This is a genomic window from Pontibacter coccineus, from assembly GCF_030546575.1.
Lineage (GTDB): Bacteria > Bacteroidota > Bacteroidia > Cytophagales > Hymenobacteraceae > Pontibacter > Pontibacter coccineus.
Genome location: NZ_JAUOTN010000005.1, coordinates 230,685 through 288,355, shown reverse-complemented (window position 1 = coordinate 288,355; position 57,671 = coordinate 230,685). Strand labels below are relative to the sequence as shown.

Here is a 57,671-nt window from a genome sequence, read left to right as displayed (position 1 = left end):
GGCACAGGTTCTGATGCTCGAACTGGTCCATGCAGCGCAGCGGATAGCGCAGCAATTGGCTCAATAAAATGCGCATCGCGCGGCCGTGCATACAAATCAATACGTTTTCCTCCTCGGGTCGGCTCAAGATCAAATCCACTACCGGTTTCTGTCGGGCGGCCACCAGTTCGGGGCTCTCCCCTCCTTCTATGCACAGGCTGGTCTCGCCCTCGGTCCAGGACTGCAGCATGCGGTGGTAGTAGGCGTCCTCTTCCGGCGTGATGCGTGTGCCTTCGCGTGTTCCCCAGTTGATCTCGTTCAGACCGGCATGTTGCTCGTGCGGTATGCCCTTGTCTAAGAAGCCCTGCACCGACTGTATGCTGCGCTGCAAAACGGAGGTGTATACCTTGTCGAAGGGAATGTGCTGGTATTCTTTGAAAAAAGCGGCCGCCTGTCTGCGACCCAGCTCGTTGAGTGATGCATCCACACCGCTGCCCTGCACGATACCCTGCAGGTTGAAATCGGTTTGTCCGTGACGGATCAGGTATATTTTCTTAATACTCAAAATTGTTCTAATTTTGCCTCTTTACCAATACGAGAATGCGAAGTTAGCATTCAAAGCCTATACAACATGGAGTCTACGTTAGAAAAGCTGCAGGAGTGGAGTAAAAATACGATGGTGGAGCACCTCGGCATCGAAGTTGTCTCTTTTAAGGACGGCATTTTAACCGCAAAGATGCCCGTAGACAAACGCACCCACCAGCCGATGGGCCTTCTGCACGGCGGCGCTTCTGTGGCCCTGGCTGAAACGCTGGGCAGCATCGGCGCAGCACTTTCAGTAGACCTGAGCCAAAAAGCCTGCGTAGGGCTGGAGATTAATGCCAACCACATCCGTAGCGTGCGCGAAGGCTGGGTGTACGGCGAGGCCAAGGCCCTGCACCAGGGTCGCAGCACGCAGGTATGGGAAATCAAGATCACATCCGAGTCAGGCGATCTGGTATGCCTCAGCCGCATGACAGTGGCCATCATCGATAAAAAATAAGGTATGGGACAGGCAGCTGGAGGAGAAAACGTGAAAGGCCATACCCTGGCACAGGTGCTAGCGGCAGCCATACGCCAGCAAACGGCCATTGCTGTCTGGCGACTACCTTTGCAAACCGAGGTACAGGCCTGCATATCGTTTGCTCCACAAACAACTTCCGCTATACCTGCGTTAGAGCCTAGTCCGGCGGGTTTCCTTTTCTGCCCCTTTGTGACAGAGGGCGCGCACAAACACATTTTCCTGAAAGCCGACATCACCTACAGTTCCCTGACAAAGCAACTTCGCACAGCTCCTGATGCATCCGCCGCACAGGTCAGTTTGTTTACAGAAGCTTTGACACAAGATGAAAACGGGAAGCCTTATACCTGGCCTATACCTGCCAACCCTGCCCGCCACTCTGACCGGAATGAAGAAAACTTCAAGGCGGCCGCGAGCCTCGCTGTGGATGTCATTCGTGCGGAGGCGATGGAAAAGGTCGTGCTTTCCAGAAGTAGTACGTTCCCTTTGCCTGATGCCTTCAGTCTGCACAAAGCCTTCGAAAAAATGTGTTTGGCCTACCCCAATGCCTTCATATCGCTGGTGGCTATACCTGGCATAGGCACCTGGCTGGGCGCAACCCCTGAGATACTGGTGAGTGTGGACCAGCAACAGTTATTCAAGACTGTGGCACTGGCCGGCACGCAACCTCTTTGCGAAGACGGCTCCACCGCCAATGCTATCTGGCGCCAAAAGGAAATTGAAGAACAAGGCATGGTAGAACGCTATGTGCTGAGCTGTTTCAAAAAGCTGCGTTTGCGCGAGTATACCGAAGTGGGTCCCCGCACCGTGATAGCCGGCAACCTGATGCACCTGCGCACCGACTTTAAAGTAGACCTGAAAGAAGTGGATTTCCCCACGCTCGGCACCGACATGCTGCGCCTGCTGCACCCTACCTCCGCCGTGTGCGGACTCCCCAAGGAACCTTCCTTGCGCTTTATACTGGATCATGAAGGCTACGACCGCAGCTACTACAGCGGTTTTCTAGGTCCCGTGAACAGCGAGGCAGGCACGCACCTGTACGTAAACCTCCGGTGCATGCAGCTATTGCAGCACGAAGCCGTACTATACGCGGGAGCCGGCATCACCGGCGACTCGTCCCCCGAAAAGGAATGGCAGGAAACGCAACATAAACTTCAAACGATGGGGAAAATCCTATCGGATTTTTAAAAATGAGTGAGTTGGTGATTGAGCGAGTTCGTGTGTTTGTGAATTGAAGATTTTTTATTGGTGATTATTTACTTCTAAATGAGTATTGATTACCTGAAATTATACCTAGCATCAGCATGGCACTTAACGGAAGACCTCCCAAACTTGATTAACAATTTAACCATTCAACAATTTAACCATTCACCCAACTCAATCACTCACTATGCTACTAGCGCCTGTTGTCAATATAGCCGAGATATGTGCCCGCAAAGGGGTGGAAAACGTGGTCTTGTCTCCGGGCTCGCGCTGTGCTCCTTTAACCATAGCCTTTGCCCGCCACCCGAAACTGACGGTGCGCACGGTGAGCGACGAACGAGCGGCCGCTTTCATCGCGCTCGGCATGGCGCAGACAACAGGCAAGCCGACGGTACTGATTTGTACTTCTGGCACAGCTGCACTCAACTACGCCCCCGCTGTGGCCGAGGCTTTCTTTCTGCAGGTGCCCCTGCTGGTGCTCACTGCGGACCGTCCGCCGGAGTGGATCGATCAGCTCGACGGGCAGACCATTCGCCAGCAGCAGGTATACGGCAAGCATATCAAACGCAGCTTCGACTTTCCGGTAGCGCTTGAGCACCCCGATGCCGTGTGGCATACGGAACGCATGGTATCGGAAGCGCTGAACGAGGCGGTGGCCTACCCGGCCGGGCCAGTGCACATCAACGTGCCATTGCGCGAGCCCTTCTACCCTGCCGATGGAGAAAACCTGTCATATGACACTCAGGTGAAAGTGATCGAGGAAGACCACAATGCCTTTGAAATTAACCCGATGCAGTCCCTTAAACTGGAGCAGGAAATGCTCTTTTTTAAACGTGTGCTGATCGTTGCGGGTCAGGGGAATCATGATCCAAGGCTTTTGAATGCCCTGCAGAACTTCATGGGCTCAACGGGTGCCGTGGCAGTGGGTGACATTATCAGCAACATGCAGCAACTGCCGGGTGTGGTGCGCCACCAGGATGCGATGCTGGCCTGCCCCGATCCGGAGAAAATGCAGTCCCTGCAACCCGATCTGCTGATCACTTTTGGCAAGTCGGTCATCTCCAAAAGTCTGAAGCTATACCTGCGAAAATACAAACCGAAGGCGCACTGGCACATACAACCGGCCGGACAGGTGGCCGACACGTTTCAGTCACTCACCCGCATCATCCGTTGCACGCCTGCTAGCTTTTTCCGCAGCATGGCCGGCAGCACGCGCGAAGACCCGGGCTACATCGAGTCGTGGGCAGGTACAGAGAGCAAAGCGGGCAAGTTTCTGAAAGACTATACCTCTAGTTCTCCTTACAGTGAGCTGACCGCCATTAGCCGTGTACTGAACAGCCTTCCGCAGCAGAGTAACCTGCACCTGGCCAACAGCATGGCCGTGCGTTACGCCAATATACTGGCGCTGCAACCGGAACAGGACGTGCAGGTACACGCCAACCGCGGTACCAGCGGCATTGATGGCAGCACCAGCACAGCCGTCGGCTGCGCGCTGAGCAGCGAGCGCATCACCACCCTGCTCACCGGCGACATGGCCTTCTTCTACGACCGCAACGGACTCTGGCACAACTACCTGCCGGCTAACTTGCGTATCGTGATCATCAACAACCACGCGGGCGGTATTTTCCGGTTGATCGATGGCCCTAAGCGACAGCCCGAATTGGAGGAATATTTCGAAACCCGCCAGCAACTCGACGCCCGCAATACCGCCAGCGATTTTGGTATGGCTTATACCGCCTGCTCATCGCTGGAGGAACTGGAGCAAGCACTCCCTGACTTTTTTGCTCCCGATACCGGAGCAGGTATACTCGAGATCTTCACCGACAGCAAAGCAAATGCTGTGGAGTTTGCTGCTTATAAGCAGGCACTGCTGAAGGCTTTCTAGGGTATAGGGAGGTATAGCTTGTCTGAATCAGGATTTACAGATTAACAGGATTATCGTACACGATTGACATCCACATGCCCCCAAAGGGCCCTTTTTGGCTCCTGCTTTTTGTTCTGTTATCCTGAAAGGATCTTGGTTGAGGGAGGTCAGGCAGTTATTTTAACCCACCCCGGCCCCTCCTGAGAGGGGAATTTCTGCCCCTGCTTAATTTTCAGGCAAAGCCTTGTAGTTATAGCGGTTCCTGTGATGTACCGGGTCCAACCACCCCTAGCCTCTCAGAGCTCCGCTCGCTACCTTCGAACTCTCGTTCTCAGTAGTCCAAGGCGGGGAATCTTCCGTTACCAATTCACAGGTATAGGAACTGTAGCAAATCACCACTGGCAGGTATAGCAAAACTAACTTGCCCCTCAGCAATGAAACAAATTGCATTAGCCAGGTGCACCTTTGACGATTTTTTGTTTGAGCGGTCAGCGAGTTTAAAAGCATCTTGATTTTTTTGCCTACTTTTTTCTTTATCGAGGGCCCCTACCCCCATCAAGGAAAAAAGTAGCGCCCGCCGCACAGGCGAAACTACAAAGCAAAACACTTTAAGGTATAAAAAGACCTCCGCTATGCCAGTCACAAACTAGCTGTATAGACCAACATAAGCTACGCTGACGCTAAGCCAACGTTATACTTACGATAGCAGTAGCCACATCCCAATCCTACCCCTCCACGAGAGCGAAAACCTTAACCCTAGCATATATCCATTATTTAATCATCCGTTTAACAGCACGAATCGTTTAAATAATTGTATACTAATTTGTTAAACCTAAAACTTTACAGCCATGAACTTAACGCAAGATATGCACCGGATTGAGCATTGGGCTGACACGCACCATCCGGTTTGGGTAGACTTTGTGCGCATGGCGCTGGGTATCTTTTTATTCGTGAAAGGTGTCATGTTTATTCAGGATACGCAAGCACTGCAAAGCATTATGAGCAACAGCCAGTTTCAGTGGGTGTCGTTGGGGATGGCCCATTATGTGGCATTCGTTCACCTGGTGGGCGGACTGCTCATTGCCATGGGCCTGGTGACACGCATCGCCATCCTCTTTCAGATACCGATCCTGCTGGGCGCCGTATTTTTCATTAACCCGCAGCATGGCTTTTACTCTGAGAACACCGAGCTCTGGTCATCTGTCATTGTCCTGATCCTGCTGATCGTCTTTTTGATTCTGGGCTCCGGCCGACTTTCTGTAGATAACCTGATCAGCCGACCAGAAAGGGACATACTTTATTAGTCCTGAGAGGCAAACGCTGAACCAGACCTGCCAATTACGCGCGCTAGCATCAACTACTTTCTCTAACCAAAGAGAAGGGCGCGGGAAGTACGACCGCACGATATGATTTTCCCGAAATGCTCCCGTTCTACTTATTGCAAAGGAAAGCGGGAGCACTTCATTTACTTATACTTGTACTACTACAAAACAGGCCCGCTTAATAACTTCATCCCCAAAATTATACCTGCCCTGGTTTAGGTCTTATACCTGATTGTCGTAATTTTGAGCAAAATTTACGGTGGCTATACCTGCGAATAACGTACCCGTTATAATCTGACGGCGCGCTAATTGCGTATGGTACAAAATACACATACGAGCCGAAGGCTATACCTGCCAGGCTCCGGAAAGTAAAACAAATGAACATGCGGCAAGGCAGTAAACACACTGCTTTTGCTTCAAATACTGAGACACCCCATGACGCAAAGGTTCCTAACCCTAAACGGAAACAAGTTCTTCTACGACGAAATAGCGGCTTATTCTTTCCGCAACAGTGTGCCGCTTAACGGCTACGAAGCAAAGACCCTCGAATTTTGCCGCGACTGGCTCAACGGGGTGCAGGAGTTTCCAATTCACACTTCAGGCTCTACCGGCACGCCAAAACAGATCACGCTCACGCGAAAGCAGATGGAGATCAGTGCCCGCCGCACTATTAAGTTACTTGGCCTGAAAGCAGGTGAGCACATGCTTGTCTGCCTTAATACAGAGTACATCGCCGGTATGATGATGATCGTACGCGGGCTGCTGGCAGATATGCAGATGACCATTGTAGAGCCGGTTGGAAATCCGCTCGCGCTTACCCCGGCTGATGAAGTGTATCATTTCTCTTCTTTTGTGCCGATGCAGCTGCAGACCATTTTGCAAGAGAGCGGGGGGACCATGGAGCGCCTGGACAACATGAAGGCCATTCTGGTGGGGGGCGCCCCGGTGAGTTTTTCGCTGCAGCGTGAAATGCAGCTGCTGCAGGTGCCGCTGTACCATACCTATGGCATGACGGAAACAGCCTCGCACATTGCCCTGCGCCTGCTCAACGGCCCTGACGCGGCTGATTATTACGAAACCCTTGAGGGCGTTACCATCGGTCAGGACAACCGGGGCTGCCTCACGATTACAGGAGACCTCACAGCAAACGAAACCCTGGTAACCAACGATATTGTCGAGATCCTCACCCCTACCCGCTTCCGCTGGATAGGCCGAGCTGACAATACCATCAATACCGGAGGCGTGAAAGTGCAGACGGAAGTAGTGGAAGTGGCCGTCTCAGAAGCTCTTGCGGAGTTGGAGCGGGCACCGCGTTTCTTTGTGGCCTCTCAGCCTGACGAACTGCTGGGTGAAAAAGTGATTCTGGTGCTGGAAGGTAAACAACTCCCTGAAGATGCGGAGCTGCAGGTGATGGATAAAATGCGCAGCCTGCTGCACAAGTTTGAAATGCCGAAAGACGTGTACTACAGTCCCGCTTTTTCTGAGACAGCGACCGGCAAAGTGTCCCGCCTGCGCACCATGCAGAAGCTGGGACTGGAAACTGACTAAAACAGGTAGGGCGCTATCGCGTAGTAGGGTAAAACAAAACACTTTCCTATGCGACCATTCTCCTTTCTTAGTCTCTTCATACTGACCGCACTTGCTCTGCAGGGCTGCAGTGGCGGCCTCTTTTCCTCCAAAGGTCCGGTAACGCTGACCGAAGCCTGGGCCACCGACAACACCCTGCGCTCCCCGGAATCGGTGGTGTTTGACCGGGAGCGCAATGTGCTCTACGTCTCCAACATCAACGAATCCAGCAAAGACCGCAAAGATGGCGACGGCTTTATCTCACGCCTCAGTCCCAATGGGGACATAGAGCAGCTGTACTGGGTTTCAGGACTGAATGATCCTAAGGGTCTGGCGCTGCACAATAACATTCTCTATGTAGCGGACATGGACGAGATCGTTGCCATTGCTACCCAGACCGGTGCTGTGCTAGCCCGCCACAAAGCCGACAAAGCTCAGATGCTCAACGACGTGACCGTAGACGACGCGGGCAATGTATATGTGTCGGATTCCCAACGTGGCGCCATCTACCTGTTCCGAAACGGCCGCGTCAGCCATTGGCTCGACACCAAGCGTGAGCGCCCTAACGGCTTGCTGTATGATAATAATCGTCTGATTGTGGCCTCCTTCAACACAGGCAAAGTCCGCTTCCTGGACATGGAACAAAAAGAATTCACGGACTGGACCGAAAAAATTCCTTCGGCGGACGGCATTGTGCGCACAGGTGCGGACGGGTATATGGTGTCGAACTGGAACGGGGAGATCTACTACGTGAACAATGCAGGCAAGAACTGGAAAGTGCTCGACACAAAAAACAAAAAGATCAACGCAGCAGATATATTCTATTCTGAAGAACAGGGCTTGCTTTACGTCCCCACCTTTTATGACAACCGCGTGATTGCTTACCGGGTGTCATTCTAGAAAAAATGCACGGTTTTTAAAGAAATTTTCTGGTCCCAGTAAAATCTGGCTTAAATTATGTATAGGTCCGGTATACCTAAAGTGCTGAAGATAAAATATGAAGATGAAACAAACGTACTTACTGGCCGGTGCAGTGCTGCTGGCTGGTTTCAACGCCTATGCGCAGGGAAACTCTACACAGCTCCCACCCGTGGAGCAGGATAAATTCAAGGTAGCCAAACCGGACACCTCCACCCGCATGGAAACGCTGTCGGGTATATTTCTGAATCCCACCAAGAAAGGCACTTTTGTGCTGGACTTCAACCAGGTGCTTACTGAAAACGCACGACTGGAAGTGAAAAACAAAGCTGGTAAGATGGTCTACAAAAAGCCTGTCAGCGTAGCCAAGAAAGAAACCGCCTGGCGCTTTGACCTGGGTAAGCTGCGGCCGGACACCTACCAGGTAGAAGTGATCACCCCAGACACGACTTATTGGACGAAGTTTAAGGTCGGTCGATAATTCTTTACGCTCTAACGACTGCGCCCCGCTACAGAATCTGTGGCGGGGCGCAGTCATTTACAATAAAGTGAAAAAATCCTATACCTGACTCCATTGCTGCACCACGTGGTAGAGCAGCGAGGCGCCCAGTTTGGCCGTACGGTTGTCAAGGTCCAGTGCCGGGTTCAGTTCCACCACATCCAGGGTAAGTAGTTTGCCGCTGCTGATGATCTCCTGCAGTAGGATCAGGGCAATTTCAGGGTGTATACCCAGGGCAGCCGGAGCACTTACACCCGGCGCGTAGGCCGCTGCGAATACATCCAGATCGATGCTCACGTATAGCACATCCACCAGCGCCATGAATTGCTGGAGCTTCTCACGGAGCGCCTCGTAGTTGTATACCTGCATGGCGGGCGCGAGCACATAATCAGCGCCATACTCTCCTGCCGTGTTGAAGAGCTTTTGTGTGTTACCGTACTGCTGTATACCTAAGCACAGGTAGTTGAACTCCCGGTTGTCTTTGATCAGATCGTCGGCTATCTGCAGAAAAGGCGTGCCGGAACTGGGTTGCTTTTCGTAAGTGCGCAGGTCGAAGTGGGCGTCGAAGTTGATAATGCCGAGTTGCTTGTCGGCAGGCAGTGCCTGTTTTATACCCAGATAGTGTCCGTAGGCGGTTTCGTGTCCGCCTCCGAGGATGATCGTTTTATAGGTGTTGGTCAAAAGCGCATGTACCTTCTTGCCGAGTTGCTTCTGCGCTTCTTCCAGGTTCTGGTTGGTGCAATACACGTCCCCGGCGTCCAGCAGGGCAATGTCATCCTCTAAGTGCCAGGCAAACGAAGCCATCGCCTGACGCAAGGCTGCCGGTCCCTGCACAGCCCCTTCCCTTCCCTGGTTGCGCCGCACGCCCTCATCACAGCAAAAGCCCAGAAAGGCAATGGCTTGCTCAGTTTCGGCCGGCTGTGCACTGTCAGTCAGATTGAGCAGCTGTATACCCTGGTGCCAACGCTTTCCTTCTTCGCCATCAGCAGCGTCTACTCTGCCTTTCCAGGTGCCGGGTTCTGTGGGTTTATACATGTATTTAAACTGTTGAATTGTTGATGGTTAAATTGTTGATCGGGATTGATTGTAACCCCCCTCCCTCCTCCGGGGAGGCAGGGCCGTTAAGTTCTAGCAAATTCTCCCCTTGAGGGGATAGTTCCCGACAGAACTTTACGGCCCTGCCCCTTCAGAGGGGGACTCCTCCAGTGTAATTCCCCACATGCGAGGGATAGGGGTGTGTTTTCACCTTAAAGCTATACCTCTCATATTGCCTACACCCCACGTTGGTGTCTAATGCGTACTTGGGCACAAACTGATGCTATACCTCTTTCCCCTGCTTCCATACCTTGCCAGGTTTCAATTTGCCTTGCTGGTACAGGATCTCTCTGTAGTTGTCGGTCGGGAAAGCGATCATGTCGGCCAGCTGTCCTTTCTCAATTGTACCCCGATCAGCCAGGTTCAATGCTTTTGCAGCGCGAACTGTAATACCGGCCAGCGTTTCAGCCGTAGTCAGTTTCTCTGCTGCACCCAGCAGCGCGGCTTGCATCAAAAGGTCTCCCATCGGGGCGGAACCCGGATTCCAGTCGGTGGCAATGGCCAGGCAGAGCCCGCCGTCGAGCATTTTGCGGGCCGGGGCATAGTGCATGCCCAGCCCCAGCGACGCACCCGGCAACACGGTGGCCACAACACCGGCTTCTTTCATCAGAGCTATCTCTGATTCACCACTCGCCTCCAGGTGGTCGGCGCTGATTGCTCCGGCTTCGGCTGCAATGCGACTGCCACCGGTGCTGAACTGATCGGCGTGTACCGTAATCTCAAATCCTAGTTCCTTGGCAGCTGACAAATACTCGAAGGAATCTTCTTCATTAAAAGCCGTGTCTTCGATGAAGATATCCACCCGCTTGGCAAGACCCTGCTCCTTTACCTGCGGCAAAAGCTGCGTAACCACTTCCTGCAGGTATAGGCGCGAGTCGGTGTGCTCCGGTGGACGCATGTGGGCTGCCAGACAGGTAGGGACAAGCTCCAGTGCATGGTGATTGTTCACGAGTTGAATCGCCTCCAACATCTTGAGTTCCTCTTCCGTGGTCAGGCCGTAGCCGCTTTTCACTTCGCAAGTGGTCACGCCTTCGGACAGGTGCCGGTCGCAGCGTTTTTTGAGCAGGTCCACCAACTCTACCAGTGTAGCTTCGCGGGTCTTGCGCACGCTGTCGAGTATGCCGCCGCCGCTGCGGGCTATCTCCAGATAAGATTTTCCGGCAACACGCATGGCGTAATCGTTGGCGCGGGAGCCGGCAAAACAAATGTGGGTGTGGGAATCAATCAGGCCTGGCAGGAGCACCGTGGGTTCTTCTATCTTCTGCAAGGTATAGCCTTTGTCCTGGGCGATTTTCAGCAGCTTGTCATAACGCTCGACCAGCACGATAAAACCATCATACACCAGTACCCCGGCATCTTCAAGCACCTCCAATTCTTCATCAGCTATGGCACCGGCCGCTGGCAAACCAGCCATCGTCACCATCTGTTTGAAAGGGCCGATCAGGGTATGGGTATTGTCTTGTTTCATAGTTTTAGTTTATACTATTTATGAATTAAATATACTGCCTAATAGAAAAATTGCCATCTCGACAGAATGGAGAGATCTGAAATATTTTAGGTTTTAGGCTATATCACAGATTTTCCCCGAAATGAGAACCTCAAGCCTCCAATGCTGTCAACTTAAGGGAGTTTTAAAGTTGATTCGGATCTATTTATCCGAAGCTAACTAGAGAGTCCCTACTCCCAATTGTTGCGGGTATCCAGACCCGAGCAAATAGCGAAACTGGGATTGGGAAATCCTCAACAGCCCATTTCAGATTGCTAAATCCGAAAGAGCGATTGCTTTAGTTGACGGCATTGCCCAATCCCCAGTTCGAAATGACAAAAAATACGCCTGCCTTAAAGTAACAGCTATTACAAGTTCAAGCCAAACTTTTCGGCATTGGCCTGCGCGGTTTCGTAACCAGCATCGGCGTGACGGAAGATGCCCATGGCCGGATCGTTGTGCAGCACGCGGCTCAGGCAACGGTCAGCACGCTCGGTACCATCCGCCAGAATCACCATGCCCGCATGCTGGGAATAGCCTATGCCTACGCCGCCACCATGGTGGAACGATACCCAGGTAGCGCCGCCTGCCGTGTTGGACATCAGGTTGAGCAACGGCCAGTCCGATACGGCGTCAGAGCCATCCAGCATACCTTCGGTTTCGCGGTATGGCGAGGCCACAGAACCGCAGTCGAGGTGGTCACGTCCGATCACGATCGGGGCTTTCACTTTGCCTTCACGCACGAGTTGGTTGAACATAAGGCCGGCTTTCTCGCGCTCGCCCATCCCCAGCCAGCAGATGCGGCATGGCAGTCCCTGAAAAGCGACCTTTTCGTTCGCTTCTTCCAGCCACTTGATCATATGCGTATTCTCCGGGAAAAGCTCTTTTAGTGCTTCGTCCGTTACGCGGATATCTTCTGGATCGCCGGAAAGGGCCGCCCAACGGAAAGGTCCTTTGCCTTCGCAAAAAAGCGGACGCATGTACTCCGGCACAAAACCCGGTATGTTAAAGGCATTCGCCTCACCGCCCTGCTGGGCAAACTCGCGGAGGTTGTTGCCATAGTCGAAGGTGCGGCTGCCACGACGCTGCAGCTCCAGCATGAAGCCTACGTGGCGGGCCATGCTCTTGAGGGAGCGGGCTTTATATTCCTGCGGATCACTTTCGCGCAAGGCCTTGGCTTCTTCTAAGGTTAGTCCGTTCGGCACATATCCGTTGATCGGGTCGTGTGCTGATGTCTGGTCTGTGAGTATTTCCGGTGTGATGTTATCCTGGATCAGTTTTTCCAATACATCACCAATATCGCCTACCAGACCAATCGAGATGGCCTCGCCTTTTTCCTTTGCCTCCAGCGCCCAACGCTTGGCCTCTTCGTAGTCGTAGGTCATTTTGTCGATGTAGCGGGTCTCCAGGCGTTTTTTGATGCGCTCCGGGTCCACATCCACACCGAGGAAGGTAGCCCCGGCGATGGTGGCTGCCAATGGCTGCGCGCCGCCCATACCACCGAGTCCGCCCGTCACGAGCAGCTTGTGGCGCAGGTCGTCGTTGAAGTGTATTCTGCCGCAGGCGGCAAAGGTCTCGTAGGTACCCTGCAAAATACCCTGCGTCCCGATGTAGATCCAGCTACCGGCCGTCATCTGGCCGTACATCATCAGGCCACGGGCACGTAGTTCATTGAAATGCTCCCACGTAGCCCAATGCGGCACGAGGTTGGAGTTGGCGATCAGTACACGCGGTGCCTCGGCATGGGTGCGTACCTTGCCTACTGGCTTACCCGATTGCACCAGCAAGCTCTCGTCAAACTCCAGATTGAGCAGCACTTCAATGATCTTCTGGGCATCAGCCACAGTGCGCGCCGCCTGCCCGATGCCACCGTATACAACCAATCGGCTCGGATCCTCGGCCACTTCATCGGTCAGGTTGTTGAGGAACATGCGCAAAGCAGCTTCTGACTGCCAGTTTTTGGCGTTCAGCACGGGGCCGATAGGCGGAATATAGGTCGGATGGTTGGCGTATTTCTGGATAAACTCGCTCACAGAAAGACCAGAGCGTTTCACAGTTTCGGTTGCAGTTGCGTTATTCATAGGGGCTATCGTGGTATAATTCTGTTCAATATTCTTAAAAAAAGAGCAGAAAGGATAGTAAAATCATGCTTAATTTCAGCCCCATACGCATTGTCATATCATTATCTGAACAATAGTCCTTATGTTTCACATTCCCCTCTCCTCCCTCCGCTCCCAGTTTGGCAACATCGACATCTACCTGTTCGACCAGTTACTGAAAGGTCGTATCCAAAAAGGCATGCAATTGCTGGATGCCGGCTGCGGAGCAGGCCGCAACATCGCCTACCTGATGCAGGCCGGCGTCCAGGTATATGGAGCCGATATTTCAGCGGAAGCGATCGAACAAACCAGAAGGTTGGCGTCGGAAATGGCGCCTACACTGCCGGCCAGAAACTTTATAACCGCTGATCTGGATGCGCTGCCATTTGCAGATGAAAAGTTTGATGTGGTCCTCTGCAGCGCCGTGCTACATTTTGCCCGAAGCGAAGAACATTTCAAAGGCATCGTACAGGAACTCTGGCGCGTGCTTAGACCGGGCGGCATGCTATTCGCCCGTTTCAGTACCACCATCGGACTGGAAGATAAACTGCAGCAGGTGGAGAGTCGGTTTTACCGGATGTCGCACGGACCGGTATGGTTTCTGGCAGATAAAAAGCTGGTTGTAACGTTGGAAAAAGAATTGGGCATGATAAGACTGGAGCCGTTAAAGACTGTGTTGGTGGAGCAGGAAAGGACGATGACGACGTGGGTAGTACGGAAGGCTGTCTGAATCTTTATATAGGGCCCCTTCCCCAAGGATTTACAGGATTAGGGGATTTACAGGATTTTCGTGTACGATTGCCATTACCCTGCCTCCTTCTTTGTCGATGGCCCCACCCCCAAGAAGAACTTTTCGCTACTGCTATTCCACCTGTCATCCTGAAAGGATCTTGGCTGAGGGAGGTCAGGCAGTTGTTTTAACCCACCCCGGCCCCTCCCGAGAGGGGAATTTCTGCAGCTACTAATTTGCAGGTATAGACTTTGTAGCAGTAGTTCCTTGTGCACGATTGTCATCCCCCTGCCCCCTTCGAAGGGGGACCTTTCTGCCGCTACTACTTCACAGGTATAAGCTTCGTGGCAACTTTTTATACAGTGCCGGGTCCAACCACCCCTAACCCCTCCTTATCCAAGGCGGGGAATATGCTTCTGCTATTTCGCAGGTATATGCTTCGTGTCATCTGTCACGCACCACTGGTAGGTATAGCAAGAGTAACTTGCCCCTTGCACTATGAAACAAATAGCTGTGCCAGGTGCACCTTATGACGCTCCACTGTTTGAGCGTTCAGCGAGTTTGGAGCGTCTTGACCTTTTTGCTTACTTTTTGTGTCAAGACAAAAAGTGAGTGCCCGCCGCACAGGCGAAGCAATGAAACAAATTAGCTTAAGGTATAGGTAGGCTGAAACGATGCCAGGTATAGGTATACCAGGGCCGGAGGCCACTTGATAGCAAGTCACGAGCGAGGACGCTCGCGCCTTCAGCGCTATACCACAAACAGGCTTAGCAAAAAGAGGGAGAAGCAACCTGCTCTCCCTCTTCTTCAATAAGAACAATACGCTACCTACCTCCCATCACTCAACAAGCCCATTGACTTCACCAGATTGACAAACTCGATCCGATACCCCTCTTCATCTTTCCCACGGGCGTTCTTTGCCAGCTCCAGCACCATCGGAAAGGAAGCAGTGCCTTTGTGCTCGGAGTCGCGGAGCAGCATGCCGCAGGCAGCCACAGCAGCTGAGAAGCGGAAGTTGTCGGAGGTCTGGGCAGCAGGTATCGCCTGGCTACTAACCGTGGTGGTGATCAATCTGCTGGTCTCGCCATCCGGCTCTTTGTAACGCAGTTTCATCGTGAGCATTTCGTCAGTACGTTTGGCTTTGGGGTCGATGCTGGTCTTCTGGTACTTCAATGCATCCACATTACCCGCTTGTGTCTCAGATGAAGTCCCTACCGGCACAATTTCATAAAGTGCAGTAACGCTGTGACCGGATCCCATGTCGCCGGCGTCTTTCTTATCGTCGTTGAATTCTTCATTGGCCAGTGCGCGGTTTTCGTAGCCGATCAGGCGGTAGGCCTTCACTTTGGCGGGATTAAACTCGAGCTGCAGCTTCACATCTTTGGCGATGGTGAAGAGGGTGCCGCCAAACTCGTTCACAAACACTTTCTGCGCTTCCCGGATGTTGTCGATGTAGGCGTAGTTGCCGTTTCCTTTGTTGGCCAGCTGCTCCATGCGGGAGTCTTTCAGGTTGCCGGTGCCGAAACCCAGCACAGTCAGGAACACGCCGGTTTCGCGCTTCTTCTCGATGAGGCGCTGTAATTCGCTGTCGCTGCTCACACCCACGTTAAAGTCACCGTCCGAGGCCAGGATTACCCGGTTGTTGCCATCTTTCACAAAGTTATCTTCGGCTACTTTATAAGCCAGATTGATACCTGCCCCACCTGCCGTAGAACCGCCTGCCTCGAGCTGATCCAAAGCCGCGATGATCTTCTTCTTGTCTTTTCCGGAAGTGGAGGGCAGCACTAAGCCCGCCGCGCCGGCGTACACCACCATCGACACATGGTCCTGCGGACGAAGCTTTTCTACCAGCAGCTTCAAACCGGCTTTCACGAGCGGCAGTTTGTCAGGCGAGAACATCGACCCGGACACGTCGATCAGGAACACCAGATTGGAAGGAGGCAATTGATCGGTCGCAACACGCTTGCCCTGCAGCCCGATGTGCAGGAGCTGGTTGTTTTTGTTCCAAGGGGATACCGACAATTCGGTCGTTACCGAAAACGGCGCATCACCGGTCGGTTGCGGGTAATCGTAGTTGAAGTAGTTGACCATTTCCTCAATGCGAACGGCATCGGCTGGCGGACGCTGGCCCTGGTTCAGGAAGCGGCGCACATTGCTGTAAGAGGCGTTGTCGACGTCAATGGAGAAAGTAGAGAGCGGATTTTTCTGCGCGTCCAGGAAGGCGTTTTCTTTGATAAAATCATAGTTTTCGGTGTTGTGCACCAGCGGAGCGGCATCGGACAGAGGCACGTGAACTGGTGCATAGGTCATGTTTTCTGCCGCATCTCTCCTTGAGAAAACACCTGCCATCTTGCCTGCCAGCGCCCGGGGCATGCTTTGTTCCACCACAACCACTTCATGCAGTGTATGGGTATCCAGTTGCAGTTTCACATCCACTACATTCTGCTTGCCCACCTTCACTTCCTGGGTCTTGTAGCCGATGAACCGGAACACCAGCACGGCATTGTTATCAGGTATGGCCAGGCTATATCTACCGAGCTGGTCAGTAGAGGTACCTTTCGCGGTGCCCTTTATCAGGATGCTCACGCCGGGCAGCGGACTTCCGTCGTTTAGATCGGTAACGGTGCCGGTGATGGTGCGGCTTTGGGCAATTGCAGTCAGCCCAAACAGCAGCAGGGCGACAAGCAGGAAGAGGTTCTTTTTCATGGCTATTATGTTTTGGTTTCCGACATGATGCCACCTCCACAGGCTTTCCATAAAATTTATCAGAATATTTTTCTTTTCTTTAGAAATCAATTCCGGTACATGCTCCCATTCTTCATCAAGCTCTTTACGAACGCCAAGCCGCCTCCCGACGACGCGGAGCTGGTGCGTTTGTACAAAGAGACGGGCGATCTGGAGCATTTGGGAGAATTGTTTCAGCGCCATTCCAAACTCGTATACCTGGTCTGCCAGAAATACCTGCAGGACCCGGAGGAAAGCAAAGACGCCACCATGCAGCTGTTCGAGCATGTGTCGAAAGCACTGCTGTTGCACGAGGTAAGTAACTTCAAGAGCTGGCTGCACGTCACCACCCGAAATTTCTGTTTGATGCAACTCCGGGCCAACAAGCACAAAGGCACGGTACCGCTATCAGATAATGCCCCACCCCTTATGGAAACCGCAGAGCCCCTGCATCCTACTGACGCGGAGGAATTCGAGCAAATAGAACAGGCTTTGCATGCGGCTTTAAAAGAGTTACCACCGCAGCAACGGGAGTGCGTTGAGCTGTTTTACCTGCAACAAAAGAGTTATAAAGAGATCAGCAGCCTGACGGGTTGCGACCTGAACAAAGTGAAAAGCTACATCCAGAACGGAAAGCGAAACCTGAAAATTATCATGGAGAAAAACCATGCAGCCAGATAAGCCACATATACTTTGGGAACGGGGCGACCACCCTTCCGTGGAACTGCTGGAGCAGTACCACGAGGGCACCTTGCCCCCTGCCCTGCACCACCAGTTGGAACGCCATCTGCTGGACTGCGACCTGTGCTCTGATGTGCTAGAAGGCTTGGCTGTGTCGGAAGCTGCCCAAACGGAAAGTCATGTGCAGGAGATCAACCGCCGCATTGCTGCCAAGAGCCGTCGCCAGAAGCGCAAGCCGGTGCCGCTATACCTGACCGACTGGCGTGTTGCGGCTGCCGTAGCCATGGTGCTGCTCTCCACGATTGTGGTTTTCTACTACAACTATCAGCAGGTGCGCGAGAAGCAAGGTATAGCCCAGCAGGAAAGAGCGATACAGGAAGCGATGGACCTGAGCGAAAAACCCAGCCCTGCTATACCTGAAACTATAGCCGATGCCGCGCCTGATACGGTGCGTCCTAATCAGATTGCGGCTGTCACAAAACCAGTTCCACTCCATCGTCCTCGTACACGTAAAGCACCAGTTTCTGCAGACGAAGGTTTTGTATTTCCTGATTATCCAGCTGCCCCAAATAACGAACTCGAGGAGCAGGTAAACCATACAAACACCGAAAGTATCGTCACTACTATACCTGAAAAGCCACCCGTCACAGAACAAGCCGGGAAGCTCGCCGAAGTGACGGTGCCCGCCGCTCCTCAACGCAACACGTTCCAGCCGGAAAGCACTTCTGTCGCGAAAGCACTCCACAGCCGGGTGGCTGGCGTGCAGGTGCAGCGAAGCAAGCAACTCGGTCCAAATCAGGTGCAGGGTAAAGTGGTGGATCAGGATGGCACGCCGCTGCCCGGCGTTTCCGTAGTGGTGAAAGGTACCACCCATGGCGTCGCGACGGATACGCAGGGTAACTTTGTACTGACACTGCCGGATGAAAAAGCAACCCTTGCCTTCCGGTTTATCGGCTACCAAACCAGAGAAAAAGGAGTGGATGTCAACTCAGGGCCCATTGTTATGGACATGGAGGTAGACAACCGTTCCCTGAGCGAAGTGGTTGTAACACGTCAATATACTCCTAACCCTGCCCCTGTTGTGGCGGCAAAACCGGCTGCGGGTCATAAAGCCTACCGGCAGTACCTGGCAGATAATCTGCGCTATACCCCGGAAATGCCAAAAGGCCGTGTCGTCATACGCGCGACTGTCTCGACAAGCGGTGCAGTGGAGAATCTGGAAGTAGTCCGGGGCCTTTGTGGGCCTTGCGACGATGAAGCCATGCGCCTCGTGGCACAGGGACCGAAATGGCAACCGGCTACCCAGGATGGCCATAAAGTTGAGCAGCAAGTAAGGATCGTCGTGCGCTTCAGACCTGAAAAAGCAAACTAGATGGAGGATTTTGTGAAATCAGAATGGGATACGCTGTGCCTCAGGTATAGCTCAGACGGGGAGCTGATTCAGCAATTGTGGCACGAACTTGAAAAGGCTTATACCGCCAGGAACAGGCACTATCATAACCTCGATCACATCGCTTACATGCTGGAACTGGCAGACAGGTATAAAGTTGAAAGTACAGAGTTCGACTTGCTGCTTTTCGCTATTTTCTATCACGACATCGTGTACAAATCATCCCACTCTGACAACGAAGAGCAGAGCGCCGTCATGGCAGAAGCGCGTCTGCGCAGGCTTGGTATACCTGAGAGTGATATTTCGATGGTGAAAGAGATGATCATCGCGACCAAGGCGCATCAAGAACACACAAATGGCCTGATTAACCTGTTACTCGACTTAGATCTTGCCATACTCGGAGCAGACAAAGAACGCTATGACAGGTATAGCCTGGGGGTGCGTAAAGAATACAGCATTTATCCGGAACTGATCTATAAACCCGGCAGGCGCAAGGTGCTGCAACATTTCCTTTCTCAAGATCAGATCTATAAGACCCCGGCTTTTCAGAAGGAGTTTGAAGAGAATGCCGAAGCGAATCTGCAACGTGAGTTAGAACGATACAATAACTAAAAAAGGCTCTCCTAAAAATAGGAGAGCCTTTTTTTATGGCGCGAGTGTCCTCGCTCGTGTCTACTATGGTGGGGCCTCCGGCCGCTACTTATTCTGACCGGGCCAGAGGCCCCTTGCTAGCAAGTCACGAGCGAGGGCGCTCGCGCCATTTCTAAAACTATAATTTATAAACTCGCCATATCAATCACAAACCTGTACTTCACATCACTGCGAAGCATCCGTTCGTAGGCTTCGTTGATGTCTTTCATTTTGATCAGTTCTATGTCGGACATAATGTTGTGCTCGGCGCAGAAGTCTAGCATTTCCTGTGTCTCCGGTATGCCGCCAATCATGGAGCCAACCAGCCGTTTGCGGCGAGCGATCAGACTGAAGCCGGCTACCGTCGAAGGTTCTGGCGGCGCTCCCAAAAGGATCATGGTACCATCGCGCTTCAGCATCGACAGGTATAGATTGTAGTCATGCGGGGCCGACACAGTATCGATGATGAAATCGAAGGAATTGCGCAACTGCTTAAGGGTGGCCTCGTCTTTTGTCACGGCAAAATTGTGTGCGCCCAGGTCCAGGGCATCCTGTTTTTTGTTGGGCGAGGTACTCAGCACTGTCACATCAGCGCCTTTGGCAGCAGCAATCTTCACGGCCATGTGGCCCAGTCCACCGAGACCCACAATGCCGACGCGGTGCCCTTTGCCGATCTTCCACTCCATGATGGGCGAATAGGTAGTGATGCCGGCGCAAAGAAGCGGCGCTGTACGTGCCAGGTCCAGATTCTCCGGCACTTTCAGGGTATAGTTCTCGTCCACCACAATCTGACTGGAGTAGCCGCCGTAGGTGATGGTTTTGCCGTCGCGCTCCAGGCTGTTGTAGGTGCCCACGTTCTGTACTTCGCAGTACTGCTCCAGCCCCTCCTTACAACTATCGCAGGTACGGCAGGAGTCGACAAAGCAGCCCACCCCGGCCAGGTCGCCTTCTTTAAATTTCTTCACGGCAGATCCCACTTTTGTCACCACACCCACAATTTCATGGCCGGGCACAAGCGGGTACATGGCGCCGCCCCACTCGTCGCGCACCTGGTGCAGGTCGGAGTGGCACACACCACAGAATTTGATATCGATCAGTACGTCATGCTCCCCTACTTCACGGCGCTCCAGGCTAAATGGCCCGAGCGGACTGGTAGGGTCGAATGCCGCATATGCTTTTGCTTGAATCATAGTTCTTTTTGGTTTAGAGTTTAGAGTTATAAGTTGAAAGGGCTGTCGGGCTGTCAACAAAGTAGAGCTTAGGTATAGGTATACTTGACAGGTATAGCTTTCCCGAACTTCACAGCAGCAGAGGAACCTAAAACCGAAGGGTCATCGTCAACAATTCCGAAGACATCTTATATCTTACAAACGACTCAGGAAAAAGTTTGCCGGCACGCCTTTCGCATCGGGTTTTATAGCAAAAACACCTCCGCTTAGCGGGTATTGATGCAGCTGGTCTTTGTCCAGTCCGTCACGGGCGGTCGTGATGTAGAGGGTGTCCAGGCGCTCTCCGCCAAAGGCGCAGGAGGTGGTATGCGGGGCGGGTACCGTCACTTTCAGCAGCATCTCGCCAGTTTCCGGGTCCCAGCAGCCGACGCCACCGCCACCGTAGAGCGCGATCCACAGCCGCCCTTTTTCATCGATGGTCATCCCGTCGGGTTTTCCCTCGTGTTCAGGTATAGCGATCACGTCCCGCTCCCTTCGGAGGGTGCCAGCCTCGTGGTCGTAGGCAAAGGCCTGCACCTTTCGGGTAGGCGTGTCTATGAAATACATGCACTGCTTGTCGGCAGTCCAGACCAGGCCGTTGGAAACGCTCAGATTGTCCAGTACCTGCGTCATCTGCCCGTTGTGCTCCATGCGGTAGAGTGCTGCCGCTCCTTCCTGGGAGTCGAGGGCCATGGAACCGACCCAAAACCTGCCGGCCGGGTCACATTTCCCGTCGTTGAACCGGATATCATCCCGATCAAGCGGATTGGTTACAAATGTAAGCTCACCTGTTTCGGTGTTAATGAAATGCACGCCATTCTGCAAGGCAACCAAGGCTCCGCCATTCACCACGGGCACCACCGTGCCTATCCGCTCGCCAACCGGCCATGCGGTGTCTTCGTCGGTGGTAGGGTCGAACAAGTGCAGCTCACGGCCTTCTATATCCACCCAGTAAAGGCGTCTCTCGGACGGATGCCAGATCGCGCCCTCGCCTAGCGTCGCCTTCGCGTCGAGCACCAGTTCTGCTTCCAGTTCACTGTAATTTTTGGCTTTGCTCATGGCGTGTCGGTTTGCTAAGGTATAAGTATAAAAAAAGCTGTCCCTATACCTGTACGGGTATAGGGACAGCTTTAGCGAAAGTTATTATTTGCGGAGTGAGAGAATGTAGCGCGCCATTTCCTTAGCATCGCCTTCACTCAGGTTCGGGTGCGCAGACATGGGGATCTGTCCCCATACACCGGCTCCACCCTTGATGATCTTGCCTGCCAGGTAGGTAACGTTCTTGTCATTGGCCTCATATTTCTGTGCTACTTCTTCATACGAAGGACCCACTACTTTCTGGTCTACTTTGTGGCAGGCCAGGCAGTCCGATCCTGCGATCAGTTTCTCGCCTTTCGCATATTGTCCGGCAAGTGCCTCTTTTTGCTGGTCAGCAGCCTCGGTAGTTCCCGGTCCTGTTGGTGTGCCGGCCGGAGTTGTCTGTACATTCTCAGTGGCAGCGTTATCGGGTGGCGTTGTGGCCGGACGCGGCGGTTGCGGACGTGAGGCTACGGCTGTGGTGTCAGGCTGATAATCGCTGTCGTAGTAGCGTTCATACTCTGATTTCTGTTCATTGCCGCAGGCGGACAGAAGCGCGAAAGCCGAAATGGCCATCAGAATCTTTTTCATAGGGATAATTATTTGGTTGTTCTGGTTTTTACTCAAAGAGCACTTAGAGAATATGTACTGACCTGCGCTCTTAAAGTTTTATGTTTCAGATCAGGTTATCGTTTGATGCAATTTACACTATATTTCCGGGATCCTATGCCCGAAATGTTTAACTTAAGCCTGCATACACGACATCACCCTATACCTGATTCTATGACATTGACCTGTAAAAAACTATTTCTCTTCCTGCTGCTCCCGCTCTTAGCGCTGGGCAGTGCCGCCGCTCAATCACTGCCCAGTATTGCCTCCAAAACGGCAGGCATGAAGAAATTCAACGGCTTTTTCCCCTTTTACTGGGATGAGCAAAGCGGCAAAATCTGGCTCGAGATCGACAAGCTTGACCACGATTTCCTGTATGTGAACTCACTGCCGGGCGGCCTCGGCTCCAACGACATCGGGCTCGACCGCGGGCAGCTGGGCGGCCAGCGCATTGCATCCTTCAAAAAAGTGGGACCCAAAATACTGCTCGTGCAGCCGAACCTGCGCTACCGAGCTATCACAGACAACCAAAACGAAGCCCGCGCGGTGGAAGAGTCTTTTGCGCAATCGGTTTTATGGGGTTTTAAGGTGGAAGCCGTGGATGGAAAGCGGGTGCTCGTAGACGCCACTGACTTTTTGCTGCAGGATGCCCATGACGCCATCGGCAGCATCAAGCGGGCGGGCCAGGGCACTTACCGTCTCGACGCCAGCCGCTCGGCGCTATACCTTTCGCGCACCAAAAACTTCCCCAAAAACACCGAATTCGAATCCACCCTCACCTTTACCAGCGACAATGGTGGCTTTATCGTACGCAGTGTGGCCCCCAACCCGCAGGCCGTTACGCTGCGCCAACACCATTCGTTCATCGAGCTGCCGGACAATAACTATATCCCACGCGAGGCCGATCCGCGAGCCGGTTACTTTGGCATTTCCTACTTCGACTATGCCACGCCAGTAAATGAGAACATTGAAAAGCGCTACATTGCCCGCCACCGCCTGCAGAAGAAAAACCCTTCGGCCAAGGTATCGGAAGCGGTAAAGCCGATCGTGTACTACGTGGACAACGGGGCCCCGGAGCCGATCCGGTCAGCCCTGCTGGACGGCGCGCGCTGGTGGAACCAGGCTTTCGAGGCGGCTGGCTACAAGGATGCCTTCCGGGTGGAGGTGTTGCCTGACACAGCCGACCCGATGGATGTGCGCTACAACATGATTCAGTGGGTGCACCGCAGTACGCGTGGCTGGTCTTACGGCGCCTCGGTCATAGATCCGCGCACGGGTGAAATCATCAAAGGGCACGTATCGCTGGGATCTTTGCGCGTGCGGCAAGACTTCCTGATCGCGGAGGGACTGCTGGCGCCTTATGAGGACGGCAAACCTGAAAACAAGGCCATGATGGACATGGCGCTGGCCCGCATCCGGCAGTTATCGGCACACGAACTTGGCCATACCTTGGGCATCATGCACAACTACGACGCCAATAACAATGCCTCCGTGATGGACTACCCCCACCCGCAGGTGCAGCTGGACAGAGCCGGCAACATCGACATCAGCAAGGCCTACGGCACCAGCATTGGCGAGTGGGACAAACTGGCCGTGGCCTACGGCTACCAGGATTTCCCGAAAGGCACCGACGAACCGAAAGCGCTGGATGAACTGTTGGCTCAGGGCCGTACCCAAAGCCTGACATTTATCTCTGACACAGATGCCCGCGCTCCCGGTGGTGCTCACCCCACCGCCCACCTTTGGGACAATGGCGCGAATGCAACAGACGAGCTGTTGCGTGTGCTAGAGGTCCGTAAAAAAGCACTGCAGAATTTCTCTGAGAAGAACATAAAACCCAACGCGCCGATGAGCACGCTGGAGGACGTGCTGGTGCCGGTCTACAACTTCCACCGCTACCAGACCGAGGCGGCAGCCAAGCTGATCGGTGGCATGCGCTATACTTACGCCCTGCGCGGCGACAAGCAACTGGTAACCGAGGTGCTTGACAAAAGAGAGCAGCAGAAAGCCCTCGACGCCCTGCTCCGAACCATTTCACCGGAGGTGCTGACCCTACCCGAGCACATTATTCCCCTGATACCACCCCGTGCGCCGGGCCTGGGCAACAACCGGGAGCTGTTCGCTAAAAGAACCGGCCTCACCTTCGATCCGCTGGCGGCGGCGCAGGCATCTGCTGACTTCTCGCTATCTTTCCTACTGCATCCGGAGCGTGCCTCACGCCTGGTTGAGTTTGGCGCCCGTCACAACACGCTCAGCCTGCAGGATGTCACCAGCCACCTGATCGAGCAGACCTGGAAAAGCAGACGCCAGGACGGACTGGCCGGTCAGGTGCAACTGCAAACCGAGCAAGTGGTACTAACCCACCTGATGGCCCTCGCGCAGGACGAAAGCGCCTCGTACCAGGCACGCGCCCTAGCCACCAGCGCGCTGGCCGACATCAAGCAACATGCCACCAGCCAGGCCAAACGCACCCGCGATGCCGGCTACAAAGCCCATCTGGATTTCGCGCTGGCCCGTATGGAAAAACCAGAGGAAGTAAAACCAACCAAAGTGTTGGACCTGCCCCCTGGTGCACCAATTGGAAGTGGAGAGTCTATCGGATGTGAGTAGGTAGCAAAGAACAGGTATACAAAGACCACCCTTCCGTTATGGAGGGGTGGTCTATTTTTTATAGGGACCTTAAGAGAAGATCAGTGTGCTGCCTGTTACAACCCACCCGGATTCAGCTGTTTTACCACACTTCACGATATTTTTAAATACATGGTAAGCAGCATACTTTCTTAACTCTTGCCTTCTCTTTTAATCCAAGCAACTGCTTTCGAGCTTAGCCTAGACCCACACAACATTTAACTGATTGGTACTCAACAACCAACACCACTCAACAGCCTGTACTAAGCCGTGTCTGCCACTTTAAGGAGCTCTAGCGGAAGTACAATTGACCGACTTTATACCTAGATAGTATATTTTTAATTTACAACGCGTTTAATCCCATATTCTCTTATCCCTGCAGGCAATTATATGGAATCCAAATTATAATTATTCCTTTACATTTTGTATCTTTGTAAAACAGGCATTCTGACATATAGAGATATGAATATTTCAGAAGGGCGCTTTGTTAGTATAGTTCAGGCCAACCGGCTTCTTTTGTAAGGCATCATTCAAAAGCCTCTCTTTTTATACTTCCTGCACCCCTTTCTGTTTTTCGCGCTGCAGGCTTCAGCCTCACCCGGAAATCCGGAATTATAATTCTTCCGATCACAAAACAGTAATCTTCGGATCATATCTCGAGTCGGATTATTGTGTTTTGCATTTACCAATTTAAAGTATATATGAAGTTAAGAGCAGGAATCATTGGGGCCGGTCCAAGCGGCCTGGCGCAGCTACGCGCGTTTAAATCAGCAGAACTGAAAGGCGAGGCCATACCTGAAATCGTGTGCTTTGAGAAGCAGGCGGACTGGGGTGGCTTGTGGAACTATACCTGGCGCACGGGTGTGGGCAAGTATGGCGAGCCGATCCACGGCAGCATGTACCGCTACCTCTGGTCCAACGGCCCCAAAGAGTGCCTGGAGTTTGCCGATTATACCTTCGATGAGCACTTTGGCCGGCCTATCTCTTCCTATCCTCCCCGCCCCGTCCTGTTCGATTACATCCAGGGCCGCGTAGACAAGTGCAACGTGCGCGACTACATCCGCTTCAACACCACCGCCCGCTGGGTGGAGTACAAGGAGGACACGAAGCAGTTTTTGGTGGTGCTCGAAGACCTGGCCAACAACAAGACCTATACCGAGGAGTTCGATTACCTGATCGTGGCTTCCGGCCACTTCTCCACCCCAAACATGCCTTATTTTGAAGGAATTGAGGAATTCCCGGGCCTGATCATGCACGCGCACGACTTCCGTGGGGCAGATATTTTCAGGGACAAGGACGTGTTGCTGATCGGCAGTAGCTACTCCGCCGAGGACATTGGCGTGCAGAGCTTTAAACACGGCGCCCGGTCTGTCACGCTGAGCTACCGCAGCAACCCCATCGGCATGGACTGGCCGGAGGGTATGAAGGAAGTGCCTCTGCTTACCCATTTCGAAGGAGATGTGGCTCACTTCAGCGATGGCACCGAGGAGCGTTACGATGCGGTGGTGATGTGCACCGGCTACCAGCACAAATTCCCCTACCTGCCCGACGAACTGCGCCTGAAAACAAGAAACTGCCTCTACCCGGACAAAATTTACAAAGGCGTATTTTTCAACGAACTGCCGCAGCTCATCTACCTGGGTATGCAGGACCAGTACTATACCTTCAACATGTTTGACGTGCAGGCCTGGTACGCGCGCGACGTTATACAAGGAAAGATTCAGCTGCCGGGCAAAGAAGAAAGGCAGAAGGACATCAACCTGTGGCTTAACAAGGCCGCCTCAAACTGCACCCACGACGATGAGATTGACTTTCAGACCGAGTATGTGCGGGAGCTCATGAACAGGACCGACTATCCGGAAATTGACCTGGATAAAGTGGCAACGCTTTTCAAGCAATGGCTCATAGACAAGGAAGAGGATATTCTCCGCTACCGCGACAAGACCTATACCTCGGTGATGACGGGCACAGAAGCCGCCCGGCACCACACCCGCTGGCTCGACGAGATGGACGACAGCTTTGAGCGCTACATGCAGGAAGCCCCGGTGCTGGAACGGATATAGTTGTAGGTATACCGTATACCTGTAAAAAAATAAGGGAAGGCATCCAGCCTTCCCTTTCTACTTTAAATAAGTGCTTTTTTCACTTATTGAATTCAAATCTCGTTCTCACCCAACCAGTCCATCGTCTCCATTTCAGCAACGTAGGGCTCCAATACAGCCATTGCGTTCGCAGATTTCTTAAACGTAGTCACAACTTCTGCCTCCGTGCCCGTCCATACCTCCACAAAGGTATGCCCCAAACTGTATAACTGGATCGTATACCCGTTTACCTGGCGTCGCGCTATGAGCGTGCCTTCTTTTTTCAGGGCTTCGCGTTGGCTCCGGTAAGGGAGCCTTTCGAACATGGAGTATTCCAGCATAATAAATGGTTGCTACGGGTAATTGCCTATATAAGCCTGAGCAGGCTAAAATGGTTTCATACCTGGGCCGGGCAGGTATAGGAGTTCGTCTAGTGTAAAAATTAAGCACCACATTATCAACCAGTTCATCGTCTAAAAAAATGCGTGTCAAATGAACTCCCTGGGGGTATTTAACGAATGATCGTCACGGTGCCTTTCATTGTCCCGGCGCAATCGTGCGTGGCAACCCAATGGTAGACGGCTTCCGGAAGACCAGTACCGCTCCAGTCGTTTTCATAATGTTCACTGCCGTATACCTTGTTGCCCCATCGGTTGTATATTTGCAGTCTGGCTCCCGCCAAAGCAGGGTCCAGCACAAAATGATCATTCTTGCCATCCCCGTTCGGGGTGATCACATTGTAGGTTTTAAAGGTGGCGGTCGCGGTTTTTTTAGCGGCGCAGGGATCGAACTTCAGCAGGAAACCATTGATTTCTCCCCGGCCATTCCAGTTGATATGCTCCGCTTTGAGCGGCCCCCAAAATTCGCCTGAGAGGTAGAAGGCGCCATTCCCGGCAAGCGTAATATTATCTGCGAACCCACCAGCATTCAGGTGAATGCGCTCTCCCGGATTTCCTGCCAAGTCAAAATATTGTATAAAGGGCTTGAAGTCCCAGGCCCCTGCCAGAACAAGACCGCCGGAATGCAGCAGTTTTAAGTCACTGCCGAAATCGTGTCCCTCCTCTCCATAACTCCTGGCCCAGATCACAGCGCCGTTTTCAGTTAAGCTTGCCAGGAAAATATCTGCCGGTACTGCCGGAAGTTCGACCATACCTTTCTCTTCCAGTTCAATGCCATCAAAATCAACTTTGCCTTTAAAGAAGCCTGCCAGGTATATGTTTTTTGTTTGGGGATCAATTTCCAGACTTGAACCGGCGCAACTCAACATTCCAATTGCATTAGGAAAGCCTTTGAGCCAGAGCGGGCGCCCCTGCTTGTCAAACTTTGCCACAAAAATATCATCGTGGGATTCAGGGCCTGTCGCGATACTAAGATTTGCTACTTTGTAAGTACCGATGTAAGCACCCGTCATGTACACATTTCCAGCCGCATCCAGCTTTACTTCACGTGGGTAGACACTGCCTTCGTGGTAAGACCGGGAAACGAACATCACCTGACCTGCGGAAGATAATTTGATCAGAAGCAGATCATTTCCCCTCGGGTTCTGACTTGTGTACCGCTGGTTATCGAGCTGAACTGTGCCCCAGAACTGCACTGGTAACACCACCTCCCCTTCCGGGCTTGCAATGAAAACGCCCTTTATCTCCGCTGAGGCGTAGCGCTCCCTGGTCAGCACCCCCTTGGACCAAAGTAACTGCCCGTTGGTGTCAAATTTGCCGATGAACGTATTGAATATACCTTCGCCCTTCAACACGACTTTGCCATCTATAACCAGTTCCTGGATAAATCCGCCGCCTACATATAGGTTGCCAAGCTTATCTGTCGCTATGCCACCAGCACCATCTGATTGCGGGCCGCTCAATGCCTTAGCCCAAAGTATTTGCCCCGCTGGGTTTGCCTTGTACATAAACATGTCCGAGCTCCCTACACTGGTTAGCGTATGGGTTCCAAGGGTGATAGTTCCCTCAAAATGCCCTACTGCGATGATGTTACCATCTTTATCAACGATGTGGTTCTCCACAGCATTTCTCCCTGTTGTCCCAACCTGGTGCCCCCATTGGATCTGGGCATGCAGGTTGATCGTAGCGAGACAGCCTATTAGCAGGAGTAAAAGTTTATTCATGTATGCATATTAAGTTTATTATCGTCTGAGTTCAAAGTACTGCTATTCATTCATCAAGATTACTTCGCTTTCTGCCCTGCTTCGTCGGTAAAAAGAGCGGTAAATTTCGATCAGGAGAAAAAGCGATGTACCTGCTGTGATGGCTAACACCGTTTTGGTGAGGGCTCTATCCTGATCAAGTGCTAACCCGATGAAGGCGAGTATTAAAAGATCGAAAAAGAATGCCGCGATCACCGGATTGAATAGAAAAATGTACTGTTTTTTAGCATGCGTAAACAGCAAAAACAACATATGTAAGCCAAAGCACACGCCATACAAAACCGGCATCATGATAAGCATATACAGAACAGTAGCTTCAGCAGAAGTTCTGGACGCAACCTGACTTTCTTCCTCCATCAAAACAAACAGAAAAACCTCGCTCAACAGAAAGTTTAGCAAATGTCATAGCAGGCTTCTCATGTATCTATTGTTCATGCTCCCGTTGTATTAGCGAACAGCAATATAAGTTAATTTATAGATGTTTATATGGTGTTATTACAAAATACACGTGGCTTAGGCATTTCACTAAACACAAGATAAATGTAGGATTTTGCCGGATTGGATATTTACTTGCAGTATAATTAAATTCATCCTCTCACCGATCGTTAAATATTGTGAAAGCAGGAACCCTCTCTTTTAAAGAAACATTTTTTATTGGCTTGATGCTATTCGCCATCTTCTTTGGCGCAGGCAATCTTATTTTTCCATTGTCACTGGGCCAGGCAGCTGGCACTGAACTTATACCTGCCATTGTCGGCTTTCTGATGACGGGTGTAGGCCTCCCCCTGCTTGGCGTTATTGCGATCGGCATGTCCAAGAACGAGGACGTGCAGTCTATTTCAGCGAAGGTACATCCGCTGTTTGGTCTGCTTTTCCCGGTCGTGATTTACCTGACCATCGGCCCCCTGTTTGCAGTGCCCCGAACCGGTACGGTGTCGTATGAAATCGGCATTGCCCCCTTTCTGTCGGAGGACTTGAAAACATCTTCTTGGAGCATGCTGCTGTATTCTGTCATATACTTTACGGTCACTTACCTTCTGGCCCTTAACCCCGGCAAAGTGGTGGACACGATCGGCAAGATTCTGACACCGGTGCTGCTCATTATCCTGGCCCTTCTGCTGGCAATAAACATTATCTCCCCGCTGGGTGAGATTACGGCTCCGTTGGCGACCTACGAGGCAGCCCCTTTCTTCAAGGGCTTCCAGGAAGGCTACCTGACCATGGACACGATCGGCTCCTTTGTTTTCGGCCTGATCGTGATTAGCGCCATCCGCTCCAAAGGGGTCGACAGCACAAGGCAAATCGCGAAAGTATGCACCACAGCGGGCCTCATTGCGGCTGCCGGTTTGGCTATGGTCTATGTAGGCCTGGCATATTCAGGCGCCACCAGTGTGCAAGCACTTGGTCATTTGGAAAATGGAGGTTTGATTATCAGCCGGATTTCAAATTTGCAGTTCGGAGTATCCGGTAGCCTGATTCTGAGTGTTGCCATTATTTTCGCCTGCCTCACCACCAGCATTGGCCTGGTTGTGGCCTGCGCCAGCTTTTTCCATAAGCTGCGCCCTTCTATCTCATACAAAACCTACCTGCTGGTTCTAACTCTGGTGAGCGCTCTTATCTCCAATGTGGGCCTGACGCAGATCATCTCTTTCTCTATACCTGTGCTGGTGGCCATCTACCCGATCGTGATCGTGCTGATCGTGCTGACTTTATTAGGCTCTGTGCTCCGCAACAGACACGCCGTCTATACCTGGTCGGTGCTGCTGACAAGTATTGTGAGCATCGTAGAAGGCCTGAGCGCTGCAGGTTTTGCGTCGGGCATCAGTGATTTGTTCACACAATACGTTCCATTCTATAGCCTTGGCATGGGCTGGGTTATCCCGGCATTGATCGGTGCTGTGATCGGTTTTGTTGTTTCTACGCGACAGGCCCCCTACGCCCTCGAAAGCGAATAGTCATATTTACTGAGCGACTGGAAATCTTTTGGTTGATCCAAAGAAGTAGGTAAAACTATATTTTCCCGTAATTTTGCTTCTTCTTAAAAGATCGGCGTAAATTAAGTGTGACTGAGATTCGGCCACACGAACGCCTCGAACAACATGGAACCAAAAAGACTGAATAAATTCATCAGCGACTCGGGCTTCTGCTCCCGTCGCGATGCAGACGAGCTGATAGAACAGGGCCGCGTGACGGTGAACGGTAAAATTCCGTCCGACCCGGGCATGAAAGTGACACCGAAGGACAAAGTGCGCATCGACGACGAGATGCTTCGTGTGAAACAGGAGCAACCCGTATACCTGATCTTCAACAAACCGGCCAATATGTCGGCCACTTCCGATATGGCCGTGCGTGACAATGTAGTGCGGGCCATCAACTTCCCGGCTACGCTGGAGCCCACCGCCATGCTGGAACGCGAAGCAGAGGGCATCATTTTCCTGAGCAACGACGGTGACTTTGTGCGTGGCGTGAAGCGGGCCGACAACAAGTTTGAGAAGGAGATTATCGTGACTGTGGACAAAATGATCACGGCTGATTTTCTGCAGAAGATAAGTGGCGGCGGCGCTCCCATACCTGGCGAAGAGCGGGTGAACAATTCCGTTTCCAAAGAAACACAGACACGATTCCGCATTATTCTGAAACCGGGCACTGACCACTACCTGAAACGCATGTGCGAGAGTCTGGGCTATAAAGTGATGCACCTGCAGCGCGTTCGTTTCGGTGAGTTTTCACTGGCCAAATTGCCTTCCGGCCACTGGCGCGTGCTCACGCCACAGGAAGTAAGCAGCCTGACCAGCCTCGTGCCCGGTGCTAAGGGAACGAGCAGCCGGAAAACATCGGAAAGCACCTATGACAGACCGGCTAGAGGCGAGCGATCAGGTACGAAAAGTGGCAGTGGCTCTCCAAAAGGCGGTGCATCTGGTACGCCTTCCAGAGGAGGCGCGGACAAAGGTCCTGCCAGAGGCAGCAGACCCGGTTCATCGGCAAAAGGAAGTGAAGGTGCGAAAAGGCCTGGCACCAGCAGAGCCGGTGGCGATGTTAGAAAAACAGGTCCTTCAAGAGACGGTGCCGATGCTAGAAGAACTTCTTCCAGAGAAGGTGCCGGCAGCCCGGGCAAGACCCCGACCTCACGAGGCGGTAGCTTTAAAGCTTCTCCAAAATCAGCACCCGGCAGAAGCGCTGCCCCGAAAAGTGGTGGCAAGCGCAGTGATGGGCCAAAAGGTGGTCCTAAGCGTGGAAGATAAGAATTACTCGCTCACATTTAGCTAACACTATACCTAAATAGCTCTCTTTCCTGACTGGGAAGAGAGCTATTTTGCTTTAAGTACCTACTGGGTATGTGGACTCAAATAGGTGGTTGGGGGAAAATCTATTAGATGCTGCAAGACCATTAAAAAGTTTGGTGCAAGTAGTAGTTTGGTGACCGAGTGGCGCAGGGCGCGACCTAATGCCTTCAACTTAAGATCTTAGGTACCTAGATGTCATCTAGTATAAAATGAGATATCTTCACCCTCGCTCGCGTCCCGCGAGTGTGAGTCATCAGCGGACTCTGGCCGCTATTCCAAATGCTCTTTCGAATTTCCAAATCCAAATGCACTTTCAAATATCCGTGCCCAAAATTATTTCTGCCGGGGACATCCTTGTCCCCGTAAACCTGTGAACCTGAGTACAGGGATGTGGACATCCCCAACAGATCGCTTTCGGACATGGATGTCCGAAAGAGCGTTTAAAGCATTCTGTGGCTGTTGGGGGTTTTCCAATTTCACGTTTGCTACAGACCCAGGTCTGGGAACCTGCATCAGTTAGGAATAGGGAGCCTGTATTTATACTTGACAAATATACCTGCATCAGCTTAAGGAGACTTAGCGCACGATTCGGATAGGTTGCGACCCATCCCTATAGGTTCATACAGAATGGCATAACGGACTGCCACTGCGGATGGTGATTGACTTGCCAGGCAGACAAACTACGACTTTACGGTGTACCGTCGCTACAAATCAAAACTCAAACTCCTTAACTCTCCCAAGTCCCCATCTTACCCATTTGGTAATCTCGGAAGGCCGCACGAATCTCGTCTTCGGTGTTCATCACAAAGGGTCCGTGTGATACAACCGGCTCGTTGAACGGGTGGGCATGGCCGAAGAGGATGTAGGCGTCCTCTGTCGCCTCTACTTTCACTTCTTTGCCCTCATTTCCGAATTCCACTAAGGTGAGTTTTTCCGCCGTTTGGCCATTAACTTTAACAGCGCCGCGTACCACGTAGAAAAAGATATTGCGCTCCGAAGGGATGTTGTAAACGAACTCCCCGCCTTTTAGCAGCTCGATGCTCACCATGTGGATGTCGCTCAGGTTCTGGATGGGCGCCTCCACCTCACCCCAGCTGCCGGAGATCACGTTTACCCGCACGTTTCCATTGTCGAGTTCTACTGTCGGGATCTTGTTTTTCTGCAGACCAATGTATTTCGGGGACGTCATTTTGTGCTCAGCGGGCAGGTTGAACCACAGCTGCAGAATCTCCAGCGGTCCTCCCTCCTGCTTAAATTTCTCAGAAGACACCTCCGCATGGATCAGGCCGCTTCCGGCCGTCATCCATTGCACGCCACCGGCCTCAATAACATCCTTTCCACCGCCCGTGTCCTGGTGCGTGATGTCGCCGTCCAGAATAAAAGTCAATGTTTCGAAGCCACGGTGCGGGTGCGGCCCGAAAGGCAGTCCCCTGTTGCCGGGCTTGTATACCTGTGGACCATGGTGGTTCAGGAAAAGAAAAGGATCGATGTACTCAACTTCGTGTGTAGGTATAGCGCGGTAGGTCACCAGATCGCCCATGGGCGCATGCACCGCTTTATGTAATTTCTTTATTTTTCGCATAAGGCTATATTAAGATCGGCCGCAAATTAATGTATATACATTAATTACACTAACACCAGCCTGATTGTTACATATACAAATCGTGGTGTGCTCTATAGGAGAACTATTCGACAACATCTAAAACTATCCCCTTGAGGACAGAACCGTTTAGTCCTTTTTTGTCATCCTGTAAGGATCTTGGTAGCGATTAGCAAAAGCTTAAACTCCCTTTAGCCTAGTTTCTTAACAGAATGACATTAAGATTTGAGCTTCTTCTCTTACTAACGAAAACGCTTTAACTTTAGGGAAAATCAGGCTATTACTATCTTCAACTCACCTTCCATTACCCTATATAATAAATTACATCTTAAGAGTTTTGATATTAAGCATCTGTGAAGACAAGCATACCGAACAGTTTAACATAAAAATCCCACCGTTTCCAAATAGGATTGGGTGGGATTTTCACGCTACACTGATAGTGAGGTATACGAAAAACCAGGAGCTTAAGCCGCTTTCTCCTTTTTGAGCATCTTGAGCAAGGCTTCCGCCGCTGGCTCCGAGGAGGCTGGGTTCTGCACCGTGATTAGCAAACCGTCCGTAACCACATAAGGCTGCCAGTCGTCGGCTTTGGAGTAGATGCCGCCCAGTTCCTGGTAGCGGTCCTCCACCAGAAAGGGCACCACTTCGGTCAATTGCACAGCCTCCTCCTCGGTGTTAGTGAAGCCTGCCACTTTTTTGCCTTTCACGAGTGGCTCCCCGTTCGGGCCTTTGGCCTGCATCAGGGCAGCGGGTCCGTGACAAACGGCCGCCACCGGCTTCTGCTGCCTGGCAAACTCCTCGATCAGGCGGATGGAGTCTTTATCGCTGGAGAGATCCCACAACGGTCCGTGCCCACCCGGGAAGAAAACGGCATCATAGTTATCGGCTTTTACTTCCGTAAGTTTTTTGGTGCGGGAGAGTGTGTGCTGCAGGTCCTCGTCCTCGTAAAAGCGCCTGGTCGCCTCGGTCTGCGCATCCTTTTCCGTGCTCTTCGGGTCGATCGGTGGCTGACCGCCTTTCGGTGAGGCGAGGTCCACCTCCACGCCGGCATCGGCCAGTGTGTAATAAGGGGCTGCAAACTCCTCAATCCAGAAACCAGTCTTTTTTCCGGTGTCACCTAATTGGTCGTGTGAGGTTAAAACAAATAGTACTTTCATAGCTGTTGATGGTTGAATGGTTGAATTGCTAAATTGTTGAATTGCTGAATTGTTAATTGTTCTTATTGGCTTAACGATTGCTTCCCGTTGATTGTTGATAAGGGCACGATTTAGGAAGGTATACGGGTGCATGATTACGGGCGCGCGATTCGGACAGGTCACGACCCGTCCCTAGAAGCGATTAAATTTTCTAATAGGCTTTTCTAAAAGGGGCTCTTCGGGATTTATCAATTCCGAAGAAGATTGTCGGGGATTTCCTAATCCCCGTGTGACCGCTTTGCAGGTATACGGGGACATGGATGTCCCCCGCAGTAATTTTCCCAGTCAAGGATGTTCAGGAGAGCTCGCTCTGATCCACTGCACACGAACGACGTTTCGGCATGACGCCATTGCACGGAAACGACGATATGGAGTAACATCACTACTTTATAACTTTCTACCTTCTCAACTTCCTAACTTCTCAAATTCTTCAACTTCTAAACTCTTATCTTTGTACCCATCCTTATGCCTAGCCCTATCCGCAAGATCATCCACATCGACATGGACGCTTTTTTCGCTTCCGTGGAGCAGCGCGACAATCCGGAGCTGCGTGGCAAACCCGTGGCTGTGGGCGGCTCGCGGGCAAGAGGTGTGGTGGCAGCGGCCAGTTACGAGGCCCGTCGGTATGGCGTACACTCGGCCCTCGCCTCCAAGATCGCGGCGCAGCGTTGCCCACAGCTGATCTTTGTGAAGCCCCGCTTCGAGGTATACAGCGCCGTATCGCGCCAGATCCGCGAGATCTTCTACTCCTATACCGACCTGGTAGAGCCGCTCTCCCTGGACGAAGCCTACCTGGACGTAACCGAAAATAAGATCGGCATGCCCTCCGCCACGATTATCGCCAACGAGATCAGGGCCAAGATCCAGGCGGAAACCGGCCTGACTGCCTCAGCCGGCGTATCCTTCAATAAGTTTCTGGCTAAGATCGCCTCGGACATGAACAAGCCCAATGGCTTCACACTCATCCCACCCGACAAAGCCGAGGATATAGTGGCGGCCCTGGCCATCGAGAAATTCTATGGTATTGGGAAAGTAACGGCGGCCAAACTGCAGAGCATGGGGATCCTCACCGGTGCCGATCTGCGGGAGAAGTCAGAGGAGGAGCTGGTGCGCCATTTCGGCAAAACAGGGCGCTACTACTACCGCATTGCCCGCGCGCAGGACGACCGGGAGGTACAGCCACACCGCATCCGCAAATCCATCGGCTCAGAGCGCACCTTTGAGGTAGACCTGACAGAGGAGGAAGTGATGCTGCCGGAGCTGGAAAAACTAGCCAAAGAAGTGGCGCACGACATGGAACGACTGCAAACCACGGCCAAGACCATCACAGTCAAGATCAAGTACTTCGACTTCAACCAAACCACCCGCAGCAAGACTTTTCTGGGCGAGATCAAGTCGGCCGACGCCATCTTTACCATTGCCCGCGACCTGCTGCGCACGCCCCATTTGCCGGTATATCCGGTGCGTTTGCTAGGTATAACGGCCTCCTCCCTCCTCTACCAGCACGACAAAATGGAAGGCTACCAGCTGACGCTGGAGTTTTAGCTGGCTTTATTTTCTGGCGGCGAACTTTTTGGCCTGTGCCCAGCTCTCCCGGTCACCATCAGCCTCCGGTGCTGTTTTCAGTAATTCTAAATAATAAGACCTGGCTTTCTCTTTGTCTTTCGCCCTTTCAGCGGCGAGGGCTGCTCCATAAAGGCTGTTATAGCGTTTGGGCGATATTTTCAGGCTTGCTTCATAGGCCAGCATAGCTTCCGCTGGCTTTTTGCTCAGCAACAGCATATCACCTAATAGCTCCCGGGCCGGCAGCACAGCTCCTGGCGTTACCGGATGTTTGTCCAGTGCGTCTTCCTTGTCAGCTGCCTCCCGCATTATGGCAAGCCCTTTTTCCTTGTCTCCTTTTTGATACGCCAGCCAGGCCTGCACAGCCAGTTGCTGGGCCTCGGCCTGTGCTGCCCAATAGGTATCGCCAGAGCTGTTCAATTGCTTCTGCAATTTATTTAGAGCCATAATCGCCTCTTCGGCTACACCCGTGTTTCCGGAGCGGGCGCCACCTATCCCTTTGGCAAAATGCGTGATGGCCTCAGCGCCCGGATACTTATCCCAGGCAAAGCTTTCGGGAGACCGGACGGGCAAAGCGGCTGCTTCAGCCCATTTGCCCCTTTCCATGGCCTGGCGGGCAGGTATAGCGGCCAGCGCATAGGCCGTCGCGAAGGTGGGGGTATACCCTACTGCTGCCTCCAGCTTTTCAACTACAGCCTGTGCTTTTTTATCCTGCCCCTGCTGCAGGTAGCCGTACGCCATGTAATCCAGGGCGTGCGGGTAGTGCATGGAGACCACGTCTTTGGGCGACTGTCGGATGGCGGCATCTGCTGAGCGGATGTTCCAGTCTACAGCGTCCGTCCACTGACCCAATCGAACAAAGATATGGCTTGGCATGTGCAGGGCATGCGGTACATCCGGGGCTATGCGCTCATATTCCCGCGACACGTTAACCGCCTTGGTAGCCAGCAGGGGGTTGTCGTAGGCATGGATGATGTAGTGAAACATTCCCGGGTGGTCGGGTTTTTTGGCATGCAGTTGTTCCAGCAGCGCTCCGGCTTCTTTCTGTTTTGCAAAAGTCTTATCTGTCTTCGGGGCCGTGCCGAGCTGGCCCAGGGCGTAAAAGGCAGCCGCCTCTACTTCATCCGGATAAGCTTCATGCGCTTGCTTATACCCAGCCTCGAACGCTTTCAGTTGATCTGCATAGCTGGTATTCTCCCAGTTTTCATAAAACTGAGACACAGCGTTAACGTAGGCTTTTTCCTTATCTGTCAGGCTATTTTGTTGCTGTGCTTTCTCTACGGCTGCCTTCCCCTTCTGCAGGTTTTCATCTGTAGGCCGCTCGCCCCACAACGGGTGAATGTAGCTCATGGCAATGCCCCATTGGGCCATGCCGCAATCCGGCGCGGCTTGAGCAGCGGCGGCAAATTCCTGCTCCGCCTCCTCATACATCATATGGTGCATGAGTGCCAGGCCATTGTCAAAAAACTGCTGCGCCCGCTCACTGCAGGAGGTTTGCAGGTTCACGGTGCCGTGTTTGGTGGCATGCCCCTGCGCAAGCGCACTATACCCCGGTATAGCAAAGGCAATGCTCCATGCTATAGCTGTAACAAGTGATGTTCGCATGATGAAGTGGTGTAAAAATTGGAAAGAATGTGTGTCAGAAGCAGGGACGATACACGTCTGAATTAAGCAGCAGAACGCTTAACAGGAAGAAGCCAGACAGGGTATCAGCAAGGTATAGCCTATCCTAATTTATTACTCATTCTGCTGTGATATGTTTAGTTATGATAGCATTGTTCTGATGGAAGTCGCGAAATTAAGGTATACACGTTCACCTGATTAAACCATTCCACTCAAGCATAGTCTTTTAGACTATACCTGGAAACTGGTATATTGTGAAATACTAATTTAACCTAATCTTTCACCCCATTATGAGCAAAAATGTACGCTACGCCCGGCTGGCTACACTGCTTCTGGCTGGTGCGCTTGTAGCACCGCCTGCCTTTGCCCAAAGCAAGGAAAAAAAGAAGAAGAAAAAAGCCAAGCAGGAAGCAACCACCACGCAGGCTACTCCGGCCGCTAAAAAAGAAGACAGCGGCGTAAAACCCTACGCCAGCGTTATCACCCCGAACGCCGTAACCGACGAGGGACTTTTCAAGGTGCACCGCATCGACGATAAGTACTTCTACGAAATTCCGGATACGCTTCTGAACCGCGACATGCTGATGGTGAGCCGCATCGCCAAGACCGCTACCAACCTTGGGTATGGCGGCGAGGAGTTGAACCGCCAGATGCTGCGATGGGAAAAGAAAGGCAATCGCATTTTACTCCGCCTGATCTCTTACCAGAACGTAGCCAGCGACACGCTGGAGATCTACCATTCGGTACAGAACTCCAACCTGGCCCCGGTAATACAGGCCTTCGATGTAAAAGCCTTTAATAACGGTGCTTCTGTGGTGGAAGTGACCGACTTTTTCTCGAAAGACGTACAAGCACTCGGCCTGAACAAGCGCCAGCGTGAGTCTTACAAAGTGAAGCGCCTGGACGACAAGCGTTCTTTCGTGGAGGGCATCAAGAGCTTCCCGATCAACATCGAGGCGCGCTCCCTCATGACCTACGAGGCGACTGATCCGCCTGCCAACTCCAATGCCGGTACCATCACCGTGGAGCTGAACCACTCCATGCTCCTGTTGCCGAAGGTACCGATGCCTGCCCGTCGCTTTGACGAGCGCGTAGGTTACTTCACGCTTTCCCAGACCGACTACGGCACGGACGAGCAACGTGCTGCGAAGCGCCGCTACATTGTGCGCTGGAAACTGGAGCCAAAAGACAAAGACGCCTATGCCCGCGGTGAGTTAGTAGAGCCTATCAAGCCAATCGTTTACTACATTGACCCGGCCACGCCGATGAAATGGCGACCATACCTGAAGCAAGGCGTAGAGGATTGGAACAAGGCATTCGAGGCCGCCGGCTTTAAAAATGCCATCATCGCCAAAGATGCCCCTACCCCGGAGGAAGATCCGGAGTTCAGCACCGAAGACGCGCGCTACTCTGTAATCCGCTACTTCTCTTCGGAGACGCAAAACGCTTACGGACCGAACGTGCACGACCCGCGCTCCGGTGAGATCCTGGAAAGCCACATCGGCTGGTACCACAACGTGATGAACCTGCTACGCAACTGGTACTTTGTGCAGACGGCCGCCGTGAACCCGGATGCCCGTGGCATCAAGTTCAAAGACGAAGTGATGGGCGAGCTGATCCGCTTTGTGTCGGCGCACGAAGTAGGCCATACCCTGGGTCTGCCGCACAACATGGGCTCCAGTGCCGCCTTCCCGGTGGAGAAGCTGCGCGATGCCAAATTCACCAAAGAGATGGGTACCGCCCCTTCTATCATGGACTATGCCCGTTTCAACTACGTGGCGCAGCCAGAGGACAAGGGCGTGGCACTGATGCCAGGTATAGGCGTGTATGACAAGCATTCTGTGAAGTGGGGTTATACCTATTTCCCGGAGATGAACGGTTATGACAACGTGGCCAAGCTATCGCAGTGGATCCTGGAAAAAGGAGATGACCCGATGTACCGCTTCGGCCGTCAGCAGGGCAACCCGATCGACCCGTCTTCACAGACCGAGGACCTGGGTGACGACGCCATGCTGGCCAGCCACTACGGCATTCTCAACCTGAAGCGCATCATGCCAAACCTGATGGAGTGGACGAAGGAGGAGAACAAGAACTACGACGACCTGCAGGAGATGTACGGCCAGGTGCTGGGCCAGTGGAACCGCTACATGGGCCACGTAACGGCTAACATCGGCGGTATCTACGAGAACTACAAAACCTACGAACAGAAAGGCGACGTGTACGCTGCCGTGCCGAAAGAAAAGCAGCAGCGTGCCATGAAGTTCATCAACGAGCAAGGGTTTGCTACACCTACCTGGATGCTGGACCAAAGTATTCTGCGCAAGATCGAGTCTGCTGGCGCGGTGGAGCGCATCCGCACGGCGCAGGTGAACATCCTGAACAACGTGCTGGAGCCGGGCCGTATGCAGCGCTTGCTGGAGTCGCAGGCGGCACTGGGCAGCAAAACCTATACCTTGCCTGAGATGATGGCGGACCTGCGCAACGGCGTGTGGTCTGAGATCGGAAGCGGCAAGAACGTAGACATGTACCGCCGCAACCTGCAGCGCGGTTACCTGGACCGTATGGAATTCCTGATGAAAGAAGAGCAGCCTTCTGTTCCGGCCAGCGCACGCGCTTTTGCGGGCGTCACCACGGTGAAGGTGTCTCAGTCTGATATCCGTCCGATGGTGCGCGGCGAACTGACTGCCCTGCGCAATCAGATCAAGGCCTCTTTGCCAAAGACGTCTGACTCGATGACGAAGTACCATTTGCAGGACGCACTGGCACGTATCGACAACATCCTGAATCCGAAAAGCTAATTTTCCTGTTTTATTGATAGCGAAAGCCCCGGCCACCTTGGCCGGGGCTTTTTATTTACCCTTTCTGTTGAATATTAACTAAGATATCCTATGCAAAAAACAGAACAATGGGGTACGGTACCGTAAAATCAAATATATCTTGTACCTTTGTAGCCCATAAAGTTTAACCTAACTTATGGCTGCTAAATATATTTTTGTTACAGGGGGCGTTACCTCCTCACTTGGTAAAGGTATCATCTCCGCTTCTCTTGCTAAGTTGCTGCAGGCAAGAGGCTTCTCTGTAACAATCCAGAAATTCGACCCCTATATCAACATCGACCCGGGCACGCTCAACCCTTACGAGCATGGCGAATGCTTCGTGACCGAAGACGGCGCCGAGACCGACCTGGACCTGGGTCACTACGAGCGTTTCCTGAATGTACCTACTTCACAGGCAAATAATGTGACCACCGGTCGCATTTACCACCACGTGATCACACAGGAGCGCGAAGGCGCCTACCTGGGTAAAACGGTGCAGGTAATTCCCCACATCACAGACGAGATCAAGCGCCGCATGCTGCTGTTGGGCGAATCCGGCGAGTTTGACATCGTGATCACGGAGATCGGCGGTTGCGTGGGTGATATTGAGTCCCTGCCATTCATTGAAGCGGTGCGACAGCTGCGCTGGGAACTGGGCGTTCACGAAACCTGCGTGATCCACCTGACCCTGGTGCCCTACCTGAAGGCAGCCGGCGAGCTGAAGACCAAACCTACACAGCACTCGGTGCGCGACCTCTCAGAGGCCGGTGTGCAGCCAGACATCCTGGTATGCCGCTCGGAGTACCATATACCTGCCGACCTGCGCAAGAAAATTGCGCTGTTCTGCAACGTAAATCAAAATTCCGTGATCGAGTCAATTGACGCGGAGACAATATACGATGTGCCGCTGCTCATGCGCAAAGAGAAGCTCGACGAGCGCGTGATCGCCAAACTGAAACTGCCGCATCGCGGTGAGCCGGAACTGGAAAAATGGAAAGAGTTTTTGGGACGTCTCAAGAACCCGACTGCAGAAGTTAAAATTGGCCTGGTGGGCAAGTACGTGGAGCTTCCGGATGCCTATAAGTCGATTGTAGAGTCGTTTGTGCATGCCGGTGCGGCCAACGAGTGCAAAGTAAACATCAAGTGGTTCCAGTCAGAGAACATCAGCGACGAGAACGTGGCCAGCCTGCTGCAAGGTATGGACGGCGTGCTGGTTGCCCCAGGCTTTGGCGAACGCGGCTTTAAAGGAAAACTGGAGGCCATCCGCTTTGTACGGGAGGCAGGTATACCGTTCCTGGGCATCTGCCTGGGCATGCAGTGCGCTGCCGTGGAGTTTGCCCGCAATGTGTTGGGCCTGCAGGGCGCCGCTTCCACCGAAATGGAACCGGAAACGCCGTTCCCGGTGATCGACATGATGGAGGACCAGAAAAACGTTACCCAAATGGGTGGCACCATGCGACTGGGCGCCTATACCTGTGAACTAAAGAAGGGCTCAAAAGCATTTTCTATTTACGGCAAGCCTAAAATTTCCGAGCGCCACCGCCACCGTTACGAGTTCAACAACAAGTACCTGGCCGATTTCGAGAAGGCCGGCATGATGGCGACCGGCATCAACCCGGACACAGGGCTGGTGGAGATAATTGAATTACAGAATCACCCCTGGTTTGTGGCAGCACAATACCATCCGGAATTAAAGAGCACAGTGCCTAATCCGCACCCGCTTTTTGTTAAGTTTGTGAAAGCGGCCATGAATTACACTAAATCGAAGTAAGCATTAACCTAAACAAATTATTATTTTCATTAGATGGATAGAAATCAAGCTATTGGCTTTGGATTGATTGCCGTGCTCCTGCTGGCTTACTCCTTCTTCTTCGCGGGTCCGAACGAAGAAGCCAACACTCCGGCATTTGACCAGACAGCCAAGGTAGAGCAGGTGCAGGTGGGGCCTGCTGTAGTCGAGGACGACTCGCTGGCGCAGGTGCGCCGTGCGGCCGCCCTGGGTACTTTCAGCGCAGCCGCAACCGGCCAGGCCAGCACCACCACCCTCGAAAACCAGAACATGACCGTTTCTTTCAACAGCAAAGGCGGCCAGGTAGAGGAAGTGGTCCTGAAGAATTACAAAGACTACAAAGGCAATACGCTGGTGCTTTTTGACAAGGAAAGCAGCAAGACCGATGTGCAGTTCACCACGAATGACGGCAAGAACATCCGCCTCTCTGACCTGTATTTTTCACCATCGGAAGTGCAGACGGTGAACGTGGGCGATGTGCCTGCCAAATCCATCACCTACCGCGCCGACCTGGGCAACGGGCAGACCATTGACCAGATCTATACCTTGTTCGACAACAGCTTTGAGGTAGGCTACAAACTGGATTTCAAAGGCCTCAACAACCAGATCAGCGGCGAGAACGTGACCTTGACCTGGAACGACCAGTTGAAGCAGTTGGAAAAAGACATGCCGCATAACCGGGCCAAGTCCACCATCAACTACTACACGGCTGACGAGAGCTTCGATCACCTCTCCATTTCGGAGGGCACGGAAACTGAGACCGTTTCGGAGCCAATGAAGTGGGTGGCCAACAAGCAGAACTTCTTCACGGCGGGCATCATCGCCACCAACACCTTCGCGGGCGCCAAGCTGGAGTCTGTGACCGATCCGGCGGATACTTCAATCGTAAAAACCCTGAACTCCCAGATCCTGATCCCGACGGCTGACCTGCTGAGCGGCAAGGGTGAGTTTACGTTCTACTTCGGCCCCAACGACTACAAGATCCTCAAGCACATGGGCAACGAGTTCAACAAGAACCTTGACCTGGGCTGGGGCATTTTCTCCTATGTGAACAAGTGGATCATCATCCCGGCCTTCGACTTTCTGGAAAACTACATCGGCAGCTACGGCATCATCATCATCCTGCTGGTGCTCTACATCAAGCTGATCCTCCTCCCCCTGACCTACAAGTCGCACATGTCGATGGCGAAGATGAAGGTGCTGAAACCGGAAATTGACGCCATAAAAGAGCGCAACGACGGCGACATGCAGAAAACACAGATGGAAACCATGAAGCTGTACGGCGAGATGGGCGTCAACCCGCTCAGCGGCTGTATCCCGATGGTACTGCAGATCCCGATCCTGTTTGCGATGTTCAACTTCTTCCCGAACTCGATTGAGCTGCGCCAGGAGGCTTTCCTGTGGGCGGATGACCTTTCAACGTATGACGTATTTGTGAACCTGCCGTTTACCATACCTTTCTATGGCGACCACGTGAGTATGTTCACGCTGCTGATGACGGCTTCCACGATCCTCTATACCTGGTCGAACAACCAGATGAACGTCTCGATGCAGGGCCCGATGAAGTACTACATGTACATGATGCCGCTCATCTTCATGTTCGTGCTGAACTCATTCCCGGCAGGTCTTTCTTTCTACTACTTTGTGTCGAACATGGTCACCTTCGGTCAGATGGCGATTATGCGCAAGTTTGTGGACGAAGGCAAGATCAGAGCCAAACTGGAGGAAAACCGCGACAAGCGCAAAGACAAGAAAAAAACGGGAGGCCCGTCGTTTACGGAGCGTATGCAGGAAGCCATGCGTGCCGCATCCGAAAAAGAGCAGGAGCGCCGCAACAACCCGAAATTGAAGAAATAGGCACCCATGTACTATACCTGATAAAAAAGCCCCGAAGCAGTTCGGGGCTTTTTTGTTTGACCATATTCGCCGTATTGCGTATAGGCCTATACCTATATAGATACCATGCGAAAGAACATACTCCCCCACCTCCTGCTGCCCTTGTCCTTTGTAGCCATTTTGGGAGCAGCCTGTCAGCAACAGACAGACGAAGAGAAGACCATTGCCAGCACACACCCGAAACTGGAGGAGCGCCTGCAACGCGACTCCTTGCGTGGGCCCGACACGTTGGAACAGAACCCGGAAATATACGAACGCTACCGCCTGCGGATGGATGCCTACCAGAGTGACGAGGCTTTTCGGGTGCAGGAGCCTTACGGGGGCCGCCTGGCTCCTTTGGATGAAGCTAGTCATGCAGATGCCTCTCAGTTCCGCGAAGCCCTGCAGGAGGGCCTGAAACAAGGCGTAAACTTTGCCGGCAGGTATACGGTGGTCACCGTGGAGTGCGGCACGACTTGCCAGGAGCATTATGTGATAGACCGCCAGGACGGCAAAATACTAGACAAGTTACAAAGCAGCACAGGCGCCCAGTTTAGCCCCGATAGTCGCATCTTCATCGTCAATCCACCGGATTCGTCCCACAACTATGTGGAATGCCCCTACTGCGAACCGGCCGCCTATGTGCTGGAAGCGGGTAAATTCCGTAAACTACCCCAGGGGCAATAACAAAACTAACCGCCATGCACACACTGCTATACCTGCTCAAACTGGGAATTGGCCTGGGATTGCTCCTGGCGTCTGGCTGCAGTGCTGCTCAGAAAAGCCATGTGCAGGCGCAGGATGCTCCTTTGCTTCATTTCCAGAAAACGCCCTGTCTCGGTACCTGCCCGTCCTACGAGGCGACCATCATGGAAAGTGGCAGCATCCGCTTCATTGGGTATAGCGATGTTCCGGTCCTGGACACGGTTATTTTCACGATCTCAAACAGGCAATTGGAAGAGCTCCGGCAGGAAGTGTCTCAATTAAACTATACCTCGCTGCAGGACACCTACCTTACCAACTGGAGCGACATGCCCTCCACGATCACGACGTTCTATAAGGCTGGCAAAGAGGTGAAGCGGGTGAAGCAGGAAGAGGGAGGACCGCAACCCCTGCTGGACTTCCAGGAGAAAGTACACACCCTGCTTATGGGTTTAGCTGATGAAGAGGCGAAGAAAAGACTGCCCATCCGATAAATGCTGCGTCATCAACAAGAGCGGCCACTGTTCTCAATTTTTTTTCATTTCCCTGTCCTTGCTATACTCTAGTCCGAAATGTTGCCTCTTCCCGCGACAGCCCCATTTTCAGTAGCTGTATCTTAATAACACTAGTTTTAAATATAGGACAAACTCCTGTTGCCGTTTTGAGAAATCAATAACTAAACCCAGTTCAGGCCGTAAAAAATTAGAGTGCCATGGCAACGAGCCATATTTGAAAAGTAATACTAATATATCATATATAGTAATAATTTTAAATTATTGACTACGATAAGTTTTAATTCAAAACAGGCTATATAAGCACGAAATGGCTTGCAGTAAGAGTTTAGAAATCAGGTATCCTGAACACAACATTTTACAGAAAGCGCATGGACTGCCTTTCATGCCAAGGGCTTGGTGGTAGTCTTGATCTTAAATCGAAACAATGGGAACAAGATTCCCAAGATAATATCTGGGTCGTGGAGTCCCCAGGCTTAATGAAGGCAAAAGAACTCCTTTGTACAAAATAATACACACAACTATGGAACGACAAACCGTAATAGGCATTTTTAAAGAAGGTATAGACGCACAGGCTGCGGTGCAAAAGCTAGAGAGCACACACCACATTGGCCGTGATAAAGTAGATATAGCAAACCCTGCCTCCGCTTCAGCGAAGCACGTGGGCAGCAGCACAACAAATAGAGACAATGACAGTGTAAGCGGCTTCTTCGGATCATTATTTGGCCAGAACGACGATGCCAGCAAACACACACAGGCAGCCCGCAAAGGCTGGGTGGTAACGGTGCATGCCGATTCCCGCCAAGAGGCTGAACAGGCCGCCGCGGTGCTGGATTCTTGTGGTGCCGTGGATGTAGACGAGACTGCGAGTCCACAGGCGGGTATGAACAGGCCGCCACAGGATACAACTCAGACCAGAACCGGACAAACCGGCGACTCGAGCCAGACGATTCCGATCATGGAAGAGCGCTTGAACGTTGGAAAACGTGAAGTAGAACGTGGCGGTGTGCATATGAGAAGCCGTATCGTAGAGCGCCCGGTAGAGGAACACCTGCGATTGCGGGAGGAACACCTTGACATTGAACGCAACAAGGTCAACCGTCCGGCCACTGACCGTGACTTCCAGAATTTTAAGGAAGGTGAGATCAATATCACAGAACGCGCAGAGGTGCCTGTTGTGAACAAGGAGGCCCGCGTTGTGGAAGAGGTAAAGATCAGCAAGCACACAGAGGAGCGTGACGAGACCGTAAGAGGAACCGTGCGCAAAACGGATGTGGACATTGACAAACAAGATCGGAATAGAGACCAGGACCTTCGTAACCCGGGCAACAAACCCGGTAACCCTCGGAACATTTAGGGATAAGTTTTTTAGATAAGGCAAGAGGCAGTCATCAGGTGGCTGCCTCTTGCTTTTTTATGGACTGAAGGAAAGCTTTGTAACAAGCAGTAGACCAGGAACTATACCTTACCATACCCGTAAAAAGTGAGAACATCGGGGCACCTTGTATGAACGAGTCTCCCAAAAAACAGCCAAAAACTATGAGCAAGAAAACAGACAAACTGAAATCGGAATTTGACGAGAAACTGCGCGAAGGCTATACCAATTATCCTCCGGATGATCGGGACATGCAGGATGCACATGGCCGGGAAAAGCTGGATGTCGATATCGCGTACAATAAGACTATACCGGTGATTGAAGAGCAGGTGCTGGTGGAAAAAGAAGTAAGGGAAACCGGCAGCGTGCACATTGCCAAGGAAGTTCACCGCGAAAATGTAGACCTGGATCTGCCGATCATACACGAGGAGGCAGAAATAGAGCGCGTTGAAATAAACCAGTATGTAGACACACCTCCCCCGCCCGTGCGTTACGAAGGCGACAAAATGATTATACCTGTACTGAAAGAAGTGCTGGTGGTAGAAAAACGTCTGCTGGTGGTGGAAGAGATACACGTAACCAGGCGTCGTACGGAAGAACACAACACAGAGCACATCGAACTGCTCCGCGAGGAAATACGCGTGGAGAGGAAGAGAAACAACCCTGACAGGCCCGAGCGCTAAGCTCATTTAAAGGAGCTGGTTTGAAATAATATAGTTCCACGGTACGTTTTATAGGAAACGAAGCAACGAACAGGCGGGTCCGGCAGCTTATCAGGCAGTCGGACCCGCCTGCTTTTAGACCGCTAAAAATGCGCTTAACTCCTGAGCAACCGCCTTTCCATCGCTCCTACCCAGAATGTGGATAACCCCTGAAATCGTGGATAAAAATATACCTCTTCGGGCGTGGAACATCATACGTTCTGTGCAAAAAACTGTATCTTTGTAAAAGTTCTATACCCGGAATGGGCTAACAGATTATAATGCCAAACTATGGAAATAACGTATTACGGACAGTCCTGCTTTCTTTTCAAAATCGGTGAGCATCGCATTCTATTTGACCCGTTCATCTCTCCCAACGAGCTGGCTAAACATATTGACGTGGACGGCATCAAGGCAGATTACATCCTGCTTTCACACGGCCACCAGGACCATGTGCACGATGCCGAGCGCATCGCCAAAAACAACGATGCCACCATTGTAGCCAATTTTGAGATCACGAGCTGGTACGAGGATAAAGGTATTGAAAAGACCCACCCGATGAACACTGGCGGTAAGGTAACGCTGCCGTTCGGCACCGTGAAGATGGTGAACGCCGTGCATTCCAGCTCCTTGCCGGATGGAACCTACGCAGGTATAGCAGGCGGATTTGTGGTGGAAACAGAGAATCAGACATTTTATTTTGCCGGCGATACGGCCCTTACCTACGACATGAAGCTGATTCCTGAGCAGTTTGACCTGGACTTTGCGCTGTTGCCGATCGGCGACAACTTCACCATGGACATCCACGATGCCCTGGTAGCGGCAGACTTTGTGCAGGTAGACCAGGTGATCGGCATGCATTACGATACTTTTCCTTATATCCAGATAGACCATCAGGAAGTGAAGGAAGTGGCGCAAATGGCCGGCAAGGAACTAATATTGATGGAGATAGGTCAGACTATAAACCTATAATTTTTAGATGGGAAAGATAATAGCGGTTGCAAACCAAAAAGGTGGCGTAGGCAAGACCACCACAGCCATAAACCTGGCTGCGAGCCTGGCAGCCCTCGAATATAAGACATTGCTGGTTGACGCAGACCCACAGGCCAACGCCACATCGGGACTCGGCTTCGACCCTGCCAGTATTACCACCAGCATTTACGAGTGCATGGTGGAAGATGTGACGATACAGGACATTATCCTGAACTCGCCGAACATCGAGTTTCTGGACCTGATCCCGTCGCACATCGACCTGGTGGGCGCTGAAGTGGAGATGATCAACGTGCCGAACCGGGAGGAGAAAATGCGCGAGGCACTGGCTCCGCTCAAGGAGGTATACGACTTCATCATCATCGACTGCTCCCCTTCGCTTGGCCTGATCACGGTGAACTCCCTGACGGCGGCAGACTCGGTGATCATACCGGTACAGTGCGAGTATTTTGCATTGGAAGGTTTGGGTAAACTCCTGAATACCATTAAGATCATTCAGTCGCGCCTGAACACGGAGCTGGCCATAGAGGGCATTCTGCTGACGATGTACGACGTGCGCCTGCGCCTGAGCAACCAGGTGGTGGAAGAAGTACAGACGCACTTCCAGCAGATGGTGTTTGATACGATCATCCCGAGAAACGTGAAGTTGAGCGAGTCGCCCAGCTTTGGTATACCTGCCCTGTTGCACGATGCTGAAAGCAAGGGCGCGATGAGCTACCTGAACCTCGCCCGCGAGATAGCAGAGAAGAACAGCGTTGCGCTGGCGAAATAACCTTACGATTACATGTCCGACAACAAGAAACAAGCAGCAGTACGCAAAGGCGGTCTCGGCCGGGGCCTTGGCTCTCTTCTGGAGGGTAACAAATACACCGGCAAAACTGCCGAATCTACCACCATTAACGAAGTCAATACCATCGCAGATATAGCCATTGACCAAATACAGACGAACCCCTTCCAGCCCCGCACGCACTTTGACCAGACGGCGTTGGAGGAACTGGCTGAGTCTATCCGCATACAGGGCATCATTCAGCCGATCACCGTTCGTCAGCTTGACCAGAACACGTATCAGCTGATATCGGGTGAGCGCCGTTACCAGGCCGCCAAAATGGCGGGGCTGACCGAAATACCGGCGTACATCCGCAAGGCCGACGACCAGCAGATGCTGGAGATGGCCCTGATCGAGAACATTCAGCGCGAGAACCTGAACGCGATCGAGATTGCCCTCTCCTACCAACGCCTGCTCACGGAGTGTAGCCTGAAGCAGGAAGAACTTGGCGACCGGGTGGGCAAGAAGCGCACGACTGTGACGAACTACCTGCGCCTGCTCAAGCTGCCGCCAGACATCCAGATCGCTCTGCGCGACAACGTGATCAGCATGGGCCATGCCAGAGCGCTCATCAACATCGACACCATCGACAAGCAGCTCGAAATCTTCCGCAAAGTGGTAGCCGAAGAACTATCGGTGCGCAAGGTGGAGGAGCTTGTACGCAACGTACAAAATGCGAGTAAAAAGCCGGATCCGCAACAAAAACTGGTCTTCAACAAGTATGATGATGAGTTGAAGGGAGTGGAGAAAAAGCTTTCTTCGCAATTTGGTACCAAAATTTTGGTGAAGGCCAACAACGACGGCAAGGGAGAGATCAAGATCCCGTTTGTGTCGGTGGAGGAACTGAACCGTATTCTGGAGATTCTGAACTACTAAGAGAACAGCATGAGGTTAGCGCCCGGTATAGCTTTATTGGTGGTATTGTTTGTGTCGCAGCTGCTGCCTATGCAAGCTAGAGCGCAGGTGGTCACATCTGGCCCGGACTCGGTGTTGGTCATTACCTCTGAAGCGGATACCACGCAGCAGAAGCAGTTTTTCCTGAGCGGCTTCAAAAACCTCGGGCGGCCTGGCCGCGCTGCGCTTTTTTCGGCCATCATACCTGGTGCAGGCCAGGTATACAACGGCGCCTGGTGGAAAGTGCCCATCATTTATGCCACTGGCGGTGTGCTGGGTTACTTTATCATCGACAACAACAACAAGTACCAGGACTTCCGGAATGCGCTCAATGCCCGTACAGACAATAACAGCGGCTTCTATCAGGTATACGACGCCTATTATTTTGACAGAATATATGGTGCTAATGTGCCAATCGGAACCAAGAACCTGCGTTCGAGCCGCGACTTCTACCGCCGTAACCGCGACCTGACAATTATTATATCGGTGCTGGCTTATGGTATGCAGATAGCAGAAGCCTACGTGCACGGCCACCTGCGCGAGTTTGACGTGAGCGACAACCTGAGCCTGCGTGTGCAGCCCGACGTGTTCCGCACACCAGCTGCCAACGGCGTCACGCCTGGACTTACCCTTACTTTATACACCCGAACTAAATGAGAATCCTGTTGATCGGCTATGGCAAGATGGGGAAAACCATTGAGCAGATGGCCCTTGCTAAAGGTCACCAGATCGCTGGCACCATTGACCATACCAATGCCGATACGCTGCAGAATTACAGCCCGGCAAATACGGATGTCGCCATCGAATTCACCCACCCGGAGGCTGCCTTTGGCAATATTTCTTACTGTCTGAAACAAGGTATACCAGTGGTTTCCGGCTCTACCGGCTGGCTTGACAGGTATAGCGAAGCTGCGGCTTTGTGCCAGGAAAACAAAGGCGCTTTCTTCTATGCTTCCAATTATAGCGTGGGCGTTAATTTGTTTTTCCATTTTAACGAATATATTGCCAGTAAAATGCAGGCCTATAAGGAGTACAGTGTCTCCATCCGCGAGATCCACCACCTCCAGAAGGTCGACAAGCCAAGCGGCACAGGCATCACTACCGCCGAAGGTATACTCGCCAGCTACCCTACCCTGCAAAGCTGGGCAGCTGATGATGATTCAGACAAATCGAAGCTGAACATTATTTCGGAGCGTGAGCCGGATGTGGTGGGCACCCACATCGTGACTTACGAATCGGAAGTAGACAAAATAGAACTGGGCCACATTGCCCATAGCCGTGCCGGTTTTGCCGAAGGCGCCCTGATGGCAGCCGAGTGGCTCAAAGACCGCCAGGGAGTGTACGGCATGAAAGACATGCTCAACCTGTAGAAACAAAACGCTTTATCAATGAAAGTAAAGTTTTGGGAGAAGAAGCCTGCAAGCAAGGCCCCTAAAAAGAAAAAGAGCTTTGCACGTGAGTGGGGCGATGCGATCCTGTTCGCCGTAATCGCGGCCAGTTTAATTCGCTGGGCTACTTTTGAGGCCTACACCATCCCGACGCCTTCCATGGAGAAGACCCTATTGGTAGGTGACTTCCTGTTTGTGAGCAAGCTGCACTACGGTCCGCGCACCCCGATCACGCCGCTGCAGGTGCCGCTCACCCACCAGACGATCTGGGGCACCAACATCCCCTCCTACTCCGACGCGATCCAGCTGAAATCCTACCGACTGCCTGGTTTCTCTGAAGTGAAGCGCAACGATGTGGTCGTGTTCAACTACCCGCCGGAGGAGCAACATCCGGCTGACTTGCGCACCAATTACATCAAACGCTGCATCGGCATTGCCGGCGACTCCATCGAGTTGCGCGACATGCAGGTATACATCAACGGAAAGGCGGCAGAGAACCCGGAAAAGATACAGTATAAGTACTTTCTGGCTACCGAACAGCGCCTGGCCGAGAAGTTCTTCCTGGAGCGTGACATCACGGACGTGATCCAGTGGCAGGGTGGTTATATTGTTGATACCTCCCCTGAGAAAGCCCAGGCCCTTGCAAAACTAGACTTCATTAAAGATGCCACCCTCCTGATGGATGAAGCCGGTAAAGGCGATGCCGAGGTGTTCCCGCATGTGCCGAGTAAGTACGAGTGGAACAAGGACAACTTCGGTCCGCTTTACATCCCGAAAGAAGGCGCCACCGTGGCTATAACGCCTGAGACGCTGCCTTTCTACGAAAAGGTGATCGTGGGTTACGAGCATAACGAGAATGCTGAGGTGCGCGACGGCAAGCTCTTCATTGACGGCGCAGAGGCCACGAGCTATACCTTCAAGCAGGACTACTACTTTATGATGGGCGACAACCGTCACAACTCACTCGACTCCCGCTACTGGGGCTTCGTACCCGCCGACCACATCGTGGGCAAGGCCGTCATGATCTGGATGTCCACCGACCCCTACGGCGGCTTCCTCGACAAGATCAGATGGAACCGACTGTTTAAAACGATCGAATAAGGTATAGCATAGGTATAGAAATGAAACCGCCAGTTCTGAGAGGAGCTGGCGGTTTTTGTTTTAAGCATTTATAAGCAAGTACTTGTTAAGAAATATCGTATATTAGATGTTTAATATACTTTGTATTAAAAAATAACATTTTAACTCGTCAGGAAGTCCCATATCTATCTTATAAATAGTGGTAGCAAGTTTTCTCCATATTATCATATAGCAGTCATAAAATATGAGCTATAGTAAGAAGCAGATCACTAAAGCAGGTAAGATTCTTTTAACTTCAAAATCAATTGAAGAGCGTAACGCTGCTCTTGAGCTTATCAATATTTGGAGGTCTAATCATCTACATCCTCTGAATGTGATGAAAAATAGTTTACTACGTCTTTTAAATCAAAATAAGATTGAGCCTCTCATTGTATCACAAAGGTTAAAACGCTTAACCTCTATTGAGTACAAACTAGATTTGAACGAAAGTATGGGACTAGGTGGTATGCAGGATATAGGTGGATATAGAGCTGTTGTTAAAGATACTAAAGACCTTTTTAAGCTTAAAAGACTCTTAGAAAAGAACACAAATAACCATACTTTAAAAAGAACTGTTGATTATGTTCATTCGCCTAAACCATCTGGTTATAGAAGTATTCATTTTATTTATGATTACAACTCTAAATCTGAAAAATATAAGGGGCTCCAATTAGAGTTACAGATACGGACAAAATTACAACACAACTGGGCTACAGCAGTTGAAACTGCTGGTATTCTCACCAAAACTTCTTTAAAGTCAAGTCAAGGCCCGGATGAGTGGCTTTATTTTTTCAAAATAGTTAGCTCCCTCTTTGCAATCAAAGAGAAACTGCCAGTATTGCAGGAGCATACCAAGTTAAGTATGGAAGAACTAATGGTAGAATGTTCTAACTGTACAGTCAAATTGAATATTATAGATATTTTAAAAGCTTTAAGAATATCTGCAAAACAAATTGAAATCGACAAATTTAATGGAGATTACTATTTGATCAATATTAACTTATTAAAGAAATTCGTACATATTACTACGTTTAAAAAAAGTGATTTTGAATCTGCTTCTGAAGAATATCTAAATTTGGAGAAAACTATTAAAGACAATGAAAATGCTGTTGTCTTAGTAGCAGCTTCCTCAATAAAATCCCTTAAAAAGGCATACCCAAGTTACTTTCTAGATACATCTGAATTTATAAGTGCATTAGAAAGGATTAATGATAACTGTAAAAGGTTGAATCTAACAAACAGCTACAAATAGAAAATTGTAAAAGATTAATCCACTTATAAGCATAAAGGTCATATCCCTATTCAACTAACAATCAATAAGTTTTTAGCAATTAATTGTTCTGTAAGTAATAAATACATTAGAGATGACCACAACGCCCGAACACGACGCACGCATAGCCAATATGACCTTTGCGTCAGTATACCCGCACTACCTTGCCAAAGTTGAAAAGAAAGGTCGTACCAAAGAGGAACTGCACCAGGTCATCACTTGGCTGACGGGTTTTGATGATGAGCAGTTGCAAAAGCTGATAGATGAGAAAGCAACCTTCTCAGACTTTTTTGAGCAGGCAGACCTAAACCCAAATGCTCAGCTGATAACAGGGGTGATCTGTGGTTATCGGGTAGAAGCAATTGAAAACCCGCTGACAAAACAGGTCCGCTATTTAGACAAGTTAGTAGACGAACTGGCAAAGGGTAAAAAGATGGAGAAGATCCTGAGGACGACATAGCCAGAAGCTGCAAATAACGCTACAAAATAAACCATGAAAAAACACTTGCTCAGGTATAGCCTATACCTGCTCCTACCCTTCCTCACGCTAGCCTGTACTCAAAAAATGACAACTACTGCCAGCAATCCCCAAACCGGACAGCAAGTGATCGAGGCCATGCACCGCCATTGGGAAAACAAATGGTATCCGAATTTCGCCTTCGACCAGCGCGCCATTTTCTATAAAGATGATCAGGTAACTCGCGAGGAGGTCTGGCAGGAGATCTACAGCTATCCCGCCAACCTGCACATCCGCTTCGATGGCTTTGAGACGGGCAACGGCGTGATCTACAACCAGGACACGGTCTATACCTTTAAGGAAGGGCAACTGGTGAACAAACAACATTCCATTCATCCGCTGGTACTGCTTAGCTTCGATGTGTACTTCTATGACCCTGCCACCACCATCCGCAAGGCACAGGAGCTGAACTTTGACCTGAGTCAGTTTACGGAAGCTATCTGGCAGGGCCGCGATGCCTATGTTGTCGGCACAACCGACCCGAACGACCAAAGCCGCAGTCAGTTTTGGGTAGACAAAGAGCACCTGTATGTGGTGCGCATTTTAACAGACAGCAAAGGCGTAGCACGGGATGTGGAGATGAACAACTACCAGGAAATCGAGGGGAACATGGTGGCAACCGAGATCGTGTTTAAAAACGACGGTCAGTTATTTCTGCGCGAAGAGTACTTCAACATCTCCTTCCCTGAAAAAGTAGACCAAAGTTGGTTTGATCCGAAGCAGTTTACAACTACAAACTGGAAGAAGTAACCAACTTGCGGGAAGCGTTGGAATTCGTATAAAAGTATAAAGGGGCCTAAAGCCCCTTTTTCCATTCAAGTATACCTGCCTTGCCATTTCGACCTGGGGTAGGGATCCTCGTTTTGGGAGAAATCAGAAACAGTGCTTAAACTTTAAGAAGCTCCAGATCTCTCCTATTGTCGAGAAGACAAAATGTGGCCTTACCAGTCTATCGGCTCTTTGCCCTGCGCTTTCAGGTACTCGTTGGCTTTACTGAAGTGTTGCGTGCCAAAGAATCCCCGGTCGGCGGCGAAAGGCGAAGGGTGGGCGGCTTTGAGGACCAAATGCTTGCTTTCGTCAATAAAGGCACCTTTTTTCTGCGCATAGGCGCCCCACAACATAAACACGACGCCGGTTTTCAGGTCATTCACTTTAAGCACCACCGCGTCGGTGAACTCTTCCCAGCCTTTTTTCTGGTGAGAGCCTGCATCGCCGGCACGTACGGTTAGCGTGGCGTTGAGTAAAAGAACACCCTGTTCGGCCCAGCGTTCCAGATTTCCGGTGGCCGGTAGGTCTTTGCCGAGATCGTTTTTGATTTCCTTGAAAACGTTGACCAGAGAGGGAGGTATACGCACACCGTCCTTCACCGAAAAAGCCAATCCGTTTGCCTGATTAGGACCATGGTAGGGGTCCTGGCCTAAAATAACTACCTTTACCTTATCGAAGGGGCAGTATTGGAAAGCGCTGAAAATCTGGTTGCCCGGCGGGTAAACTTTTTGAGAGGTGTACTCGTCTTTAACAAATGACACAAGGTTTTTGAAATAGGGCTTTTCAAATTCTTCTTGCAGGATATTCTGCCAGCTTTCTTCTATCTTTACATTCATAGTAGTCTGTAGGGGTATGGGGTTTGCCTGGTAACAGGTAGCAGGCCTTGGAGGGCTATACCTGAAACGGATTCTAATTATACAAAAAACTCTGTAACATGGATACAAAAACTACAGAAGGAGTAAAAGTAACGGTCACGACCAACTACCTGCCCGATTACTCCAGTCCGGTACAGCAGCACTTCGTATTTGCTTATAAGATCAGTATAGAAAATAACAGTGAGTTCACGGTGAAGCTTTTGCGTCGCCACTGGTACATCCACGACGCCACCGGCACGATGCGTGAAGTGGAAGGGGAAGGCGTGGTAGGCCAGCAGCCCGTGCTGGAGCCCGGCGAGTCGCATGAGTACGTATCGGGCTGCAACCTGAAGACAGGTATGGGCAAAATGCGCGGTACCTACCTGATGGAGCGCATGGTCGACGGCAAGCAGTTCCATGTCACCATACCGGAGTTCTCGCTCATCGTACCGTACAAGTTGAATTAAATTGTTGAATTGCTGATTTCGCTATACCTGAATTAATCGTTGCTGGTTAAAATTGTCGAATTGTTCATTTGGCTATAACTTTATTATTGCTAATTGTTGCATTGCTAAATTGTTGAAAGGGTTATACCTTTAATTTTTGGAAAATGATGGTTTCAGCGTATTTATTGTTCTCCTAAGTAAGGAGAAACAACAGTTTAGCCATCAACAATTTAACAATTTAAAAAATGCTCCCCTTCCACCTTGCGGCAAATTACCTGCTCTACCGCCTCAGGGCTTTTAAGCTGCACGGAGTCCACTCCCCTTTCGTATTTGAGCTGTACCAAAACGTGATTCTGCACGAGGGCGGCTACTATGCCTATTCGCTGATTGAGGAATTGCGGGGTTCGTTGTTGCTGGAGGATCGTGCTATACCTGTCACCGATTTTGGGGCCGGGCCTAAGGCGGGATTGAAGAAAAACCGTAAGATCAGCTACATTGCCCGCACTTCGGCTAAGCCAGCCAAATACGCGCAATTGCTTTTCCGATTGGTAGC

Annotated in this window: 49 protein-coding genes (2 of these 49 cut by a window edge); 34 read left to right on the top strand and 15 right to left on the bottom strand. The window is 51.7% G+C overall.

Annotated elements, in window-relative coordinates; translation table 11 throughout:
- Positions 1-544, bottom strand: partial view of a histidine phosphatase family protein gene (locus Q4E40_RS13930; RefSeq protein ID WP_303412982.1) — the 5' portion only. The gene continues 83 nt to the left of window position 1, outside the view; 544 of the gene's 627 nt are visible here — the first part of the coding sequence; it begins with the start codon at positions 542-544; its stop codon lies off the left edge, out of view.
- Positions 545-610: 66 nt separating this feature from the next.
- On the opposite strand from Q4E40_RS13930, the gene Q4E40_RS13925 reads away from it, so the two are divergent.
- The 7 genes from Q4E40_RS13925 to Q4E40_RS13895 all read left to right on the top strand — a co-directional run bounded on the left by Q4E40_RS13925 (position 611) and on the right by Q4E40_RS13895 (position 8,393).
- Positions 611-1,021, top strand: a complete 411-nt coding sequence (locus Q4E40_RS13925; protein WP_303412980.1) for a PaaI family thioesterase — start codon at positions 611-613, stop codon at positions 1,019-1,021.
- A gap of 3 nt (positions 1,022-1,024) precedes the next feature.
- Positions 1,025-2,227 carry an isochorismate synthase gene (locus tag Q4E40_RS13920; protein WP_303412978.1) on the top strand — a complete coding sequence of 401 codons (1,203 nt, stop codon included), beginning with the start codon at positions 1,025-1,027 and terminating at the stop codon, positions 2,225-2,227.
- Positions 2,228-2,429: 202 nt separating this feature from the next.
- Positions 2,430-4,127: a 2-succinyl-5-enolpyruvyl-6-hydroxy-3-cyclohexene-1-carboxylic-acid synthase gene (gene menD, locus Q4E40_RS13915; RefSeq protein WP_303412976.1), complete on the top strand. Its 1,698-nt coding sequence runs from the start codon at positions 2,430-2,432 to the stop codon at positions 4,125-4,127.
- A gap of 827 nt (positions 4,128-4,954) precedes the next feature.
- Positions 4,955-5,410: a DoxX family protein gene (locus tag Q4E40_RS13910; RefSeq protein ID WP_303412975.1), complete on the top strand. Its 456-nt coding sequence runs from the start codon at positions 4,955-4,957 to the stop codon at positions 5,408-5,410.
- 453 nt (positions 5,411-5,863) lie between these two features.
- A complete protein-coding gene (locus Q4E40_RS13905; RefSeq protein ID WP_303412974.1) occupies positions 5,864-6,976 on the top strand; it encodes an AMP-binding protein in 1,113 nt (370 codons plus the stop codon).
- A gap of 48 nt (positions 6,977-7,024) precedes the next feature.
- Positions 7,025-7,894 carry an SMP-30/gluconolactonase/LRE family protein gene (locus Q4E40_RS13900; RefSeq protein WP_303412973.1) on the top strand — a complete coding sequence of 290 codons (870 nt, stop codon included), beginning with the start codon at positions 7,025-7,027 and terminating at the stop codon, positions 7,892-7,894.
- Positions 7,895-7,997: 103 nt separating this feature from the next.
- On the top strand, positions 7,998-8,393 hold the full coding sequence (locus Q4E40_RS13895; protein WP_303412972.1) for a hypothetical protein: 396 nt from the start codon (positions 7,998-8,000) through the stop codon (positions 8,391-8,393).
- 78 nt (positions 8,394-8,471) lie between these two features.
- Here Q4E40_RS13895 and hutG read toward each other — a convergent pair whose 3' ends face one another.
- The 3 genes from hutG to hutU form a co-directional block, all read right to left on the bottom strand.
- Entirely contained in the window at positions 8,472-9,446 is a 975-nt protein-coding gene (gene hutG, locus Q4E40_RS13890; protein WP_303412971.1) for a formimidoylglutamase, read from the bottom strand.
- 283 nt (positions 9,447-9,729) lie between these two features.
- Positions 9,730-10,974 (bottom strand): imidazolonepropionase, encoded by a 1,245-nt coding sequence (gene hutI, locus Q4E40_RS13885; RefSeq protein WP_303412969.1) that lies wholly within the window; start codon positions 10,972-10,974, stop codon positions 9,730-9,732.
- A 386-nt stretch (positions 10,975-11,360) separates the two neighbouring features.
- On the bottom strand, positions 11,361-13,073 hold the full coding sequence (hutU, locus tag Q4E40_RS13880) for a urocanate hydratase (protein WP_303412967.1): 1,713 nt from the start codon (positions 13,071-13,073) through the stop codon (positions 11,361-11,363).
- A gap of 121 nt (positions 13,074-13,194) precedes the next feature.
- On the opposite strand from hutU, the gene Q4E40_RS13875 reads away from it, so the two are divergent.
- Complete coding sequence (locus Q4E40_RS13875; RefSeq protein ID WP_303412966.1) at positions 13,195-13,821, top strand: class I SAM-dependent methyltransferase; 627 nt, start codon at positions 13,195-13,197, stop codon at positions 13,819-13,821.
- Between the two features lie 828 nt (positions 13,822-14,649).
- On the opposite strand, the gene Q4E40_RS13870 is transcribed toward Q4E40_RS13875, so the two are convergent.
- The gene (locus Q4E40_RS13870; protein ID WP_303412964.1) at positions 14,650-16,527 is read right to left on the bottom strand and encodes a vWA domain-containing protein; all 1,878 of its coding nucleotides are present in this window, start codon (positions 16,525-16,527) and stop codon (positions 14,650-14,652) included.
- 99 nt (positions 16,528-16,626) lie between these two features.
- On the opposite strand from Q4E40_RS13870, the gene Q4E40_RS13865 reads away from it, so the two are divergent.
- From Q4E40_RS13865 to Q4E40_RS13855, 3 genes are read left to right on the top strand one after another with little or no spacing between them, the layout of a single operon-like run.
- On the top strand, positions 16,627-17,226 hold the full coding sequence (locus tag Q4E40_RS13865) for an RNA polymerase sigma factor (protein ID WP_303412963.1): 600 nt from the start codon (positions 16,627-16,629) through the stop codon (positions 17,224-17,226).
- A complete protein-coding gene (locus Q4E40_RS13860; protein ID WP_303412962.1) occupies positions 17,213-18,598 on the top strand; it encodes a carboxypeptidase-like regulatory domain-containing protein in 1,386 nt (461 codons plus the stop codon). The genes Q4E40_RS13865 and Q4E40_RS13860 overlap by 14 nt, the downstream gene beginning before the upstream one ends.
- The gene (locus Q4E40_RS13855) at positions 18,599-19,228 is read left to right on the top strand and encodes an HD domain-containing protein (protein WP_303412961.1); all 630 of its coding nucleotides are present in this window, start codon (positions 18,599-18,601) and stop codon (positions 19,226-19,228) included.
- Between the two features lie 164 nt (positions 19,229-19,392).
- Here Q4E40_RS13855 and Q4E40_RS13850 read toward each other — a convergent pair whose 3' ends face one another.
- The 3 genes from Q4E40_RS13850 to Q4E40_RS13840 form a co-directional block, all read right to left on the bottom strand.
- Positions 19,393-20,436: an NAD(P)-dependent alcohol dehydrogenase gene (locus Q4E40_RS13850; protein WP_303412960.1), complete on the bottom strand. Its 1,044-nt coding sequence runs from the start codon at positions 20,434-20,436 to the stop codon at positions 19,393-19,395.
- Between the two features lie 174 nt (positions 20,437-20,610).
- Positions 20,611-21,513, bottom strand: coding sequence for an SMP-30/gluconolactonase/LRE family protein (locus Q4E40_RS13845; protein WP_303412959.1), 903 nt, complete (start codon positions 21,511-21,513; stop codon positions 20,611-20,613).
- Positions 21,514-21,597: 84 nt separating this feature from the next.
- The gene (locus tag Q4E40_RS13840; RefSeq protein WP_303412957.1) at positions 21,598-22,122 is read right to left on the bottom strand and encodes a c-type cytochrome; all 525 of its coding nucleotides are present in this window, start codon (positions 22,120-22,122) and stop codon (positions 21,598-21,600) included.
- 192 nt (positions 22,123-22,314) lie between these two features.
- Here Q4E40_RS13840 and Q4E40_RS13835 point away from each other — a divergent pair, with 192 nt between their 5' ends.
- Entirely contained in the window at positions 22,315-24,750 is a 2,436-nt protein-coding gene (locus tag Q4E40_RS13835; RefSeq protein ID WP_303412956.1) for a zinc-dependent metalloprotease, read from the top strand.
- A gap of 719 nt (positions 24,751-25,469) precedes the next feature.
- Complete coding sequence (locus Q4E40_RS13830; RefSeq protein ID WP_303412954.1) at positions 25,470-26,831, top strand: NAD(P)-binding domain-containing protein; 1,362 nt, start codon at positions 25,470-25,472, stop codon at positions 26,829-26,831.
- Between the two features lie 92 nt (positions 26,832-26,923).
- On the opposite strand, the gene Q4E40_RS13825 is transcribed toward Q4E40_RS13830, so the two are convergent.
- From Q4E40_RS13825 to Q4E40_RS13815, 3 genes are all read right to left on the bottom strand, one after another.
- Positions 26,924-27,190, bottom strand: coding sequence for a hypothetical protein (locus tag Q4E40_RS13825; protein WP_303412953.1), 267 nt, complete (start codon positions 27,188-27,190; stop codon positions 26,924-26,926).
- Positions 27,191-27,360: 170 nt separating this feature from the next.
- Positions 27,361-28,971, bottom strand: a complete 1,611-nt coding sequence (locus tag Q4E40_RS13820) for a T9SS type B sorting domain-containing protein (RefSeq protein WP_303412951.1) — start codon at positions 28,969-28,971, stop codon at positions 27,361-27,363.
- Between the two features lie 42 nt (positions 28,972-29,013).
- The gene (locus Q4E40_RS13815) at positions 29,014-29,394 is read right to left on the bottom strand and encodes a hypothetical protein (protein ID WP_303412950.1); all 381 of its coding nucleotides are present in this window, start codon (positions 29,392-29,394) and stop codon (positions 29,014-29,016) included.
- A 230-nt stretch (positions 29,395-29,624) separates the two neighbouring features.
- Between Q4E40_RS13815 and brnQ the strand changes: the two genes are divergently transcribed.
- A complete protein-coding gene (gene brnQ / locus Q4E40_RS13810; RefSeq protein ID WP_303412949.1) occupies positions 29,625-30,965 on the top strand; it encodes a branched-chain amino acid transport system II carrier protein in 1,341 nt (446 codons plus the stop codon).
- Between the two features lie 144 nt (positions 30,966-31,109).
- Positions 31,110-32,252, top strand: coding sequence for a pseudouridine synthase (locus Q4E40_RS13805; RefSeq protein ID WP_303412948.1), 1,143 nt, complete (start codon positions 31,110-31,112; stop codon positions 32,250-32,252).
- 769 nt (positions 32,253-33,021) lie between these two features.
- On the opposite strand, the gene Q4E40_RS13800 is transcribed toward Q4E40_RS13805, so the two are convergent.
- Positions 33,022-33,876 (bottom strand): pirin family protein, encoded by an 855-nt coding sequence (locus Q4E40_RS13800; RefSeq protein WP_303412947.1) that lies wholly within the window; start codon positions 33,874-33,876, stop codon positions 33,022-33,024.
- A 482-nt stretch (positions 33,877-34,358) separates the two neighbouring features.
- Positions 34,359-35,051: a type 1 glutamine amidotransferase domain-containing protein gene (locus tag Q4E40_RS13795; RefSeq protein ID WP_303412946.1), complete on the bottom strand. Its 693-nt coding sequence runs from the start codon at positions 35,049-35,051 to the stop codon at positions 34,359-34,361.
- Between the two features lie 504 nt (positions 35,052-35,555).
- On the opposite strand from Q4E40_RS13795, the gene dinB reads away from it, so the two are divergent.
- On the top strand, positions 35,556-36,635 hold the full coding sequence (gene dinB, locus Q4E40_RS13790) for a DNA polymerase IV (protein ID WP_303412945.1): 1,080 nt from the start codon (positions 35,556-35,558) through the stop codon (positions 36,633-36,635).
- A gap of 6 nt (positions 36,636-36,641) precedes the next feature.
- Here the strand turns inward: dinB and Q4E40_RS13785 are convergent, their stop codons facing one another.
- Complete coding sequence (locus tag Q4E40_RS13785; protein WP_303412943.1) at positions 36,642-38,258, bottom strand: tetratricopeptide repeat protein; 1,617 nt, start codon at positions 38,256-38,258, stop codon at positions 36,642-36,644.
- A gap of 308 nt (positions 38,259-38,566) precedes the next feature.
- Here Q4E40_RS13785 and Q4E40_RS13780 point away from each other — a divergent pair, with 308 nt between their 5' ends.
- The 16 genes from Q4E40_RS13780 to Q4E40_RS13705 all read left to right on the top strand — a co-directional run bounded on the left by Q4E40_RS13780 (position 38,567) and on the right by Q4E40_RS13705 (position 55,800).
- Positions 38,567-41,074, top strand: coding sequence for a zinc-dependent metalloprotease (locus Q4E40_RS13780; protein WP_303412941.1), 2,508 nt, complete (start codon positions 38,567-38,569; stop codon positions 41,072-41,074).
- Between the two features lie 175 nt (positions 41,075-41,249).
- Positions 41,250-42,863, top strand: a complete 1,614-nt coding sequence (gene pyrG / locus Q4E40_RS13775) for a CTP synthase (protein ID WP_303412939.1) — start codon at positions 41,250-41,252, stop codon at positions 42,861-42,863.
- Positions 42,864-42,896: 33 nt separating this feature from the next.
- Positions 42,897-44,738, top strand: a complete 1,842-nt coding sequence (yidC, locus tag Q4E40_RS13770; RefSeq protein WP_303412938.1) for a membrane protein insertase YidC — start codon at positions 42,897-42,899, stop codon at positions 44,736-44,738.
- A 105-nt stretch (positions 44,739-44,843) separates the two neighbouring features.
- Positions 44,844-45,443 (top strand): hypothetical protein, encoded by a 600-nt coding sequence (locus Q4E40_RS13765; RefSeq protein WP_303412936.1) that lies wholly within the window; start codon positions 44,844-44,846, stop codon positions 45,441-45,443.
- 14 nt (positions 45,444-45,457) lie between these two features.
- A complete protein-coding gene (locus Q4E40_RS13760; RefSeq protein ID WP_303412935.1) occupies positions 45,458-45,952 on the top strand; it encodes a DUF6438 domain-containing protein in 495 nt (164 codons plus the stop codon).
- Between the two features lie 541 nt (positions 45,953-46,493).
- On the top strand, positions 46,494-47,327 hold the full coding sequence (locus Q4E40_RS13755) for a YsnF/AvaK domain-containing protein (protein ID WP_303412933.1): 834 nt from the start codon (positions 46,494-46,496) through the stop codon (positions 47,325-47,327).
- 182 nt (positions 47,328-47,509) lie between these two features.
- Positions 47,510-48,028 (top strand): YsnF/AvaK domain-containing protein, encoded by a 519-nt coding sequence (locus tag Q4E40_RS13750; protein WP_303412932.1) that lies wholly within the window; start codon positions 47,510-47,512, stop codon positions 48,026-48,028.
- A gap of 309 nt (positions 48,029-48,337) precedes the next feature.
- Positions 48,338-49,018, top strand: a complete 681-nt coding sequence (locus tag Q4E40_RS13745) for a metal-dependent hydrolase (protein ID WP_303412931.1) — start codon at positions 48,338-48,340, stop codon at positions 49,016-49,018.
- A gap of 7 nt (positions 49,019-49,025) precedes the next feature.
- Positions 49,026-49,808 carry a ParA family protein gene (locus Q4E40_RS13740; protein WP_188502623.1) on the top strand — a complete coding sequence of 261 codons (783 nt, stop codon included), beginning with the start codon at positions 49,026-49,028 and terminating at the stop codon, positions 49,806-49,808.
- Between the two features lie 12 nt (positions 49,809-49,820).
- Positions 49,821-50,738 (top strand): ParB/RepB/Spo0J family partition protein, encoded by a 918-nt coding sequence (locus tag Q4E40_RS13735; protein WP_303412928.1) that lies wholly within the window; start codon positions 49,821-49,823, stop codon positions 50,736-50,738.
- Between the two features lie 9 nt (positions 50,739-50,747).
- A complete protein-coding gene (locus Q4E40_RS13730) occupies positions 50,748-51,413 on the top strand; it encodes a DUF5683 domain-containing protein (protein ID WP_303412927.1) in 666 nt (221 codons plus the stop codon).
- A complete protein-coding gene (gene dapB, locus Q4E40_RS13725) occupies positions 51,410-52,126 on the top strand; it encodes a 4-hydroxy-tetrahydrodipicolinate reductase (protein ID WP_303412926.1) in 717 nt (238 codons plus the stop codon). The genes Q4E40_RS13730 and dapB overlap by 4 nt, the downstream gene beginning before the upstream one ends.
- Before the next feature lie 18 nt (positions 52,127-52,144).
- Entirely contained in the window at positions 52,145-53,245 is a 1,101-nt protein-coding gene (lepB, locus tag Q4E40_RS13720) for a signal peptidase I (RefSeq protein WP_303412924.1), read from the top strand.
- 223 nt (positions 53,246-53,468) lie between these two features.
- On the top strand, positions 53,469-54,515 hold the full coding sequence (locus Q4E40_RS13715) for a RelA/SpoT domain-containing protein (protein ID WP_303412922.1): 1,047 nt from the start codon (positions 53,469-53,471) through the stop codon (positions 54,513-54,515).
- Positions 54,516-54,627: 112 nt separating this feature from the next.
- On the top strand, positions 54,628-54,993 hold the full coding sequence (locus Q4E40_RS13710; protein ID WP_303412921.1) for a DUF2200 domain-containing protein: 366 nt from the start codon (positions 54,628-54,630) through the stop codon (positions 54,991-54,993).
- A gap of 33 nt (positions 54,994-55,026) precedes the next feature.
- Complete coding sequence (locus Q4E40_RS13705) at positions 55,027-55,800, top strand: LolA-like protein (RefSeq protein ID WP_303412920.1); 774 nt, start codon at positions 55,027-55,029, stop codon at positions 55,798-55,800.
- Positions 55,801-55,991: 191 nt separating this feature from the next.
- On the opposite strand, the gene ung is transcribed toward Q4E40_RS13705, so the two are convergent.
- Positions 55,992-56,654 (bottom strand): uracil-DNA glycosylase, encoded by a 663-nt coding sequence (gene ung / locus Q4E40_RS13700; protein WP_303412919.1) that lies wholly within the window; start codon positions 56,652-56,654, stop codon positions 55,992-55,994.
- Positions 56,655-56,752: 98 nt separating this feature from the next.
- Here ung and apaG point away from each other — a divergent pair, with 98 nt between their 5' ends.
- Positions 56,753-57,139: a Co2+/Mg2+ efflux protein ApaG gene (apaG, locus tag Q4E40_RS13695; RefSeq protein ID WP_007654728.1), complete on the top strand. Its 387-nt coding sequence runs from the start codon at positions 56,753-56,755 to the stop codon at positions 57,137-57,139.
- Positions 57,140-57,363: 224 nt separating this feature from the next.
- A protein-coding gene (locus Q4E40_RS13690) for an O-methyltransferase (RefSeq protein ID WP_303412917.1) crosses the window boundary here: on the top strand, positions 57,364-57,671 show its 5' portion. The gene runs 478 nt beyond the window's last position; 308 of the gene's 786 nt are visible here — the first part of the coding sequence; its start codon is at positions 57,364-57,366; its stop codon lies beyond the right edge, outside the window.

Coding starts and splice junctions, on each gene's coding strand:
- Q4E40_RS13925 (WP_303412980.1), top strand. CDS start 611: ATGGAGTCTACGTTAGAAAAGCTGCAGGAGTGGAGTAAAAATACGATG.
- Q4E40_RS13920 (WP_303412978.1), top strand. CDS start 1,025: ATGGGACAGGCAGCTGGAGGAGAAAACGTGAAAGGCCATACCCTGGCA.
- menD (WP_303412976.1), top strand. CDS start 2,430: ATGCTACTAGCGCCTGTTGTCAATATAGCCGAGATATGTGCCCGCAAA.
- Q4E40_RS13910 (WP_303412975.1), top strand. CDS start 4,955: ATGAACTTAACGCAAGATATGCACCGGATTGAGCATTGGGCTGACACG.
- Q4E40_RS13905 (WP_303412974.1), top strand. CDS start 5,864: ATGACGCAAAGGTTCCTAACCCTAAACGGAAACAAGTTCTTCTACGAC.
- Q4E40_RS13900 (WP_303412973.1), top strand. CDS start 7,025: ATGCGACCATTCTCCTTTCTTAGTCTCTTCATACTGACCGCACTTGCT.
- Q4E40_RS13895 (WP_303412972.1), top strand. CDS start 7,998: ATGAAACAAACGTACTTACTGGCCGGTGCAGTGCTGCTGGCTGGTTTC.
- hutG (WP_303412971.1), bottom strand. CDS start 9,446: ATGTATAAACCCACAGAACCCGGCACCTGGAAAGGCAGAGTAGACGCT.
- hutI (WP_303412969.1), bottom strand. CDS start 10,974: ATGAAACAAGACAATACCCATACCCTGATCGGCCCTTTCAAACAGATG.
- hutU (WP_303412967.1), bottom strand. CDS start 13,073: ATGAATAACGCAACTGCAACCGAAACTGTGAAACGCTCTGGTCTTTCT.
- Q4E40_RS13875 (WP_303412966.1), top strand. CDS start 13,195: ATGTTTCACATTCCCCTCTCCTCCCTCCGCTCCCAGTTTGGCAACATC.
- Q4E40_RS13870 (WP_303412964.1), bottom strand. CDS start 16,527: ATGAAAAAGAACCTCTTCCTGCTTGTCGCCCTGCTGCTGTTTGGGCTG.
- Q4E40_RS13865 (WP_303412963.1), top strand. CDS start 16,627: ATGCTCCCATTCTTCATCAAGCTCTTTACGAACGCCAAGCCGCCTCCC.
- Q4E40_RS13860 (WP_303412962.1), top strand. CDS start 17,213: ATGCAGCCAGATAAGCCACATATACTTTGGGAACGGGGCGACCACCCT.
- Q4E40_RS13855 (WP_303412961.1), top strand. CDS start 18,599: ATGGAGGATTTTGTGAAATCAGAATGGGATACGCTGTGCCTCAGGTAT.
- Q4E40_RS13850 (WP_303412960.1), bottom strand. CDS start 20,436: ATGATTCAAGCAAAAGCATATGCGGCATTCGACCCTACCAGTCCGCTC.
- Q4E40_RS13845 (WP_303412959.1), bottom strand. CDS start 21,513: ATGAGCAAAGCCAAAAATTACAGTGAACTGGAAGCAGAACTGGTGCTC.
- Q4E40_RS13840 (WP_303412957.1), bottom strand. CDS start 22,122: ATGAAAAAGATTCTGATGGCCATTTCGGCTTTCGCGCTTCTGTCCGCC.
- Q4E40_RS13835 (WP_303412956.1), top strand. CDS start 22,315: ATGACATTGACCTGTAAAAAACTATTTCTCTTCCTGCTGCTCCCGCTC.
- Q4E40_RS13830 (WP_303412954.1), top strand. CDS start 25,470: ATGAAGTTAAGAGCAGGAATCATTGGGGCCGGTCCAAGCGGCCTGGCG.
- Q4E40_RS13825 (WP_303412953.1), bottom strand. CDS start 27,190: ATGCTGGAATACTCCATGTTCGAAAGGCTCCCTTACCGGAGCCAACGC.
- Q4E40_RS13820 (WP_303412951.1), bottom strand. CDS start 28,971: ATGAATAAACTTTTACTCCTGCTAATAGGCTGTCTCGCTACGATCAAC.
- Q4E40_RS13805 (WP_303412948.1), top strand. CDS start 31,110: ATGGAACCAAAAAGACTGAATAAATTCATCAGCGACTCGGGCTTCTGC.
- Q4E40_RS13800 (WP_303412947.1), bottom strand. CDS start 33,876: ATGCGAAAAATAAAGAAATTACATAAAGCGGTGCATGCGCCCATGGGC.
- Q4E40_RS13795 (WP_303412946.1), bottom strand. CDS start 35,051: ATGAAAGTACTATTTGTTTTAACCTCACACGACCAATTAGGTGACACC.
- dinB (WP_303412945.1), top strand. CDS start 35,556: ATGCCTAGCCCTATCCGCAAGATCATCCACATCGACATGGACGCTTTT.
- Q4E40_RS13785 (WP_303412943.1), bottom strand. CDS start 38,258: ATGCGAACATCACTTGTTACAGCTATAGCATGGAGCATTGCCTTTGCT.
- Q4E40_RS13780 (WP_303412941.1), top strand. CDS start 38,567: ATGAGCAAAAATGTACGCTACGCCCGGCTGGCTACACTGCTTCTGGCT.
- pyrG (WP_303412939.1), top strand. CDS start 41,250: ATGGCTGCTAAATATATTTTTGTTACAGGGGGCGTTACCTCCTCACTT.
- yidC (WP_303412938.1), top strand. CDS start 42,897: ATGGATAGAAATCAAGCTATTGGCTTTGGATTGATTGCCGTGCTCCTG.
- Q4E40_RS13765 (WP_303412936.1), top strand. CDS start 44,844: ATGCGAAAGAACATACTCCCCCACCTCCTGCTGCCCTTGTCCTTTGTA.
- Q4E40_RS13760 (WP_303412935.1), top strand. CDS start 45,458: ATGCACACACTGCTATACCTGCTCAAACTGGGAATTGGCCTGGGATTG.
- Q4E40_RS13755 (WP_303412933.1), top strand. CDS start 46,494: ATGGAACGACAAACCGTAATAGGCATTTTTAAAGAAGGTATAGACGCA.
- Q4E40_RS13750 (WP_303412932.1), top strand. CDS start 47,510: ATGAGCAAGAAAACAGACAAACTGAAATCGGAATTTGACGAGAAACTG.
- Q4E40_RS13745 (WP_303412931.1), top strand. CDS start 48,338: ATGGAAATAACGTATTACGGACAGTCCTGCTTTCTTTTCAAAATCGGT.
- Q4E40_RS13740 (WP_188502623.1), top strand. CDS start 49,026: ATGGGAAAGATAATAGCGGTTGCAAACCAAAAAGGTGGCGTAGGCAAG.
- Q4E40_RS13735 (WP_303412928.1), top strand. CDS start 49,821: ATGTCCGACAACAAGAAACAAGCAGCAGTACGCAAAGGCGGTCTCGGC.
- Q4E40_RS13730 (WP_303412927.1), top strand. CDS start 50,748: ATGAGGTTAGCGCCCGGTATAGCTTTATTGGTGGTATTGTTTGTGTCG.
- dapB (WP_303412926.1), top strand. CDS start 51,410: ATGAGAATCCTGTTGATCGGCTATGGCAAGATGGGGAAAACCATTGAG.
- lepB (WP_303412924.1), top strand. CDS start 52,145: ATGAAAGTAAAGTTTTGGGAGAAGAAGCCTGCAAGCAAGGCCCCTAAA.
- Q4E40_RS13715 (WP_303412922.1), top strand. CDS start 53,469: ATGAGCTATAGTAAGAAGCAGATCACTAAAGCAGGTAAGATTCTTTTA.
- Q4E40_RS13710 (WP_303412921.1), top strand. CDS start 54,628: ATGACCACAACGCCCGAACACGACGCACGCATAGCCAATATGACCTTT.
- Q4E40_RS13705 (WP_303412920.1), top strand. CDS start 55,027: ATGAAAAAACACTTGCTCAGGTATAGCCTATACCTGCTCCTACCCTTC.
- ung (WP_303412919.1), bottom strand. CDS start 56,654: ATGAATGTAAAGATAGAAGAAAGCTGGCAGAATATCCTGCAAGAAGAA.
- apaG (WP_007654728.1), top strand. CDS start 56,753: ATGGATACAAAAACTACAGAAGGAGTAAAAGTAACGGTCACGACCAAC.